The sequence below is a fragment of the Citrobacter sp. Awk 4 genome (assembly GCF_028069725.1).
Lineage (GTDB): Bacteria > Pseudomonadota > Gammaproteobacteria > Enterobacterales > Enterobacteriaceae > Citrobacter_D.
In genome coordinates this window covers 57,672-114,483 of record NZ_JANEWG010000003.1, presented here as the reverse complement: position 1 = coordinate 114,483, position 56,812 = coordinate 57,672, and the positions used below count along the sequence as shown (strand labels likewise).

General features: G+C 54.1%; 56 protein-coding genes and 5 tRNA genes (2 of these 61 only partly in view). 32 read left to right on the top strand and 29 right to left on the bottom strand.

Annotated features, from left to right (window positions below; genetic code table 11):
- The 5 genes in view from hypE to hypA are tightly spaced (at most 3 nt apart) and all read right to left on the bottom strand, a layout consistent with a single transcriptional unit that may run on beyond the window.
- A protein-coding gene (gene hypE / locus NNO04_RS02015; protein WP_271443244.1) for a hydrogenase expression/formation protein HypE crosses the window boundary here: on the bottom strand, positions 1–695 show its 5' portion. The gene continues 316 nt to the left of window position 1, outside the view; only the first 695 of its 1,011 coding nucleotides appear in the window; it begins with the start codon at positions 693–695; the stop codon falls past the left edge of the window.
- A complete protein-coding gene (gene hypD / locus NNO04_RS02010; protein WP_271443243.1) occupies positions 692–1,813 on the bottom strand; it encodes a hydrogenase formation protein HypD in 1,122 nt (373 codons plus the stop codon). The genes hypE and hypD overlap by 4 nt, the downstream gene beginning before the upstream one ends.
- On the bottom strand, positions 1,813–2,085 hold the full coding sequence (gene hypC, locus NNO04_RS02005; protein ID WP_271443284.1) for a hydrogenase 3 maturation protein HypC: 273 nt from the start codon (positions 2,083–2,085) through the stop codon (positions 1,813–1,815). The genes hypD and hypC overlap by 1 nt, the downstream gene beginning before the upstream one ends.
- Positions 2,076–2,948, bottom strand: coding sequence for a hydrogenase nickel incorporation protein HypB (gene hypB, locus NNO04_RS02000; protein ID WP_271443242.1), 873 nt, complete (start codon positions 2,946–2,948; stop codon positions 2,076–2,078). The genes hypC and hypB overlap by 10 nt, the downstream gene beginning before the upstream one ends.
- 3 nt (positions 2,949–2,951) lie before the next feature.
- On the bottom strand, positions 2,952–3,302 hold the full coding sequence (gene hypA / locus NNO04_RS01995) for a hydrogenase maturation nickel metallochaperone HypA (protein WP_162381912.1): 351 nt from the start codon (positions 3,300–3,302) through the stop codon (positions 2,952–2,954).
- A 200-nt stretch (positions 3,303–3,502) separates the two neighbouring features.
- Between hypA and hycA the strand changes: the two genes are divergently transcribed.
- The 9 genes from hycA to hycI all read left to right on the top strand — a co-directional run bounded on the left by hycA (position 3,503) and on the right by hycI (position 11,381).
- A complete protein-coding gene (gene hycA, locus NNO04_RS01990) occupies positions 3,503–3,964 on the top strand; it encodes a formate hydrogenlyase regulator HycA (protein ID WP_271443241.1) in 462 nt (153 codons plus the stop codon).
- 144 nt (positions 3,965–4,108) lie between these two features.
- The gene (hycB, locus tag NNO04_RS01985) at positions 4,109–4,720 is read left to right on the top strand and encodes a formate hydrogenlyase subunit HycB (protein ID WP_271443240.1); all 612 of its coding nucleotides are present in this window, start codon (positions 4,109–4,111) and stop codon (positions 4,718–4,720) included.
- A complete protein-coding gene (gene hycC, locus NNO04_RS01980; RefSeq protein ID WP_271443239.1) occupies positions 4,717–6,543 on the top strand; it encodes a formate hydrogenlyase subunit 3 in 1,827 nt (608 codons plus the stop codon). Before hycB ends, hycC begins: the two co-directional genes overlap by 4 nt.
- Before the next feature lie 2 nt (positions 6,544–6,545).
- The gene (locus NNO04_RS01975) at positions 6,546–7,469 is read left to right on the top strand and encodes a respiratory chain complex I subunit 1 family protein (protein ID WP_271443238.1); all 924 of its coding nucleotides are present in this window, start codon (positions 6,546–6,548) and stop codon (positions 7,467–7,469) included.
- Between the two features lie 16 nt (positions 7,470–7,485).
- Positions 7,486–9,195 carry a formate hydrogenlyase subunit HycE gene (hycE, locus tag NNO04_RS01970; protein ID WP_192613221.1) on the top strand — a complete coding sequence of 570 codons (1,710 nt, stop codon included), beginning with the start codon at positions 7,486–7,488 and terminating at the stop codon, positions 9,193–9,195.
- Between the two features lie 9 nt (positions 9,196–9,204).
- On the top strand, positions 9,205–9,747 hold the full coding sequence (gene hycF / locus NNO04_RS01965) for a formate hydrogenlyase subunit HycF (protein ID WP_271443237.1): 543 nt from the start codon (positions 9,205–9,207) through the stop codon (positions 9,745–9,747).
- Positions 9,747–10,514, top strand: a complete 768-nt coding sequence (gene hycG / locus NNO04_RS01960; RefSeq protein ID WP_192613219.1) for a formate hydrogenlyase subunit HycG — start codon at positions 9,747–9,749, stop codon at positions 10,512–10,514. The genes hycF and hycG overlap by 1 nt, the downstream gene beginning before the upstream one ends.
- Complete coding sequence (locus tag NNO04_RS01955) at positions 10,511–10,921, top strand: formate hydrogenlyase maturation HycH family protein (protein ID WP_271443236.1); 411 nt, start codon at positions 10,511–10,513, stop codon at positions 10,919–10,921. The genes hycG and NNO04_RS01955 overlap by 4 nt, the downstream gene beginning before the upstream one ends.
- On the top strand, positions 10,914–11,381 hold the full coding sequence (hycI, locus tag NNO04_RS01950) for a hydrogenase maturation peptidase HycI (protein WP_271443235.1): 468 nt from the start codon (positions 10,914–10,916) through the stop codon (positions 11,379–11,381). Before NNO04_RS01955 ends, hycI begins: the two co-directional genes overlap by 8 nt.
- Positions 11,382–11,472: 91 nt before the next feature.
- Here hycI and NNO04_RS01945 read toward each other — a convergent pair whose 3' ends face one another.
- Together NNO04_RS01945 and ascF are read right to left on the bottom strand one after the other, a co-directional pair.
- The gene (locus NNO04_RS01945) at positions 11,473–12,897 is read right to left on the bottom strand and encodes a 6-phospho-beta-glucosidase (protein WP_271443234.1); all 1,425 of its coding nucleotides are present in this window, start codon (positions 12,895–12,897) and stop codon (positions 11,473–11,475) included.
- A 22-nt stretch (positions 12,898–12,919) separates the two neighbouring features.
- On the bottom strand, positions 12,920–14,374 hold the full coding sequence (ascF, locus tag NNO04_RS01940; protein ID WP_271443233.1) for a PTS cellobiose/arbutin/salicin transporter subunit IIBC: 1,455 nt from the start codon (positions 14,372–14,374) through the stop codon (positions 12,920–12,922).
- 261 nt (positions 14,375–14,635) lie between these two features.
- Between ascF and NNO04_RS01935 the strand changes: the two genes are divergently transcribed.
- The 3 genes from NNO04_RS01935 to hypF all read left to right on the top strand — a co-directional run bounded on the left by NNO04_RS01935 (position 14,636) and on the right by hypF (position 18,744).
- Positions 14,636–15,649, top strand: coding sequence for a LacI family DNA-binding transcriptional regulator (locus NNO04_RS01935; RefSeq protein ID WP_271443232.1), 1,014 nt, complete (start codon positions 14,636–14,638; stop codon positions 15,647–15,649).
- Between the two features lie 145 nt (positions 15,650–15,794).
- A complete protein-coding gene (hydN, locus tag NNO04_RS01930) occupies positions 15,795–16,340 on the top strand; it encodes an electron transport protein HydN (protein WP_271443283.1) in 546 nt (181 codons plus the stop codon).
- A 142-nt stretch (positions 16,341–16,482) separates the two neighbouring features.
- The gene (gene hypF, locus NNO04_RS01925) at positions 16,483–18,744 is read left to right on the top strand and encodes a carbamoyltransferase HypF (protein WP_271443231.1); all 2,262 of its coding nucleotides are present in this window, start codon (positions 16,483–16,485) and stop codon (positions 18,742–18,744) included.
- A gap of 74 nt (positions 18,745–18,818) precedes the next feature.
- Here hypF and norW read toward each other — a convergent pair whose 3' ends face one another.
- Positions 18,819–19,952, bottom strand: a complete 1,134-nt coding sequence (norW, locus tag NNO04_RS01920; protein ID WP_271443230.1) for an NADH:flavorubredoxin reductase NorW — start codon at positions 19,950–19,952, stop codon at positions 18,819–18,821.
- The gene (norV, locus tag NNO04_RS01915) at positions 19,949–21,397 is read right to left on the bottom strand and encodes an anaerobic nitric oxide reductase flavorubredoxin (RefSeq protein WP_271443229.1); all 1,449 of its coding nucleotides are present in this window, start codon (positions 21,395–21,397) and stop codon (positions 19,949–19,951) included. Before norV ends, norW begins: the two co-directional genes overlap by 4 nt.
- A gap of 187 nt (positions 21,398–21,584) precedes the next feature.
- Between norV and norR the strand changes: the two genes are divergently transcribed.
- The gene (gene norR, locus NNO04_RS01910) at positions 21,585–23,102 is read left to right on the top strand and encodes a nitric oxide reductase transcriptional regulator NorR (RefSeq protein WP_271443228.1); all 1,518 of its coding nucleotides are present in this window, start codon (positions 21,585–21,587) and stop codon (positions 23,100–23,102) included.
- Here norR and gutQ read toward each other — a convergent pair.
- The gene (gene gutQ, locus NNO04_RS01905; RefSeq protein WP_271443227.1) at positions 23,099–24,064 is read right to left on the bottom strand and encodes an arabinose-5-phosphate isomerase GutQ; all 966 of its coding nucleotides are present in this window, start codon (positions 24,062–24,064) and stop codon (positions 23,099–23,101) included. The two genes, norR and gutQ, sit on opposite strands and share 4 nt — an antisense overlap.
- A 290-nt stretch (positions 24,065–24,354) precedes the next feature.
- On the opposite strand from gutQ, the gene mltB reads away from it, so the two are divergent.
- Positions 24,355–25,434, top strand: coding sequence for a lytic murein transglycosylase B (gene mltB / locus NNO04_RS01900; RefSeq protein WP_271443226.1), 1,080 nt, complete (start codon positions 24,355–24,357; stop codon positions 25,432–25,434).
- 45 nt (positions 25,435–25,479) lie between these two features.
- On the opposite strand, the gene NNO04_RS01895 is transcribed toward mltB, so the two are convergent.
- On the bottom strand, positions 25,480–25,728 hold the full coding sequence (locus NNO04_RS01895) for a hypothetical protein (RefSeq protein WP_271443225.1): 249 nt from the start codon (positions 25,726–25,728) through the stop codon (positions 25,480–25,482).
- Positions 25,729–25,924: 196 nt separating this feature from the next.
- On the opposite strand from NNO04_RS01895, the gene pncC reads away from it, so the two are divergent.
- From pncC to luxS, 14 genes are all read left to right on the top strand, one after another.
- Entirely contained in the window at positions 25,925–26,422 is a 498-nt protein-coding gene (pncC, locus tag NNO04_RS01890; RefSeq protein ID WP_271443224.1) for a nicotinamide-nucleotide amidase, read from the top strand.
- An 80-nt stretch (positions 26,423–26,502) separates the two neighbouring features.
- Positions 26,503–27,564, top strand: a complete 1,062-nt coding sequence (recA, locus tag NNO04_RS01885; protein WP_162381890.1) for a recombinase RecA — start codon at positions 26,503–26,505, stop codon at positions 27,562–27,564.
- Between the two features lie 103 nt (positions 27,565–27,667).
- Positions 27,668–28,168 carry a recombination regulator RecX gene (gene recX / locus NNO04_RS01880; protein ID WP_271443223.1) on the top strand — a complete coding sequence of 167 codons (501 nt, stop codon included), beginning with the start codon at positions 27,668–27,670 and terminating at the stop codon, positions 28,166–28,168.
- 255 nt (positions 28,169–28,423) lie between these two features.
- Positions 28,424–31,051, top strand: a complete 2,628-nt coding sequence (alaS, locus tag NNO04_RS01875; RefSeq protein WP_271443222.1) for an alanine--tRNA ligase — start codon at positions 28,424–28,426, stop codon at positions 31,049–31,051.
- A gap of 238 nt (positions 31,052–31,289) precedes the next feature.
- Positions 31,290–31,475, top strand: a complete 186-nt coding sequence (gene csrA / locus NNO04_RS01870; RefSeq protein ID WP_000906486.1) for a carbon storage regulator CsrA — start codon at positions 31,290–31,292, stop codon at positions 31,473–31,475.
- A gap of 344 nt (positions 31,476–31,819) precedes the next feature.
- A tRNA-Ser gene (locus tag NNO04_RS01865) sits at positions 31,820–31,912 on the top strand.
- A gap of 3 nt (positions 31,913–31,915) precedes the next feature.
- Positions 31,916–31,992 (top strand) — tRNA-Arg (locus tag NNO04_RS01860).
- A gap of 64 nt (positions 31,993–32,056) precedes the next feature.
- Positions 32,057–32,133 (top strand) — tRNA-Arg (locus NNO04_RS01855).
- Positions 32,134–32,327: 194 nt separating this feature from the next.
- Positions 32,328–32,404 (top strand) — tRNA-Arg (locus NNO04_RS01850).
- Between the two features lie 173 nt (positions 32,405–32,577).
- Positions 32,578–32,654, top strand: a tRNA-Arg gene (locus tag NNO04_RS01845).
- Between the two features lie 197 nt (positions 32,655–32,851).
- Positions 32,852–33,418, top strand: a complete 567-nt coding sequence (yqaB, locus tag NNO04_RS01840; protein ID WP_271443221.1) for a fructose-1-phosphate/6-phosphogluconate phosphatase — start codon at positions 32,852–32,854, stop codon at positions 33,416–33,418.
- Positions 33,415–33,843: a YqaA family protein gene (locus NNO04_RS01835; protein ID WP_271443220.1), complete on the top strand. Its 429-nt coding sequence runs from the start codon at positions 33,415–33,417 to the stop codon at positions 33,841–33,843. The genes yqaB and NNO04_RS01835 overlap by 4 nt, the downstream gene beginning before the upstream one ends.
- Positions 33,844–33,915: 72 nt before the next feature.
- Positions 33,916–35,472: a glutamate--cysteine ligase gene (gene gshA / locus NNO04_RS01830; RefSeq protein WP_271443219.1), complete on the top strand. Its 1,557-nt coding sequence runs from the start codon at positions 33,916–33,918 to the stop codon at positions 35,470–35,472.
- Between the two features lie 148 nt (positions 35,473–35,620).
- Positions 35,621–36,136, top strand: coding sequence for an S-ribosylhomocysteine lyase (luxS, locus tag NNO04_RS01825; protein ID WP_060569134.1), 516 nt, complete (start codon positions 35,621–35,623; stop codon positions 36,134–36,136).
- Between the two features lie 104 nt (positions 36,137–36,240).
- On the opposite strand, the gene emrB is transcribed toward luxS, so the two are convergent.
- The 12 genes from emrB to NNO04_RS01760 form a co-directional block, all read right to left on the bottom strand.
- Entirely contained in the window at positions 36,241–37,779 is a 1,539-nt protein-coding gene (gene emrB, locus NNO04_RS01820; protein WP_271443218.1) for a multidrug efflux MFS transporter permease subunit EmrB, read from the bottom strand.
- Between the two features lie 16 nt (positions 37,780–37,795).
- Positions 37,796–38,968, bottom strand: a complete 1,173-nt coding sequence (gene emrA / locus NNO04_RS01815; protein WP_271443217.1) for a multidrug efflux MFS transporter periplasmic adaptor subunit EmrA — start codon at positions 38,966–38,968, stop codon at positions 37,796–37,798.
- Positions 38,969–39,097: 129 nt separating this feature from the next.
- Entirely contained in the window at positions 39,098–39,628 is a 531-nt protein-coding gene (gene mprA / locus NNO04_RS01810; RefSeq protein ID WP_271443216.1) for a transcriptional repressor MprA, read from the bottom strand.
- A 472-nt stretch (positions 39,629–40,100) separates the two neighbouring features.
- Positions 40,101–41,285 carry an MFS transporter gene (locus NNO04_RS01800; RefSeq protein WP_271443215.1) on the bottom strand — a complete coding sequence of 395 codons (1,185 nt, stop codon included), beginning with the start codon at positions 41,283–41,285 and terminating at the stop codon, positions 40,101–40,103.
- 131 nt (positions 41,286–41,416) lie between these two features.
- Complete coding sequence (gene proX / locus NNO04_RS01795; RefSeq protein ID WP_271443214.1) at positions 41,417–42,412, bottom strand: glycine betaine/L-proline ABC transporter substrate-binding protein ProX; 996 nt, start codon at positions 42,410–42,412, stop codon at positions 41,417–41,419.
- Between the two features lie 59 nt (positions 42,413–42,471).
- Entirely contained in the window at positions 42,472–43,527 is a 1,056-nt protein-coding gene (gene proW, locus NNO04_RS01790; protein WP_271443213.1) for a glycine betaine/L-proline ABC transporter permease ProW, read from the bottom strand.
- On the bottom strand, positions 43,520–44,722 hold the full coding sequence (gene proV / locus NNO04_RS01785) for a glycine betaine/L-proline ABC transporter ATP-binding protein ProV (protein WP_271443212.1): 1,203 nt from the start codon (positions 44,720–44,722) through the stop codon (positions 43,520–43,522). The genes proW and proV overlap by 8 nt, the downstream gene beginning before the upstream one ends.
- A 356-nt stretch (positions 44,723–45,078) precedes the next feature.
- Entirely contained in the window at positions 45,079–46,038 is a 960-nt protein-coding gene (gene nrdF, locus NNO04_RS01780) for a class 1b ribonucleoside-diphosphate reductase subunit beta (protein ID WP_271443211.1), read from the bottom strand.
- A gap of 11 nt (positions 46,039–46,049) precedes the next feature.
- Positions 46,050–48,194, bottom strand: coding sequence for a class 1b ribonucleoside-diphosphate reductase subunit alpha (nrdE, locus tag NNO04_RS01775; RefSeq protein WP_271443210.1), 2,145 nt, complete (start codon positions 48,192–48,194; stop codon positions 46,050–46,052).
- Positions 48,167–48,577 carry a class Ib ribonucleoside-diphosphate reductase assembly flavoprotein NrdI gene (gene nrdI, locus NNO04_RS01770; RefSeq protein ID WP_271443209.1) on the bottom strand — a complete coding sequence of 137 codons (411 nt, stop codon included), beginning with the start codon at positions 48,575–48,577 and terminating at the stop codon, positions 48,167–48,169. The genes nrdE and nrdI overlap by 28 nt, the downstream gene beginning before the upstream one ends.
- A complete protein-coding gene (gene nrdH, locus NNO04_RS01765) occupies positions 48,574–48,810 on the bottom strand; it encodes a glutaredoxin-like protein NrdH (protein ID WP_271443208.1) in 237 nt (78 codons plus the stop codon). Before nrdH ends, nrdI begins: the two co-directional genes overlap by 4 nt.
- Before the next feature lie 273 nt (positions 48,811–49,083).
- Positions 49,084–49,515, bottom strand: a complete 432-nt coding sequence (locus NNO04_RS01760; RefSeq protein ID WP_271443207.1) for a carboxymuconolactone decarboxylase family protein — start codon at positions 49,513–49,515, stop codon at positions 49,084–49,086.
- 91 nt (positions 49,516–49,606) lie between these two features.
- Here NNO04_RS01760 and pdxR point away from each other — a divergent pair, with 91 nt between their 5' ends.
- Complete coding sequence (pdxR, locus tag NNO04_RS01755) at positions 49,607–50,941, top strand: MocR-like pyridoxine biosynthesis transcription factor PdxR (protein WP_271443282.1); 1,335 nt, start codon at positions 49,607–49,609, stop codon at positions 50,939–50,941.
- A 53-nt stretch (positions 50,942–50,994) separates the two neighbouring features.
- On the opposite strand, the gene NNO04_RS01750 is transcribed toward pdxR, so the two are convergent.
- Positions 50,995–51,321 carry a DUF883 domain-containing protein gene (locus NNO04_RS01750; RefSeq protein WP_271443206.1) on the bottom strand — a complete coding sequence of 109 codons (327 nt, stop codon included), beginning with the start codon at positions 51,319–51,321 and terminating at the stop codon, positions 50,995–50,997.
- 161 nt (positions 51,322–51,482) lie between these two features.
- On the opposite strand from NNO04_RS01750, the gene NNO04_RS01745 reads away from it, so the two are divergent.
- Positions 51,483–51,839: a DUF2002 family protein gene (locus NNO04_RS01745; RefSeq protein ID WP_271443205.1), complete on the top strand. Its 357-nt coding sequence runs from the start codon at positions 51,483–51,485 to the stop codon at positions 51,837–51,839.
- 35 nt (positions 51,840–51,874) lie between these two features.
- Here NNO04_RS01745 and alaE read toward each other — a convergent pair whose 3' ends face one another.
- The gene (alaE, locus tag NNO04_RS01740) at positions 51,875–52,324 is read right to left on the bottom strand and encodes an L-alanine exporter AlaE (RefSeq protein WP_162382855.1); all 450 of its coding nucleotides are present in this window, start codon (positions 52,322–52,324) and stop codon (positions 51,875–51,877) included.
- Positions 52,325–53,018: 694 nt separating this feature from the next.
- Here alaE and stpA point away from each other — a divergent pair.
- Positions 53,019–53,420, top strand: a complete 402-nt coding sequence (gene stpA, locus NNO04_RS01735) for a DNA-binding protein StpA (RefSeq protein WP_271443204.1) — start codon at positions 53,019–53,021, stop codon at positions 53,418–53,420.
- 87 nt (positions 53,421–53,507) lie between these two features.
- On the opposite strand, the gene NNO04_RS01730 is transcribed toward stpA, so the two are convergent.
- Positions 53,508–54,035 (bottom strand): rhodanese family protein, encoded by a 528-nt coding sequence (locus NNO04_RS01730; protein WP_271443203.1) that lies wholly within the window; start codon positions 54,033–54,035, stop codon positions 53,508–53,510.
- A gap of 9 nt (positions 54,036–54,044) precedes the next feature.
- The gene (locus NNO04_RS01725; protein WP_162382899.1) at positions 54,045–54,344 is read right to left on the bottom strand and encodes an ArsR/SmtB family transcription factor; all 300 of its coding nucleotides are present in this window, start codon (positions 54,342–54,344) and stop codon (positions 54,045–54,047) included.
- A 182-nt stretch (positions 54,345–54,526) separates the two neighbouring features.
- Between NNO04_RS01725 and NNO04_RS01720 the strand changes: the two genes are divergently transcribed.
- Complete coding sequence (locus NNO04_RS01720) at positions 54,527–54,685, top strand: YqaE/Pmp3 family membrane protein (RefSeq protein WP_192613185.1); 159 nt, start codon at positions 54,527–54,529, stop codon at positions 54,683–54,685.
- Between the two features lie 26 nt (positions 54,686–54,711).
- On the opposite strand, the gene csiR is transcribed toward NNO04_RS01720, so the two are convergent.
- A complete protein-coding gene (gene csiR / locus NNO04_RS01715) occupies positions 54,712–55,404 on the bottom strand; it encodes a DNA-binding transcriptional regulator CsiR (protein ID WP_271443202.1) in 693 nt (230 codons plus the stop codon).
- 51 nt (positions 55,405–55,455) lie between these two features.
- A protein-coding gene (gene gabP / locus NNO04_RS01710) for a GABA permease (RefSeq protein ID WP_271443201.1) crosses the window boundary here: on the bottom strand, positions 55,456–56,812 show its 3' portion. 44 nt of this gene lie beyond the right edge of the window; 1,357 of the gene's 1,401 nt are visible here — the last part of the coding sequence; its start codon lies off the right edge, out of view — the gene reads right to left on this strand; it ends in the stop codon at positions 55,456–55,458.

The window sequence follows — 56,812 nt, the reverse complement described above, 5'->3', positions numbered from 1 at the left end:
TGCGTGACCGCGTTTACGCCGCCACGGGTGGCATCACGCAGCGCCTTCACACCGGTAATATTGCGTAACGTCTGAATCAGTGGGGTGAGTACGGCGCAGTCGCTTACCAGCTCGCCATCCAGTCCCAGTTGTTCACGCAGATTGAGAATAGTCGCGCCATGATCGCCCAGCGTACCGCTGACCAGCAGAACGTCGCCAGGGGTCAGGGTTTGCGCGCCCCAGTGAATATCGGCCGGAATGGCCCCCATTCCCGCGGTGTTGATGAACAGCTTGTCTGCCGCGCCGCGCTGAACGACTTTGGTGTCGCCGGTCACAATGGCGATACCCGCTTCGCGAGCCGTTGCCGCCATACTGTTCACCACGGTTTTCAGCGTCTCCATCGGCAACCCTTCTTCAAGGATAAAACCGCAAGACAGATAACGCGGGATTGCGCCGCTGACCGCTACGTCGTTCGCGGTGCCGCAAATGGCCAGTTTGCCAATGTTGCCGCCGGGGAAAAATAACGGGTCAATGACGTAGCTGTCGGTCGAGAAGGCCAGACGATCGCCTTCGGCCATTAATTGCGCCAGATCCAGACGCGCCTGATCTTCTTGTTCTGCCAGCCACGGGTTGGCAAATGCTTCCATAAACAGACTGTTGATCAGTTGCTGCATGGCCTGGCCGCCACTTCCGTGGGCGAGTTGTACGCTATTCATGCTTCAGACTCCTGCTGACGATACTGATACCAGGCGGCACATGCGCCTTCTGAAGAGACCATCAGTGCGCCAAATGCGGTTTGTGGATTACAGGTGTTACCAAACAACGAGCATTGATTCGGCTTGCATTTGCCTGTCAATACTTCCCCGCAGCGTGCGCGTGGATCGTCGTATACCTGTTGCGGCGACGGTTGGAAATGCGCTTCGGCATCAAACCGTTGATAGTCTGGCATCAGATGCACACCGGATGACTCAATCACGCCAAGGCCGCGCCATTCGCTGTCGCCAGTCACGCAGAACACCTCGGCAATTGCCTGTTGCGCCAGGGCATTACCGGCATCCGGCACCACACGGCGATACTGGTTTTCGACCAGGCTATGCGCCGCGATTTTCTGCTCAACCAGCATGGCGACGCCTTGTAGCAGATCCAGTGGTTCGAATCCTGCGACCACCAGCGGACGATGAAACTCGCTGGCAATAAAGTTATAGGCGTCGGTACCGATCACCATGCTGACGTGACCCGGCGCGATGAAAGCGTCGATGCCGCTGTCCGGCTGTTCCAGCAGGCAGCGCAGTGTTGGGATAAGCGTGATGTGCTGGCAGAAGAAGTAAAAGTTCTGCACGTCTCGCGCTTTTGCCTGTTGCAACGTAATGGCAGTGGTCGGCATGGTGGTTTCAAAACCCAGCCCGAAGAACACGACTTTACGCGTCGGGTTTTCCTGCGCCAGTTTGAGCGCATCCATCGGGGAGTAAACAATGCGGACATCAGCGCCGCGCGCTTTGGCCTGCAGGAGAGAACCCTGCTTGCCCGGTACACGCATCGCATCGCCAAAGGTGCAGAAAATCACTTCCGGATGGCTGGCGATTTCGACGCAGCTATCAATTCTGCCCATCGGCAGCACGCAGACCGGGCAGCCTGGGCCGTGAATAAATTCCACGTTGTCGGGCAATAACTGGTCGAGACCGAATTTGAAGATAGCGTGGGTGTGGCCGCCGCAGATTTCCATGATACGCAGCGGACGTTCGGCAGTGTAAGGGAGATGGACCGCACGTTCACGCAGATGGTCGATCAGTTGCATCACCTGCTCCGGTGCGCGGTATTCGTCAACAAAACGCATTATTTTTCCTCACCAAACAGTAAAGCGCCGACGTCCGGCTCAACATCAAACATGTTTTGGAGCGCTTCGAGGGTATCGCGCGCTTCAGCTTCATTAATAACACTCATGGCAAAACCAACGTGGACCAGTACCCACTGGCCTAAACGCGGTTGACCGTGTTCATCGCAGCTACCGACCAGCGTCAGGTCGACGTCGCGCTGAATGCCGCAAACGTCGACTTTCGCCTGGTTGCCGTCGATAGTACGGATTTGACCCGGAACGCCTATGCACATCGCTGTGCCTCCAGCCAGTTCAGCCATTGATCCATCCCTTCGCCGCTGGTGGCGGAAATCAGAATGATTTCAATCTCCGGGTTCACTTCACGGGCGCTGGCGATGCACTTCTCAACATCGAAGTTGAGGTAGGGCAGCAGGTCGACTTTGTTGAGCAGCATCAGCGAGGCGGCAGCAAACATGTGGGGGTATTTCAGCGGTTTATCTTCGCCTTCGGTGACGGAAAGCACCGCCACTTTATGACGTTCGCCGAGATCAAAGCTGGCCGGGCACACCAGGTTGCCGACGTTTTCAATAAACAGAATGCCGTTATCTTCTAAAGGCAGACGTGGCGCGGCATCGGCAATCATTTGCGCGTCGAGGTGGCAACCTTTGCCGGTGTTGACCTGGATGGCCGGCGTACCGGTGGCGCGAATACGGGCTGCGTCATTTACCGTCTGCTGGTCGCCTTCAATGACGGCACAGGGTACGCTCCCTTTCAGCTTCATCAGCGTTTCGGTGAGCAGTGTGGTTTTGCCGGAGCCTGGGCTGGAGACAAGGTTAAGCACCAGATGCTGGCGGGCAGCGAAGCGAGCGCGGTTACGTTCGGCCAGGCGGTTGTTTTTGTCCAGCACGTCGATTTCAACTTCCAGCATCCGGCGCTGGCTCATGCCTGGCGCATGGGTTCCGGCTTCGCCGTGTCCATAATGCAGGTCGCCTTCTTCCGTCTGGCTGGGGGTAAAACTGGAGGTCTTCACGCCGGTAATATTGAGCGCCGGGCGAGCCGCCGGGGCAAATGGCGCGCTACGAAACGCCGAATGGGGGTTATGTTCATCACCCTCGATATAAAGGTTGCCTTCAGCGCAACCGCATGTTGTACACATCGCTCACTCCTGGTCTATTTCTATTCTTCTAATCTGTAAGCCGTCATCGGCCACGATCCTCAGTGTGTCGCTGTTGCATTGCGGACAACGGCGGACGCGCTGTGTCAGCAACGTGACGTATTGCTGACAAGACTCGCACCAACATTCGGCTTCTTGTTCTTCGAGGTGCAGTTTACAACCTTCCGCCAGGGTGCCGCGGCATACCAGATCAAAACAAAAGGCGAGAGCACTGGTTTCGACACAAGAAAATGCGCCAATTTTGAGCCAGACCCCAGTTACCTTTTGCGCGCCGTGTTGTGCGGCCTGTTGTTCGATCAATTCCAGTGCCCGTTGGCAGAGGGTTATTTCGTGCATATCGCCTCCCATCATCTATTGCTGCGGTAAAAGCAATAAACATGCCAGTTATTATTTTTGGCACGCTGACAGTGACGACGATGACGAAATGACATGTCGTCACTGCGTTATTTGCTTTTATCTTAATGAAAAATAAAGAATTTAAAGTTGGCATGGAACGTGCTTAAGGCTGGCTATCTCACGTAAACGGGTAACCTGACATGACAATTTGGGAAATAAGCGAAAAAGCCGATTACATCGCGCAGCGGCACCGTCGCCTACAGGACCAGTGGCGTATCTACTGTAATTCGCTGGTTCAGGGCATCACCCTGTCGAAAGCGCGCCTGCATCACGCAATGAGCTGCGCGCCGGAGAAAGATCTTTGCTTCGTTCTTTTTGAACACTTCACGATCTACGTCACGCTGGCTGACGGTTTCAACAGCCACACCATTGAGTACTACGTTGAAACGAAAGATAGCGAAGAAAAACAACTCATTGCGCAAGCGCAACTGACCATCGACGGCATCGTTGATGAGCATGTCAGCAACCGCGATCGCGAGCAGGTGTTGGAACACTATCTCGAGAAAATCGCCAGCGTTTACGACAGCCTGTATGCCGCAGTGGAAACCAACACTCCGGTAAATATGCACCAACTGGTAAAGGGACAAATCCCGGCGGCGTAAGCCAGAGGTTTTGCCCGTTTTGTTCGCGATGCGGTATGAAGCCGTGTCACGACTGTTTTGGGGATGGGCGTGTCGACGAGTGTCGAAAATGACACTTGATAGACATGTTTTCGTCAAAAATGACTATCACCTGAGGAATGCCTGGTGAATCGTTTTGTAATTGCTGACTCCACGCTCTGTATTGGCTGCCACACTTGTGAGGCCGCCTGTTCAGAGACGCATCGCCAGCATGGCCTGCAGTCAATGCCGCGCCTGAAAGTGATGCTGAATGAAAAAGAATCCGCGCCACAACTTTGCCATCACTGTGAAGATGCGCCGTGCGCGACCGTGTGTCCTGTCAACGCCATCAACCGTGTCGATGGCGCTGTACAGTTGAATGAAAGTCTGTGCGTAAGCTGCAAACTGTGTGGGATTGCCTGTCCGTTCGGCGCGATAGAGTTTTCCGGCAGCCGTCCGCTGCATATTCCGGCCAACGCCAATACCCCGAAAGCGCCGCCTGCGCCTCCCGCCCCGGCGCGTGTTAGCACGCTGCTGGACTGGGTGCCGGGTGTCCGCGCCATCGCCGTGAAATGCGATCTGTGCAGTTTTGATGAACAAGGTCCTGCCTGTGTACGGATGTGCCCAACCAAAGCGCTGCACCTGGTCGAAAACACCGATATCGCCCGCGCCAGCAAACGTAAGCGCGAGCTGACGTTCAATACCGATTTTGGCGATCTCACCTTGTTTCAGCAGGCTCAGAGTGGGGAGGCAAAATGAGCGTAATTTCACTGATTAATAGCGGCGTGGCCTGGTTTGCCGCCACGGCGGTTCTGGCGTTTCTGTTCTCCTTTCACAAAGCGTTGAGCGGCTGGATTGCCGGCGTGGGTGGGGCCATTGGCAGCCTGTACACGGCGGCGGCGGGAGCTCTTGCGCTGACTCACGCATTAGCGGTCAGCGGTGTGATGCCGTTTATCGGACATACCCTGCAAGTGACGCCGTTAAATGCTATCTGGTTGATTACACTCGGTCTGTGCGGGCTGTTTGTCAGCCTGTACAACATTGACTGGCATCGTCATCCGCAGGTGAAAGCCAACGGTTTGCTGGTGAATTTATTAATGGCGGCAGCGGTCTGCGCCGTGGTCGCAAGCAACCTCGGCACGATGGTGGTGATGGCAGAAATTATGGCGCTGTGCGCCGTGTTCCTGACCGGTGGCAGTAAAGAAGGCAAGCTGTGGTTTGCGCTTGGCCGCACTGGCACGCTGTTGCTGGCGGTTGCCTGCTATCTGGTGTGGCAGCGCTATGGCACGCTGGAGCTGCGACTGCTCGACCTGCGCACGCAGGCATTGCCGCTGGGCTCCGATATCTGGCTGCTCGGCGTTGCCGGTTTTGGTCTGCTGGCCGGGATTATCCCGCTGCACGGCTGGGTACCGCAGGCGCATGCAAATGCCAGCGCACCGGCTGCCGCGCTGTTCTCAACAGTCGTCATGAAGGTCGGTTTGTTAGGGATTTTGTCTCTGTCGCTGATTGGCGGTAACGCGCCGCTGTGGTGGGGCATTGCGCTGCTGGTGTTGGGCATGATCACCGCATTTGTCGGCGGTCTGTATGCGCTGATGGAACATAACATTCAGCGTCTGCTGGCCTATCACACCCTCGAAAATATCGGCATTATCCTGCTCGGTCTTGGGGCTGGCGTGACCGGTATTGCGCTGCAACAACCGGCGCTGATTGCACTCGGTCTGACAGGCGGCCTCTACCATCTGGTGAACCACAGTCTGTTCAAGAGCACGCTGTTCCTCGGCGCGGGCAGCATCTGGTTTCGTACCGGTCATCGCGATATCGAAAAACTGGGCGGCATCGGCAAACGCATGCCGGTGATCTCGCTGGCGATGTTGGTCGGGCTGATGGCGATGGCTGCGCTGCCGCCGCTGAACGGTTTTGCCGGTGAGTGGGTTATCTATCAGTCTTTCTTCAAACTGGGTAACAGCGGCACGTTTATTGGTCGTTTGTTAGGACCGTTGCTGGCGGTTGGGCTGGCGATTACCGGTGCGCTGGCGGTGATGTGTATGGCGAAAGTCTACGGCGTCACCTTCCTCGGCGCGCCGCGTACCAAAGAGGCCGAAAACGCCTGTTGCGCGCCATTCCTGATGGCGGTGAGCGTGGTGGCGTTGGCGATTTGCTGCGTGTTGGGCGGCGTTGCCGCGCCGTGGCTGCTGCCGATGATTTCTGCGGCCGTTCCGCTGCCGCTGGAAACCGCGAATACCACCGTTTCTCAGCCGATGATCACCCTGTTGTTGATTGCCTGTCCGCTGCTGCCCTTCATCATCATGGCGATTTTCAAAGGCAACCGTCTGCCGTCGCGTTCACGCGGTAAGGCATGGGTGTGCGGTTACGATCACGAACAGTCAATGGTTGTCACCGCACACGGTTTTGCCATGCCGGTGAAAGAGGCCTTTGCGCCAATCCTTAAACTGCGTAAATGGCTCAATCCGGTCTCACTGGTTCCGGGCTGGCAGAACGCAGCCGCACCGGTGCTGTTCCGTCGCCTGGCGCTGATTGAGCTGGCGGTACTGGTGGTGATTGTGGTTTCACGAGGAGCCTGAGAATGAGTGTTTTATATCCGTTAATTCAGGCGCTGGTGTTGTTTGCCGCTGCGCCGTTGCTGTCTGGTATTACCCGCGTGGCGCGTGCCCGTTTGCACAACCGTCGCGGGCCGGGCGTGTTGCAGGAATATCGCGACATTATCAAACTGTTGGGTCGCCAGAGCATTGCGCCAGCGGATTCCAGTTGGGTTTTTCGCCTGACGCCATTTGTGATGGTCGGCGTGATGCTGACTATTGCTACCGCGCTGCCGGTGGTGACTGTCGGTTCTCCGCTGCCGCAATTGGGCGATTTGATCACCCTGATTTATCTCTTCGCGATCGCCCGTTTCTTCTTTTCTATCGCCGGTCTGGATACCGGCAGCCCGTTCACCGCGATTGGCGCCAGCCGTGAAGCGATGCTCGGCGTACTGGTCGAGCCGATTCTGCTGCTGGGTCTGTGGGTTGCGGCGCAGGTGGCCGGTTCTACGCACATCAGCAATATCGCTGACACCATTTACCACTGGCCGGTGGCCCGCAGTATTCCGCTGATTCTGGCGCTGTGCGCCTGCGCTTTCGCCACGTTTATCGAGATGGGCAAACTGCCGTTTGACCTCGCGGAAGCGGAGCAGGAATTGCAGGAAGGGCCGTTGACAGAGTACAGCGGCAGCGGTTTTGCGGTGCTGAAGTGGGGCATCAGCCTGAAACAACTGGTGGTGCTGCAAATGTTTGTCGGCGTGTTCCTGCCGTGGGGACAGATGGAAACCTTCAGTGCGGGCGGACTGCTGCTGGCGCTGGTGATTGCCGTCGTCAAGCTGGTGGCTGGCGTACTGGTGATCGCGCTGTTTGAAAACAGCATGGCGCGTCTGCGTTTTTGCGCCACTTCACGCGTGACCTGGGCCGGTTTTGGGTTTGCGTTTTTAGCCTTCGTCTCCTTGCTGGCGGCGTGATTAAGAGAGTTTGAGCATGTCTGAAGAAAAATTAGGTCAACAATACCTTGCGGCGCTGCACCAGGCATTTCCGGGCGTAGTACTGGACGAAGCCTGGCAGACCAAAGATCAGCTGACGATTACGGTGAAGGTGAACTACCTGCCGGAAGTGGTCGAGTTCCTCTATTACAAGCAGGGCGGATGGTTGTCCGTGCTGTTTGGTAACGACGAACGCCAGCTGTGCGGCCGTTATGCCGTGTACTACGTACTGTCGATGGAGCAGGGCGTTAAATGCTGGGTAACCGTCCGCGTTGAAGTGGATGCCAATACGCTGGAATTCCCGTCCGTTACCCCACGTGTTCCGGCGGCGGTCTGGGGCGAGCGTGAAGTGCGCGACATGTACGGGTTGATCCCGGTTGGTTTGCCGGACGAGCGTCGTCTGGTTCTGCCGGATGACTGGCCGGATGAACTCTATCCGCTGCGTAAAGACAGCATGGATTACCGTCAGCGTCCGGCGCCGACCACCGACGCTGAGACTTACCAGTTCATCAACGAACTGGGCGACAAGAAAAACAATGTGGTGCCGATTGGCCCGCTGCATGTGACCTCCGACGAGCCGGGTCACTTCCGTCTGTTCGTTGACGGCGAGAACATTATCGACGCCGATTACCGCCTGTTCTATGTCCACCGCGGCATGGAGAAACTGGCGGAAACCCGTATGGGTTACAACGAAGTGACTTTCCTGTCGGATCGCGTGTGCGGCATCTGCGGTTTTGCCCATAGCACCGCCTATACCACCTCCGTTGAAAACGCGATGGGGATTGTGGTGCCGGAACGCGCGCAGATGATCCGCGCCATTCTGCTCGAAGTTGAACGCCTGCACTCGCACCTGTTGAACCTCGGCCTGGCGTGCCACTTTACCGGCTTTGACTCCGGCTTTATGCAGTTCTTCCGCGTGCGCGAAACCTCCATGAAAATGGCGGAGATCCTCACCGGGGCGCGTAAAACTTACGGTCTGAACCTGATCGGCGGGATTCGTCGCGATCTGCTGAAAGAGGACATGATCCAGACTCGTCAGCTGGCGCAGCAGATGCGCCGCGACGTGCAGGAGTTGGTGGATATGCTGCTCAGCACGCCGAACATGGAACAGCGTACGGTCGGTATCGGTCGTCTGGACCCGGAAATCGCCCGCGACTTCAGTAACGTCGGCCCGATGGTCCGCGCCAGCGGCCACGCCCGCGACACCCGCGCCGATCACCCGTTTGTCGGTTACGGTCTGCTGCCGATGGAAGTTCACAGCGAGCAGGGCTGTGACGTGATCTCCCGTCTGAAAGTGCGTATTAACGAAGTTTATACCGCGCTGAATATGATCGACTTTGGCCTGGATAACCTGCCGGGCGGCGCGCTGGCGGTGGAAGGCTTTACCTATATTCCGCATCGCTTTGCGCTGGGCTTCTCGGAAGCGCCGCGTGGGGATGATATCCACTGGAGCATGACTGGCGACAACCAGAAGCTGTACCGCTGGCGCTGCCGTGCGGCGACCTACGCCAACTGGCCGACGCTGCGTTATATGTTGCGTGGCAACACCGTTTCCGATGCGCCGCTGATTATCGGTAGCCTCGACCCTTGCTACTCCTGTACTGACCGTATGACCGTCGTCGACGTGCGTAAGAAGAAGAGCAAAGTCGTGCCGTACAAAGAACTTGAGCGCTACAGCATTGAGCGTAAAAACTCGCCGCTGAAATAAGGAATCGCCATGTTTACCTTTATCAAAAAAGTCATCAAAACCGGCACGCCGACCTCGTCTTATCCACTTGAGCCGATCGCGGTTGATAAAAACTTCCGTGGCAAACCGGAACATAACCCGCAGCAGTGTATTGGTTGCGCGGCCTGCGTGAATGCCTGTCCGTCGAACGCGCTGACGGTAGAGACCGATTTAGCGACAGGCGAGCTGGCCTGGCAGTTCAACCTTGGGCGTTGCATCTTCTGCGCTCGCTGTGAAGAAGTCTGCCCAACCGCGGCGATCAAGCTGTCGCAGGAGTACGAACTGGCGGTATGGAAGAAAGAAGACTTTCTACAGCAGTCTCGCTTTGCGCTGTGTAACTGTCGCGTGTGCGACCGTCCTTTTGCGGTGCAGAAAGAGATCGATTACGCCATTGCGCTGCTTAAGCACAACGGCGACAGCCGTGCGGAAAATCACCGTGAAAGCTTTGAGACCTGCCCGGACTGTAAGCGCCAGAAATGCCTGGTGCCGTCCGACCGTATTGAACTGACTCGCCATATGAAAGAGGCCAGCTGATGAGCAATTTATTAGGCCCACGTGACGCCAATGGTATTCCGGTACCGATGACGGTGGATGAATCCATCGCCAGCATGAAAGCGTCGTTACTGAAAAATATTAAGCGTTCGGCGTACGTCTACCGCGTGGACTGCGGCGGTTGTAACGGCTGCGAAATCGAAATTTTCGCCACCCTCTCTCCGCTGTTTGACGCCGAGCGTTTCGGCATCAAAGTGGTACCGTCGCCGCGCCATGCAGACATTCTGCTGTTTACCGGCGCGGTCACCCGCGCAATGCGCTCACCGGCGTTACGCGCCTGGCAATCTGCGCCAGATCCGAAAATTTGTATCTCCTACGGGGCCTGCGGCAACAGCGGTGGTATATTCCACGATCTTTATTGCGTCTGGGGCGGCACCGACAAAATCGTCCCGGTGGATGTCTACATTCCTGGCTGTCCGCCAACACCTGCGGCAACGCTGTACGGCTTTGCGATGGCGCTGGGTCTGCTGGAGCAGAAAATCCATGCGCGCGCGCCAGGTGAACTGGATGAACAGCCCGCTGAGATTTTGCATCCGGAGATGGTACAGCCGCTGCGCGTGAAGATTGATCGCGAAGCGCGTCGTCTGGCCGGTTATCGCTATGGCCGCCAGATTGCCGATGATTACTTGCGCCAGTTAGGGCAGGGCGAGCATCAGGTGGCGCGCTGGCTCGAAGCAGAAAACGATCCGCGTCTGACCGAGATCGTCACGAATCTTAACCATGTTGTTGAAGAGGCGCGTATCCGATGAGTGAAACGGTGGTGTTCAGTCAACTGAGCCGTAAATTTATTGATGAGAATGATGCAACGCCCGCCGAGGCGCAGCAGGTCGTCTATTACAGCCTGGCGATTGGCCACCACCTGGGGGTCATTGATTGCCTGGAAGCGGCGTTGACCTGCCCGTGGGATGACTATCTGGCGTGGATAGCCACGCTGGAAGAGGGCAGCGAAGCCCGCCGTAAAATGGAAGGTGTGCCGAAGTACGGCGAAATCGTCATTGATTTTAGCCATGTGCAAATGCTGGCGCGCGCGTTTGATAACGCGCTCGCCGTGCAGACGCCGCCACAACAGGCGTGGAGCAAGCTGGTGCTCAGTATGCTTCATGATATTCATCAGGAAAGCGCCATCTATCTGATGGTGAGGAGACACCGTGACTGACGTTTTATTGTGTGTCGGCAACAGTATGATGGGCGACGACGGCGCAGGTCCGCTGCTGGCAGAAATGTGTGCCGCAGCGCCGAAAGGTAACTGGATCGTTATTGACGGCGGCAGCGCGCCGGAAAACGACATCGTGGCGATTCGCGAATTATGTCCGAGCCGTTTGCTGATTGTGGATGCTACCGATATGGGGCTCAATCCCGGTGAGATCCGCATCATCGATCCTGACGACATCGCCGAGATGTTTATGATGACCACCCATAATATGCCGCTCAACTACCTGGTTGATCAGCTTAAAGAGGATGTTGGCGAGGTGATTTTCTTAGGCATTCAGCCGGACATCGTTGGGTTCTACTATCCGATGACTCAGCCAATCAAAGATGCCGTAGAAACGGTGTATCAGCGGCTGGAAGGCTGGGAAGGGCTCGGCGGGTTTGCGCAGTTAGAGGCTGAGGAATGACAACGCCGGATGGCGGCTTCGCCTTATCCGGCCTACAAAACCACGTAATCGTGTAGGCCGGATAAGCGTTAGCGCCATCCGGCACTGCCCGTTACGCCAAATCTTCTCCGTTACTGGCGATCACTTTCTTATACCACCAGAACGATTTCTTTCGCGTCCGTTCCAGCGTACCGTTTCCGGCGTCATCCCTGTCGACATACACAAATCCGTAGCGCTTACTCATTTCACCGGTGGACGCCGAAACCAGATCGATACATCCCCAGGTGGTGTAGCCCATCAGCGGTACGCCGTCTTCGATAGCGTCGGCCATTGCCCGAATATGCTCGCGCAGATAGCTGATTCGGTAATCGTCGTTGATGTTGCCGTCAGCATCGATTTCATCTTTTGCGCCGAGGCCGTTTTCCACCAGGAATAACGGTTTCTGATAGCGGTCGTACATCATGTTCATGGTGATGCGCAGACCGAGCGGGTCAATGCCCCAGCCCCATTCGCTTACCGTGATGTAGGGGTTACGCAGGGACTTCACCACGTTCGCCGCACTGGTGTTCCTGGTGTTCATCTCCGCCGAGGCGCAGCGTGACGCGTAATAGCTAAAGGAGACGAAATCGACGGTATTTTTGAGGATTGCATCGTCTTCCGGGGCTTTCTCAATCACCACCCCTTTTTCTCGGAACACGCGAGCGGAATAGGCCGGATACGCACCGCGTGCCTGCACGTCGATAAAGAACAGGTTTTCACGGTCTTTTTCCAGCGCGGTCCACACATCTTCCGGTTTGCAGGAGTACGGGTAAAAGTTCCCGCCCGCCAGCATACAGCCAACCTGATTTTGCGGGTTTACCTCATGGGCGATTTTCGTCGCCAACGCGCTGGCGATCAGCTCATGGTGCGCAGCCTGATATTTTACCTGATCCTGGTTTTCCCCTTCTTCAAACACCAGCCCGGCACCGGAGAATGGGCTGTGCAGCATAATGTTGATTTCGTTGAAGGTGAGCCAGTATTTCACCAGACCATCAAAAGCTTCGAAGCAGGTACGCGCATAACGGGTGAAAAACTCGACCATTTTGCGGTTACGCCAGGAGCCGTACTCAGTGACCAGATGCATCGGCACATCGAAGTGGCACAGCGTGACTAACGGCTCGATACCGTACTTTTTGCACTCGGCAAACACCGCGCGGTAAAACGCGATGCCTTCCTCGTTCGGCGTCAGTTCGTCGCCGTTAGGATAAAGGCGGCTCCAGGCAATAGAGGTGCGAAACACCGTGAAGCCCATTTCCGCCATCAGCGCGATATCGTCTTTATAACGATGATAAAAATCGGTGGCCTCGTGGCTCGGATAAAACTCGTCATCCCGCAACTGGAAACGCTTTTCCTGACCCAGTTTCACCGGCATACGGCGTTCGCCGTGCGGGATCATATCGACGGTGGTCAGCCCTTTACCGCCTTCACGGTATGCGCCTTCACTCTGGTTAGCGGCCAGTGCGCCACCCCATAAAAATCCTTGCGGAAATACAGACATAGTAAACCTCAATTAATGCCAGTCAGACGCTGGCGCCTTTCGCAGTATTCGGTTGTGCAGCCTGGTTTTTTCTGGCCTGTTCAGCCGCGTCTTCGACCGGAATATCTTCAAAGCCAAGGAGTAACGTCAGCACAAAGGAGAGCACTACCGCCAGTGCCATCACCCCAAACACCCACACGATGGTCATCGGATTGGCGGGGTCGAAGAACTGAACGCTGGTGAACAGACCCGGCGCGGCCATTGAATGGCTGGCAAGACCTGCCATCCCGGCGACCGCGCCGCAGATAAAGCCGCTGATAAGACTCGCAATCAGCGGGCGTTTCAGACGGATGGCCACCCCGTAGAGCGCTGGTTCAGAAATCCCGGCCATGATGGCGGAGGCGGCGGCGGCCAGCGCGGTCTGGCGCAGTTCCGGATTTTTGGTTTTCCAGGCGACGGCTAACGATGAGCCGCCCAGCGACAGGTTGGCGCCAATTTCTGACGGCATGACCATGCCTTCTTTGCCCGTTTCGGCGATGGTCTGGATGATGGTCGGCGTAAAGACGCGGTGCATCCCGGTCATTACCAGCAGCGGCCACAGTGCGCCCATAATGGCGACGGAAAGCCAGCCGAGGTAGCCGTGGATGGTGTAAACCAGCGCAGAAATGGCGCTACCGATCCAGATCCCAATCGGACCAATCAGCACGATGGCGAGCGGGGCGGCGATCAGCACGATCAACATCGGTTTGAGGAAGTTTTTGGTTACCGCTGGCGTAATACGATCGACCCAGCGTTCGATGTACGACAAACACCAGGTCATCACCAGCGCCGGGATCACCGTGTAGGTATATTTCACTGCGGTCACCGGGATCAGCGCGAACTCTACGTGCTCACCTTGCGCTGCTTTCGCCATCAGATCGATAAAGCTCGGGTGCACCAGAACGCCCGCGATGGCAATGGCCAGCGACATATTGGTTTTGAATTTAATCGCTGCCGACGCCGCGACCATCAGCGGCAGGAAGAAGAACGCGCCGTCGCCGATCACGGTCAGAATGGTCAGCGTCGGAGAGCCTTTCACCAGCACACCGGTCATTTCCAGGATCATGGCCAGCAGTTTCAGCATCGATCCGCCGATAATCGCCGGGATCAGCGGGGACATGGTGCCGATCAGCGCGTCCAGGATCCCCGCGCCAATGCGCTTGAGCGTCAGCTTCGGTTTGCCGACGGGCGCTGCGGGTTGCATCTCACCAGGCAGCAGATTCACAACTTCACGATATGCCTGTGAAACGGTGTTGCCGATGATCACCTGACATTGGTTGTCATTGCGGACCACGCCGAGTACGCCGCTGAGCGCTTTTAAGGTTGCGCTATCGACACGTGAGTCTTCTTTGACGACGAAACGCAAACGCGTCATGCAGTGTGTGACGGCAGTAATGTTGTCGACACCACCCAAAGCCGACACGATGGAGCCCGCCAGTGCCGCATAATTCTTGGACATCGGAATTTACCCTGTTTTATCAGTAAGGTACGTTATATCGCCATGCTTCGTTGCCTGGAATCTGGCGGTGAGGAAACACACAATAGGAAACCGGTTCCACAAAATCATGATTAATTTTTAGATTTGTGGCAAGATCAATTTGTGGTCATTTTTATAAATGTGATGATGATCACTCGTTATTTGAGGGGGGATTTGCCATCCAGGACAATCCTGATTGGGTGAAGTACACTGCGTGCCATTGCGTACAAATGGATGAGTAATATGACGACGATGCTGGAAGTGGCGAAGCGCGCCGGTGTGTCGAAGGCGACGGTTTCCCGGGTGCTTTCAGGTAACGGCTACGTCAGCCAGGAGACCAAAGACCGCGTGTTTGAGGCTATCGAAGAGAGCGGATATCGCCCTAATTTGCTGGCGCGTAGTCTGGCGGCCAAGAGCACGCAGACGCTCGGTCTGGTGGTGACGAACACCCTGTATCACGGCGTCTATTTTAGCGAGTTGCTGTTTCATACGGCGCGTATGGCGGAAGACAAAGGCCGCCAGTTGCTCCTGGCCGATGGTAAGCACAGCGCCGAAGAAGAGCGTCAGGCGATCCAGTATCTGCTCGATCTGCGCTGCGACGCAGTGATGATCTACCCGCGTTTTCTCAGCGTCGATGAGATAGATGAGATCATCGACAGCCATTCTCAGCCGATTATGGTGCTTAACCGTCAGTTGCGGAAAAACAGCAGCCACAGCGTCTGGTGCGATCAAAAACAGACCAGCTTTAACGCCGTCACGCAGCTGATTGCTTCCGGCCATCAAGAGATCGCGTTTATTACCGGTTCAATGGATTCCCCGACGGGCGTGGAACGTCTTTCCGGGTATAAAGATGCGCTGGCGCATCATGGCATTGCCTTAAATCATGATCTGATTGTGAACGGAAAATGGACGCCCGCCAGCGGAGCGGAAGGCGTTAACACGCTGCTTTCACGTAACGCCAGGTTCACAGCGCTGGTCGCCAGTAATGACGACATGGCGATTGGCGCCATCAAACAACTTCACGAGCAGGGCATGAGCGTACCTGAGCAGGTGTCGGTTATAGGGTTCGACGATATTGCGATGGCCCCGTATACCATTCCGGCGCTTTCCAGCGTCAAAATTCCGGTCACCGAGATGATTCAGGAGACGGTAGGGCGGCTTATCTTCATGCTGGACGGCGGGGCATTTACGCCGCCCAAATCCTTTACCGGCACGCTTATCCGCCGCGACTCGCTAGCGCTGTCACATCCGGGTTAAGGGTTGTCAATTGTCATCGTCACTAGTGACGATGACACCATAAAATCGCACAGCATAAATAAAAATCACTTCAATAACAGCTAGTTAAAAACTGGCACGAATTATGAATACTTCGGCACATCATCTGTCATTGCTGGAGAATTTGATGAACCGTTTCATCATTGCTGACGCGACTAAATGCATTGGTTGCCGTACCTGTGAAGTGGCCTGTGTGGTATCCCATCAGGAAAACCAGGACTGCGCGTCGCTGACCCCTGAAACCTTTTTACCGCGCATCCATGTTATTAAAGGGGTGAATGTCTCCACGGCGACGCTGTGTCGTCAGTGCGAAGACGCACCGTGCGCGAATGTCTGCCCGAACGGTGCGATAAGCCGTGATAAAGGGTTTGTCCACGTTATGCAGGAGCGCTGCATTGGTTGTAAAACCTGCGTGGTGGCGTGCCCGTACGGCGCGATGGAAGTGGTTGTCCGTCCGGTTGTTCGCAACAGCGGAGCGGGTCTGAACGTACGTGCAGAAAAAGCAGAAGCCAATAAATGTGACCTGTGCCATCACCGCGATGCGGGCCCGGCCTGTATGGAAGTGTGTCCGACTCACGCGCTGATTTGCGTGGATCGCAACAAGCTTGAGCAACTGAGCGCAGAAAAACGTCGCCGTGCAGCACTGGATTCTACCGCATCGCTGCTTTTCTGATTTCTGAAAATCCGCGTAAAATAGAGCTGTATTTATGCCGGATGGCGGCTGCGCCTTATCCGGCCTACAGCTCGCGTCATTTGTAGGCCTGATAAGCGTCGCGCCATCAGGCATGACTTTTGATGACGGTGAGAACAATTTGATGACGGTAAACAATCACTCCGGCGTACAGCTGCGTATTCGCGGTAAAGTGCAGGGCGTCGGGTTTCGCCCCTTTGTCTGGCAACTGGCGCAGCAACTGCAACTGCACGGCGATGTCTGTAATGACGGTGATGGCGTCGTCGTTCGCCTGCTGGAAGAACCCACGACATTTATTGCTGAACTGCATCAGCATTGTCCGCCGTTGGCGCGTATCGACAGCGTTGAGAGCGAACCCTTTGTCTGGCCACAACTCCCCGCTGACTTCTCCATTCGCCAAAGCGCGGGAGGAACGATGAACACGCAGATCGTTCCGGATGCCGCTACGTGTCCCGCTTGTCTGCTCGAGATGCGTACCCCCGGCGAGCGGCGTTACCGTTACCCCTTTATCAACTGCACCCACTGCGGCCCGCGCTTCACCATTATTCGCGCTATGCCGTACGACCGCCCGTTTACCGTGATGGCGTCGTTTCCGCTCTGTCCGCAATGCGATAAGGAATACCGCGACCCGTATGACCGCCGCTTCCACGCGCAGCCGGTCGCGTGTCCGGCGTGTGGGCCGCATCTTGCGTGGCGATCTGCCGACGTGCAGGCCGAAAAAGAACAGGCGTTGCAGGCGGCGGTGGCGATGCTGAAAGCCGGGGGTATTGTTGCCATTAAAGGGATTGGTGGTTTTCACCTGGCCTGCGATGCGCGCAACCGCGATGCGGTTGAAATGCTGCGGGCGCGAAAGCACCGCCCGGCGAAACCGCTGGCGGTCATGCTGCCGACAGAAGAAGGTCTGCCGGAAGCGGCACGCCGTCTGCTGACCATGCCCGCAGCCCCGATTGTGCTGGTCGATAAACAGTACGTTGATTCGCTCTGCGACGGCATTGCGCCCGGACTTACTGAAGTTGGCGTGATGCTGCCCGCCAATCCGCTACAGCATTTGTTGTTGCAGGAGATGAACTGTCCGTTGGTGATGACCTCCGGCAATCTGAGTGGTAAGCCTCCCGCTATTACCAACGCACAGGCGCTGGACGATTTGCAGGATATTGCTGACGGCTTCCTGTTGCATAACCGCGACATCGTACAGCGGATGGATGATTCCGTGGTGCGTGAAAGCGGTGAAATGCTGCGCCGGTCGCGTGGCTATGTGCCGGATGCGCTGGCGTTACCGCCCGGGTTTCAGGGCGTGCCACCGATGCTTTGTCTGGGGGCCGATCTCAAAAATACCTTCTGCCTGGTGCGTGGCGAACAGGCGGTGCTGAGCCAGCATCTGGGCGATCTCAGCGACGATGGAATTCAACACCAGTGGCGTGATGCGCTGCGTCTGATCCAGAGCATTTATGACTTTACGCCGCAACGCATTGTCTGCGATGCGCATCCGGGTTACGTCTCCAGCCAGTGGGCCAGCGAGATGAATCTGCCGACTGACAGGGTATTGCACCATCATGCCCACGCGGCGGCGTGTCTGGCCGAACACGGCTGGCCGCTGAACGGCGGCGATGTGATCGCCCTGACGCTGGACGGTATCGGGATGGGCGAAAACGGCGCGCTGTGGGGCGGGGAGTGTTTACGGGTTAATTATCGTGAATGTGAGCACCTGGGTGGCCTGCCCGCCGTGGCGCTTGCCGGTGGCGATCTGGCGGCGAAGCAACCCTGGCGTAACCTGTTAGCGCAGTGCCTGCGTTTTGTGCCGGACTGGCAGCGCTATCCGGAAACCGCCAGCGTGCAGCAACAGAACTGGAGTGTGCTGGCGCGGGCAATTGAGCGCGGAATTAATGCGCCGCTGGCCTCATCATGTGGGCGTTTGTTTGATGCCATTGCTGCCGCGTTAGGCTGTGCGCCAGCGTCACTGAGCTATGAGGGCGAGGCCGCATGCGCGCTGGAGGCTCTGGCTTCACAATGTGCTGGTGTTGCGCATCCGGTGACGGTGCCAGTGTCCGGAAATCAACTGGATCTGGCGACGTTCTGGTCGCAGTGGCTGAACTGGCAGGCAACACCTGCTGAACGCGCATGGGCGTTCCACGACGCGCTGGCGCGAGGGTTTGCCACCCTGATGCGTGAACAGGCCGCATCGCGCGGGATCACGACGCTGGTCTTCAGCGGTGGGGTGATGCATAACCGTTTGCTGTCGTCGCGACTGGCCTTTTATCTTGCCGATTTTACGCTGCTGTTCCCACAGCAATTACCGGCAGGTGATGGCGGATTGTCATTGGGGCAGGGGGTGATTGCTGCGGCGCGCTGGTTGAACCATCGTGATATGCCGGATGGCGACGCGTAGCGTCTTATCCGGCCTACAAAGCGTCACATGCCGTAGGCCGGATAAGGCGTCGCCGCCATCCGGCACAATGTCACTTATGCTGGCAGCGTTTTCAACAGGGCGAAAGCCTCCTTCATTCTGTTTTCACTGACCACGAAGGCGCACAACTGGCCTTCGTCGTTCATCCCTCTGGCAATCATCCCATCGGCTTCTGCCACGATGTGCCAGTTCAAATCCTGACGCTGGGTTTCTCCTGCCAGGTGTAACGGCAGTTCCGGCGTTTTGATTTTTACGAGCATCGCGGGCAGTTTCAGCGGAACATTGCCGCCGAGCAGATTTTTCGCCAGGTACATCGCGCTGAGCTGAATGGGTTGCAGGAAGGGCAGTACCTGACCGTTGATTTCCGCGCAGTCACCGAGGGCATAAATGTCCGGATGACGGGTTTGCAGATAGCTGTCCACGCAAATGCCGCGATTGAGGGTTAAACCGGCACGACGCCCGAGAGCCGTTTCCGGGCGCAAACCGGCGGCGGCGATCACCGCATCGACCTCGACACTGCGTTGACGATCTAACGTTGCACGAATACCGGACGCCGTTTTCTCCAGCCCCTGAAGCTGTGATTTCAGCAACAGATGCACGCCCATATCGGTAAGACGATGCTGTAAGCGACTGCTCACTTCCGGCGGCATCAGTGAAGCAAGAATGCTGGCGGCGTTATCCATCAACGTTACGGTTTTGCCCGCCCGACAGAAATCCATCGCCAGCTCGCAACCGATCAAACCACCGCCAACAATCAACACCCGATGCGCGTCGCGCAGTTGCGTTTCACACGCGCGGTACTCTTGCTGACTGTTCAAAGTGAGCATTAACTCACGCCCGGCAACAGGAGGGACAAAGGCCGAAGCACCGGTCGCCAGTACCAGCTTGTCGTATGACCACTGCGTGTCCTGGCTTTTCACTACGTGGGCATCGGCATCAATGTCGGTGACCACGGTGTGCGGGAACAGGCGTAAAGTAAACTGCTCGGCAAACTCCCCCGCCGACTGGCGGGTGAGGTCGTCAGCGCGCTGTGCCTGACTGATAACGTGGCTGAGGTCGGGCTTGTTATACTCATCCATGCTGTCAGCCGCAATCAGGGTTAACGGGATATCCGCATCCTGTTTACGGATGTTTTTGACTAACTGGCGGGCGGCAAAGCCGGAACCAATAATGACAATTCCGTGGCTCATTTTGCCTCCGTTGCCAGTACGTCGAAGACCTCTTTACCCAATGAACATTCCGGGCAGAGGAAGTTGTCCGGAACGTCGCTCCACGGCGTGCCTGGCGCAACATCCTGCAGAGGCTCACCTTTGGCGGGATCGTAAATCCACTGACAAACGCTGCATTGCATGCTGGGGCCGAGGTCGGCTGCCGCTGCGGCGGCACAGGCGCACGCTTCTTCTTTGGCGGTCGCCGTGGCGCGGGTTTCTGGTAGTGGAGCGAGCGCCCACTGACGTGCAATCTCGCGGCCATGCTGGCGACACAGTTCCAGCGCATCCAGATCCGGGCGCCATTTGGCTTTCAGGCTCAGCGACATCTCGAAACCGGCATCCTGCAAGCGGGTCGACAGACGGTCAACCGCGCCGCCGCTCCAGCCGTGGGAGCCAAAGGCACTGGCGCGTTTGTTGCGAAAACGCAGGCCAGTCATCTCTTCGACCAGACCGGCGATTTTCGGCATCATCACGTTGTTCATGGTGGAGGTGCCGACCAGCACCCCTTTTGAGCGAAAGACGTTGGTCAGAATTTCATTTTTATCGCTGCGGGCGACGTTAAAGATTTTCACCGCCACGTTCGGATCCACTTCGTTAATCCCCTGGGCAATCGCATCCGCCATCATGCGGGTGTTGTTGGACATGGTGTCGTAGAAAAGGGTGATGCGGTCTTCCTGATAATCCGCCGCCCATTTCAGGTACATCTCAACAATTTGCGTTGGGTTGTCGCGCCAGACCACGCCGTGGGAGGTGGCAATCATATCGACCGGCAGATTAAAACCGAGGATTTCGGTGATTTTCGGCGTCACCAGACGGCTGAACGGCGTCAGGATGTTGGCGTAATAGCGCTGGCACTGTTCGAACAGTTCGCTCTGATCCACTTCGTCATTGAACAGACGTTCATCGCAATAGTGCTGACCGAAGGCGTCATTACTGAACAGGACCGCATCGCCGGTCATATAGGTCATCATGCTGTCCGGCCAGTGCAGCATCGGGGTTTCAACGAAGATCAGCTGTTTGCCGTTGCCGATATCCAGCGCGTCGCCGGTTTTCACCACGTTGAAATTCCACTCCGGATGGTGGTGGTGGCCGGTGATAGAATCAATGGCATTTGCGGTGCAGTAGATTGGCGTATCGGGGATCTGCATCATCAGCTCGGTCAGCGCGCCGGCGTGGTCCTCTTCTGCGTGGTTGATGATGATGTAATCAATGTCTGCGAGGTCAATTTCACTGCGCAGGTTCTGCACGAATTCACGACTGAATTTATGGTCGACGGTGTCGATCAGCACATTTTTTTCTTCACGGATGAGATAGCTGTTGTAGCTGCTGCCGCGCAGCGTTTTATATTCAGTCCCGTGAAAATCACGGACTTCCCAGTCACGTTGACCAACCCAATGAATGTTATTTTTAACCAGAATAGACATAGCAACCTCAATGAATTCAATGTATTCCCAAAAAGATGTCTCTTTGATTGCAGGTTGTGTGCCAGTTTTTTAATTTTTTGATCTTAAACGGTTTTTTAAATAATACTCCTAAGTTGGTAGTCAAAATGACTATTCATAAAATGGTCAGTATGACACTATGAATGGTCAAAATGACAATGAGGACGTTATGCGTTTTTCTGTTGATGTGCTGGCGAACATCGCCATTGAATTACAGCGCGGTATCGGTCATCAGGATCGTTTTCAGCGGCTGGTAACGGCGCTGCGGCAGGTGCTGGAATGTGATGCTTCTGCATTGTTGCGCTATGAGGCGCGCCAGTTTATCCCGCTGGCGATTGATGGTCTGGCCCGCGATGTGCTCGGCAGACGCTTTACGCTGGAAGGGCATCCACGTCTGGAAGCCATCGCCCGCGCCGGGGATGTGGTGCGTTTCCCCGCCGACAGTGATCTACCCGACCCGTACGACGGATTGATACCCGGACAAGAGAGCCTGAAGGTGCACGCCTGCATTGGCCTGCCGCTGTTTGCCGGGCAGAACCTGATTGGCGCGCTGACGCTCGACGGCATGGCGCCAGACCAGTTTGATGTTTTCAGTGATGAAGAACTGCGTCTGATTGCCGCGCTGGCGTCCGGGGCGTTGAGTAATGCGCTGCTGATTGAACAACTGGAAAGCCAGAATATGCTGCCGGGTTCATCCTCCGCGTTTGAGCCGGTGAAAGAGACGCAGATGATTGGCCTTTCGCCCGGCATGATGCAGTTAAAAAAAGAGATTGAGATTGTGGCGGCCTCTGATCTTAACGTGCTGATAAGCGGCGAAACGGGGACCGGCAAAGAGCTGGTGGCGAAAGCGATTCATGAAGGTTCACCGCGGGCGGCGAATCCGCTGGTTTATCTCAATTGCGCGGCATTGCCGGAAAGCGTGGCGGAGAGTGAACTGTTTGGTCATGTCAAAGGGGCATTTACCGGGGCCATCAGCAACCGCAGCGGTAAGTTCGAAATGGCTGATAACGGCACCCTGTTCCTGGATGAGATTGGTGAACTGTCATTAGCGCTGCAGGCCAAACTGCTGCGTGTTTTGCAGTACGGCGATATTCAGCGCGTCGGCGACGATCGTAGCCTGCGTGTGGATGTGCGCGTACTGGCGGCAACCAACCGCGATCTGCGCGAAGAAGTTCTGGCCGGGCGTTTCAGAGCCGATCTGTTCCATCGTTTGAGCGTGTTTCCGCTTTCCGTACCGCCGCTGCGTGAGCGCGGTGAAGATGTGGTGTTGCTGGCGGGCTATTTTTGCGAGCAGTGTCGGTTGCGGCTGGGGCTTTCACGCGTGGTGCTGAGTCCTGCTGCGCGCCGTCACCTGTTGCACTATGGCTGGCCAGGGAATGTGCGCGAACTTGAACATGCGATCCATCGTGCCGTGGTGCTGGCGAGGGCAACGAAAGCAGGGGATGAAGTGGTACTGGAAGCCACGCATTTTGCATTACAGGATGAACCGGTTGTACCTTCGCCGGAACCGACGACAGAATTGCCGCTCAATCGAAATTTGCGGGAGGCGACGGAGAGTTTCCAGCGGGAGATGATCCGCCGGGCGCTGGCGCAAAATAATCATAACTGGGCGGCCAGCGCGCGGGCGCTTGAAACAGACGTCGCCAATCTGCACCGACTGGCGAAGCGTCTGGGACTTAAAGATTAGAGAATGCCGGCCTGATAAAAATCCTGCAGGTTAATCGCGCCGGTGAGTTTGCCGTTTTCATCCACCACCGGGGCGGCAGTAATTTTACGCTTCATCAGGATCTCTTTGGCGTCAATGGCGCGGCTTTGTGCCTGTAGCGTGACGCCATTGTGGGTCATCGCTTCGCTGACGGGGGTGGTGAGCGCGCCGCCGCCCACTAACCAGCGACGCAGGTCGCCGTCGGTAAAGACGCCCTTCACATAGGCTTCATCGTCACAGACCGCGACCAGACCCAGCCCGGTACGGCTCAATTCCAGCATCGCATCCATTACGCTTGTGGCAAGCTGAACCCGAGGCACTGCATCGTCACGACGCATCAGATGATGCACGTTATTCAACAAACGAGCGCCCAGCGCGCCAGCCGGGTGGGAGCGGGCGAAATCTTCCTCGTTAAAACCGCGCGCCTGCATCACGGCCATCGCCAGCGCATCGCCCATCATCAGGGTATTTACCGTGCTGGAGGTTGGCGCCAGGTGCATCGGGCAGGCTTCACGTTCGACGGAGATATCCAGCACGGCTTTCGCCGCCAGACCCAGCGGAGAAGTGGGTTTCCCGGTCATCGCCAGCAGGGCGACCGATTTGTCTTCGAGGCGCGGAATGATGAGATCCAGCTCTTTCGCACCGCCGGAATAGGAGATAAATAACATGACGTCACGGCTTTCAATCATCCCCAGATCGCCGTGCAGCGCCTCTGCCGGGTGAACAAAAAAGGCTGGAGTGCCAGTACTGGCGAGGGTTGCCGCAATTTTTTTGCCAATATGACCGGACTTGCCGATACCGGAGACAATCACCTTGCCTTCGCAGTGGATAATGGTATTCGCGGCGCGGACAAAATCATCGCCCAGACGCTCCGGCAGACGGCTCGCTTCCTGTAGCTCCAGCATTAATGTCTGACGACCCGCGTTCAGTAGTGCATCACTCATTGGTTTCTCCGGTTATGGTCACTTCAATCCCTTTTGCCGATGATCAGGGACAACGAAAATGGCCGCTGTTCCCGCTTATTCACGCAATAGCAGTACGCGATGATAGTGCATTCAGGGAGCGTGCATTATGGGAAAAGATCATATTGAAGAGGGATTCCTCATTGGCGTGATAAAAGAAATCGCGATTTTTGCTGCTAAAAATAGGGAGCGATAGCGACTACCGCTTTCTTGTGCGACGAAGGATGCTTTACCATACTTCACTCTGGCTGAATTTGTTTAATGGATGTCTCATGTTCAAGCGTCGTTATGTAGCATTACTTCCCCTTTGTGTGTTGTTGGCTGCCTGTAGCAGCAAACCGAAACCTTCAGAGACTCAAACGACAACGGGAACGCCGTCCGGCGGTTTCCTGCTTGAGCCCCAGCACAACGTGATGCAGATGGGCGGCGATTTCGCCAATAACCCCAATGCGCAACAGTTCATCGACAAAATGGTGAGCAAACACGGCTTCGACCGCCAACAGTTACAGGAGATCCTGTCACAGGCTAAACGTCTGGATTACGTGCTGCGCCTGATGGACAGACAAGCCCCGACGGCTCAAGCGCCTACCGGACCTAACGGCGCGTGGCTGCGTTATCGCAAGCAGTTCATCACCCCCGATAATGTGCAAAATGGCGTGGTGTTCTGGAATCAGTACGAAGATGCGTTGAACCGCGCATGGCAGGTATATGGCGTACCGCCGGAGATCATCGTCGGGATTATCGGGGTTGAGACGCGCTGGGGGCGTGTGATGGGCAAAACGCGCATCCTGGATGCGCTGGCGACGCTGTCGTTCAACTACCCGCGCCGGGCGGAGTACTTCTCCAGCGAGCTGGAAACCTTCTTACTGATGGCGCGTAACGAGCAGGATGATCCGCTGGATCTGAAAGGTTCCTTTGCGGGCGCGATGGGTTACGGACAGTTTATGCCGTCCTCCTATAAAGAGTACGCAGTCGACTTTAATGGCGACGGTCATATCAACCTGTGGGATCCGGTTGATGCCATCGGTAGCGTTGCAAACTACTTTAAAGGACATGGTTGGGAGAAAGGCGATACGGTTGCGGTGATGGCTAACGGCCAGGCACCGGGACTTGCGAATGGTTTTAAAACCCAGTACAGCGTCTCTCAGCTTGCCGCTGCCGGGCTAACGCCGCAGCAGTCGCTGGGCCATCATCAACAGGCCAGCTTGTTGCGTCTTGATATCGGTACCGGCTACCAGTATTGGTACGGTTTACCGAACTTCTACGCCATTACCCGCTATAACCACAGCACCCATTATGCAATGGCGGTCTGGCAGCTTGGCCAGGCCGTCGCGCTGGCACGCGTGCAGTAATACTCTTTTGTGGAGGGAAGCGCGGGCTTCCCTCTGCTGTTGTTATCACTGTTTTTCCGACTGACTCTCTGCACGCAACTGGGATATTTTCTTTGATATTGCCATGCTGTATCCAAGACACCCTAAACCTAAGATAATTTGGCCGCCATCATAAGGTTCAATATATCCGGATGATATAATGTTCAGCACGCCTATTACTAAAGAACATACGCCACCGATGATTAAGCACATCCGCTGTTGATGGTATTGCTTTAATTTTGAGTGCGTAGTGCCTTCCATTTTGTCTAATGACATTCGTGCTCTCTCCTCATCCATGCAAAATTGAATCACACTATATCGCTTTCTAAGCGTGGGTTTACCGCTCTTGTCCTGCATAAATGGGCGGTTGGAACTTTTTCGGAATACGGCTCGAAAAATCGTCACCTCATCCCCATCTCATTGAGGGAAGTGGTATCTTGTTCGGCATATTTATTAACTGACAGAGGTCGGAATGACTGACAGTGAACTGATGCAGTTAAGTGAACGGGTGGGGCAGGCGTTAAAAGCACGCGGCGCTACCGTAACGACAGCGGAATCCTGTACGGGCGGTTGGGTGGCGAAAGCCATTACCGATATTGCCGGGAGCTCTGCATGGTTTGAGCGCGGATTTGTTACCTACAGCAATGAAGCAAAAGCGCAGATGATCGGCGTTCGCGAAGAGACGCTGGCCCAGCATGGCGCGGTCAGTGAACCCGTGGTGGTGGAAATGGCGATTGGCGCGCTGAAAGCCGCCAGAGCGCACTTCGCTGTCTCGATAAGCGGAATTGCCGGGCCCGACGGCGGCAGCGAAGAAAAACCCGTTGGTACGGTCTGGTTTGCCTTTGCCAGCGCCAGCGGAGAAGGGATTACGCGTCGGGAATGTTTCAGCGGCGACCGCGAGGCAGTGCGTCGTCAGGCGACGGCTTACGCGCTGCAAACCCTCTGGCAACAATTTCTACAAAACACTTGATACTGTATGACTATACAGTATAATTGCGTCAACAGAACAGAATTCATTATCCGGTTTCATCCGGCATGACAGGAGTAATAATGGCTATCGACGAAAACAAACAGAAAGCGTTGGCGGCAGCACTGGGCCAGATCGAAAAGCAATTCGGTAAAGGCTCCATCATGCGCCTGGGTGAAGACCGTTCCATGGATGTGGAAACTATCTCCACCGGCTCGCTTTCACTGGATATCGCGCTGGGTGCGGGCGGTCTGCCGATGGGGCGTATCGTCGAGATTTACGGACCGGAATCTTCCGGTAAAACAACCCTGACGCTGCAGGTTATCGCCGCCGCGCAGCGTGAAGGTAAAACCTGTGCGTTTATCGATGCAGAACACGCGCTGGACCCAATTTATGCCCGTAAACTGGGTGTCGACATTGACAACCTGCTGTGTTCTCAGCCGGATACCGGTGAGCAGGCGCTGGAAATCTGTGACGCGCTGGCGCGTTCGGGTGCCGTTGACGTTATCGTGGTCGACTCCGTTGCGGCGCTGACGCCGAAAGCGGAAATCGAAGGCGAAATTGGTGACTCTCACATGGGTCTCGCGGCACGTATGATGAGCCAGGCAATGCGTAAGCTGGCAGGTAACCTGAAACAGTCCAATACGCTGCTGATCTTCATCAACCAGATCCGTATGAAAATTGGCGTGATGTTCGGTAACCCGGAAACCACCACCGGTGGTAACGCGCTGAAATTCTACGCTTCTGTTCGTCTGGACATCCGTCGTATTGGCGCGGTGAAAGAGGGCGACAACGTGGTCGGGAGCGAGACCCGCGTTAAAGTCGTGAAGAACAAAATCGCGGCACCGTTTAAACAAGCTGAGTTCCAGATCCTCTACGGTGAAGGCATCAACTTCTATGGCGAACTGGTTGATCTGGGCGTGAAAGAGAAGTTGATCGAGAAAGCCGGCGCCTGGTACAGCTATAACGGCGAGAAGATCGGTCAGGGCAAAGCGAATGCGACAAACTGGCTGAAAGAGAATCCGGCGACGGCGAAAGAAATCGAGAAAAAAGTACGCGAAATGCTGCTGAACAACCAGGATTCAACGCCAGATTTCTCTGTTGATGATGGTGCAGACGTTGCGGAAACCAACGAAGATTTTTAATCGTTACTCTGCCTGATGGTGACGCTCTGGCGTTATATCCGGCATACAATCAGAGGGCTGCATTTATGCGGCCCTTTTTGCATTTTATTTTTCGAAGGTTGTTATGAGCGAATCTACACCGCGCCGACCCGCTTATTCCCGTCTGTTGGATCGTGCCGTTCGTATTCTGGCGGTGCGTGACCACAGTGAACAAGAGTTGCGCCGAAAGCTCTCTGCGCCGGTGATGGGCAAAAATGGGCCGGAGGAGATCGATGCGACTGCAGAGGACTATGAACGGGTTATCGCCTGGTGCTATGAACACCATTATCTTGATGACACTCGGTTTGTCGCCCGCTTTATCGCCAGTCGTAGCCGCAAGGGTTATGGTCCGGCGCGTATTCGCCAGGAACTGAATCAGAAAGGCATCGCACGGGAAGCAACGGAAAAAGCCATGCGTGAATGCGAGATTGACTGGTGTGAGCGTGCGCGCGACCAGGCTTTTCGAAAATACGGCGAACCTCTGCCGACAGACTTTTCAGAAAAAGTAAAGATTCAACGTTTTTTGCTCTATCGTGGCTACCTGATGGAAGATATTCAGGATATATGGCGAAATTTTGATGATTGAGCGCATACGGGATTTTACTTCCCCGTAAAGAAAACTTATCTTATTCCCACTTTTTTCCGTTCAGGCGAGGGTTGTTTTATGACGACCTACGTCTGCGACGAATATTCCTTAAATACACAAAATCTTTCAAGCCGCATCAAGGCGGCAAGTGAGTGAATCCCCAGGAGCTTACTGGAGTAAGTGAGTAGGGTGAACAAGCGCAGCCAACGCAGAGGCGGTTTGAAGGATGAAGTGTAGATTGATTTCAGGATAATTATGAGCAAGAGCACCGCTGAGATCCGTCAGGCGTTTCTCGACTTTTTCCATAGTAAGGGACATCAGGTAGTTGCCAGCAGCTCCCTGGTTCCAAACAATGACCCAACTTTGTTGTTTACCAACGCCGGGATGAACCAGTTCAAGGATGTTTTCCTTGGGCTCGACAAGCGTAATTATTCCCGCGCAACGACCTCGCAGCGTTGCGTGCGTGCGGGTGGTAAACACAACGATCTGGAAAACGTCGGTTACACTGCACGTCACCATACTTTCTTCGAAATGCTGGGCAACTTCAGCTTCGGCGACTACTTCAAACACGACGCGATTCAATATGCGTGGGAGCTTCTGACCGGTGAAAACTGGTTTGCCCTGCCAAAAGATCGCCTGTGGGTAACCGTCTACGAAACTGACGATGAAGCCTTTGAAATCTGGGAAAAAGAAGTCGGCATTCCGCGCGAACGTATCATCCGCATTGGTGATAACAAAGGTGCGGCGTATGCGTCTGATAACTTCTGGCAGATGGGTGACACCGGTCCGTGCGGCCCGTGCACCGAGATTTTCTATGACCACGGCGACCATATCTGGGGCGGCCCTCCGGGAAGCGCAGAAGAAGATGGCGATCGCTACATTGAGATCTGGAACATCGTCTTCATGCAGTTCAACCGTCAGGCTGACGGCACCATGGAACCGCTGCCGAAGCCTTCTGTGGACACCGGTATGGGGCTGGAACGTATTGCGGCTGTGCTGCAACACGTTAACTCCAACTATGAAATTGACCTGTTCAGCACGCTGATTAAGGCGGTAGCGAAGGTCACTGGCGCGACTGACCTCAACAATAAGTCGCTGCGCGTAATCGCTGACCATATCCGCTCCTGTGCATTCCTGATTGCCGATGGTGTTGTCCCGTCGAACGAAAACCGTGGCTATGTGCTGCGTCGTATCATTCGTCGTGCGGTTCGTCACGGCAACATGCTGGGTGCGAAAGAGACGTTCTTCTACAAGCTGGTTGGCCCGCTGGTAGAGGTGATGGGTTCTGCAGGTGAAGAGCTGAAGCGTCAGCAGGCTCAGGTTGAACAAGTTCTGAAAACCGAAGAAGAGCAGTTTGCCCGCACGCTGGAGCGTGGCCTGGCGCTGCTGGACGACGAACTGGCGAAACTGACCGGCGACACGCTGGACGGCGAAACGGCTTTCCGTCTGTATGACACTTACGGCTTCCCGGTTGACCTGACGGCGGACGTTTGCCGTGAGCGCAACATCAAAGTTGACGAAGCAGGCTTTGAAGCCGCTATGGAAGAACAGCGTCGTCGCGCGCGTGAGGCCAGCGGTTTTGGCGCGGACTACAATGCGATGATTCGCGTTGATGGCGCGTCAGAGTTTAAAGGCTACGACCATCTGGAATTGAACGGCAAAGTCACCGCGCTGTTCGTTGATGGTAAAGCGGTGGATGTGATTAACGCAGGTCAGGAAGCGGTTGTCGTTCTGGATCAGACTCCGTTCTACGCTGAATCCGGCGGTCAGGTTGGCGATAAAGGCGAACTGAAAGGCGCAGGCTTCGCATTTGCGGTGAGCGATACGCAGAAATACGGTCAGGCGATTGGTCATATCGGTAAGCTCTCTGCGGGTTCTCTGAAAGTGGGCGACGGCGTGCAGGCCGATGTGGATGATGTGCGCCGTGCGCGTATTCGTCTGAACCACTCCGCAACGCACCTGATGCATGCGGCATTGCGCCAGATTCTGGGCACGCATGTGGCGCAGAAAGGTTCTCTGGTTAACGATAAAATTCTGCGTTTCGACTTCTCCCATAATGAAGCCATGAAACCGTCAGAAATCCGTGCAGTGGAAGACCTGGTGAATGCGCAGATTCGTCGCAACCTGCCGGTTGAAACCGATGTCATGGATCTGGAAGCTGCGAAAGCGAAAGGGGCAATGGCGCTGTTTGGCGAGAAGTATGACGATCGTGTTCGCGTACTGAGCATGGGCGATTTCTCTACCGAGCTGTGTGGCGGTACGCACGCTAGCCGTACCGGGGATATCGGTCTGTTCCGCATTGTTTCCGAGTCCGGCACTGCGGCAGGTGTTCGCCGTATTGAAGCGGTCACCGGTGAAGGTGCAATCGCGACTCTGCATGCGGAAAGCGATCGCTTAAACGATATCGCACAGCTGCTGAAAGGCGACAGTCAGAATCTGGGTGACAAGGTTCGTTCTGTACTGGAACGTACGCGTCAGCTCGAAAAAGAGTTACAGCAGTTGAAAGAACAGGCTGCGGCGCAGGAGAGTGCGAATCTTTCCAGCAAAGCGGTTGATATCAACGGCGTGAAGCTGCTGGTTAGCGAGCTTGAGGGTGTTGAACCGAAAATGCTGCGTACCATGGTTGATGGTCTGAAAAATCAACTGGGGTCGACGGTCATCGTTTTATCAACGGTCGCTGAAGGTAAGGTTTCTCTGATTGCGGGCGTGTCTAAGGATGTGACTGACCGTGTGAAAGCCGGAGAATTGGTAGGTATGGTCGCTCAGCAGGTGGGCGGTAAAGGTGGTGGTCGTCCGGACATGGCGCAAGCCGGTGGTACGGATGCTGCGGCTCTGCCTGCAGCGTTAGCCAGTGTGAAAGGCTGGGTCAGCGCAAAACTGTAATAACAATAAGCGTTAGCGAGCGCTGTAGACCTCGATTTACGGCGCTCGCATCAACGCTATCGACAACGATAAAGTCAGGTTGAAGTTGTGTATATCGGCTAAACTTAGGTTTAACAGAATGTGATGCCGTGACTGCTTACACTAAGGTGTTTGTCATCGCTTACTTTTTGGCGTTATATGATGGATAATGCCGGGATACAGAGAGACCCGACTCTTTTAATCTTTCAAGGAGCAAAGAATGCTGATTCTGACTCGTCGAGTTGGTGAGACCCTCATGATTGGAGATGAGGTCACCGTGACAGTTTTAGGGGTGAAGGGCAACCAGGTACGCATTGGCGTAAACGCCCCGAAAGAAGTCTCTGTCCATCGTGAAGAGATCTACCAGCGTATCCAGGCTGAAAAATCCCAGCAGTCCAGTTACTAAGGTTTTCGCGTCTCATCTCGTTCGGTGAGGCGCTACCTGATTCCCGCTCTAAACCCTCTTTTTTATCTCACACGCGCCATTTTCTCATTCTGTCTTTCCGTTTACCGACCGGCTTTTTCGTTCACCTCGTTTTTTTGCCTCTCAGTGAAGCGCGTTAAATACTGATTTGCTTGTTGATAAAACACTCTTTTTGCCGTTTTTGCAGACTAATTGCGCGTGAAGTGTGCAAACGATAAAAGTGCAGGAAAAATTGTTTGACTTATAAGTCCCAGAAAGTAATATGTGCGCCACGCAGCGACGAAGAGCTTTTAACGAGTTCTCCGAAGCACTCGTAAGAGGCGTGTGGTGAGGTGGCCGAGAGGCTGAAGGCGCTCCCCTGCTAAGGGAGTATGCGGTCAAAAGCTGCATCCGGGGTTCGAATCCCCGCCTCACCGCCATTTGCATCCGTAGCTCAGCTGGATAGAGTACTCGGCTACGAACCGAGCGGTCGGAGGTTCGAATCCTCCCGGATGCACCATCTCTTACTTGATACGGCTTTAGCAGCGGTATCAAAAATCTGCAGTAAAGTAAGTTTACCTGATGCATCCGTAGCTCAGCTGGATAGAGTACTCGGCTACGAACCGAGCGGTCGGAGGTTCGAATCCTCCCGGATGCACCATCTTCTCAGAAATAACAACCGGTTTGTTGTTTCATGGTCTGCGAGAATATCGCAGGAACCAGGGAGGATAACGTTGCTTCAGCAACGGCCTGCAGGGCGAGGCGCAGCCGAGTAATCCTCCCGGATGCACCATCTCTTACTTGATATGGCTTTTGTGGCGATATCAATATCAGCAGTAAAATAAGTTCCCTGATGCATCCGTAGCTCAGCTGGATAGAGTACTCGGCTACGAACCGAGCGGTCGGAGGTTCGAATCCTCCCGGATGCACCATCTTCTCAGAAATAACAACCGGTTTGTTGTTTCATGGTCTGCGAGAATATCGTAGGAACCAGGGAGGATAACGTTGCTTCAGCAACGGCCTGCAGGGCGAGGCGCAGCCGAGTAATCCTCCCGGATGCACCATTCTCTCAGAAGTATCAGTAGTAAATCAGCAGTTCCCTGATGCATCCGTAGCTCAGCTGGATAGAGTACTCGGCTACGAACCGAGCGGTCGGAGGTTCGAATCCTCCCGGATGCACCATCTTCTCTGAAATAATAGCCAGTTTTTCTTCATGGTCTGCGAAGTTGTCGCAAGCACCATTTTCTGCAAAACATTTCCCTTCTTCATACAAACACTTCTTTGCTTCACACACTGAACAATCCTCACTCTTTCCATCAGCGACAAAATCAATCAATTACGATAAAGTAACGTCTGATCATTAGGTTTGTGAGAACGCAATGTACGAACGCTATGCGGGTTTGATTTTTGATATGGATGGCACCATCCTGGATACTGAACCGACGCACCGTAAGGCGTGGAGCGAAGTATTAGGGCGCTACGGCCTTCGTTTTGATCTTCAGGCAATGGTCGCACTCAACGGCTCCCCAACCTGGCGCATTGCTCAGTCGATCATTGAGCTCAATCACGCCGATCTTGACCCTCATTCGCTGGCGCGAGAAAAAACCGATACGGTAAAAAGCATGCTGCTGGACAGCGCCGAACCGTTGCCTTTGGTTGATGTGGTGAAGGCCTGGTATGGCCGTCGCCCGATGTCAGTGGGAACCGGTAGCGAAAGCGCTATCGCTGAAGCGTTGTTGGCTCACCTGGATTTACGTCGCTATTTTGATGCTGTCGTCGCGGCTGATCATGTTCAGCATCACAAACCTGCCCCTGATACGTTCTTGCTGTGCGCGGAACGTATGGGCGTGATTCCTGCGCAATGTGTGGTGTTTGAAGATGCTGATTTTGGGCTGCAGGCGGCACGTGCAGCGGGGATGGATGCGGTGGACGTTCGATTATTGTGAGTGATGGACTGTCGCTCCTTTCCCTGTTTGCCAGTAGTTTTCTCAGCGCCACGCTATTGCCCGGAAATTCAGAAGTTGTTTTAGCTGCGATGCTAGTTTCCGGGGTCAGTCAGCCCTGGCTCTTAGTCTTAACAGCAACAATGGGTAATAGCCTTGGGGGGTTAACTAACGTTATCCTTGGGCGTTTCTTCCCGTTACGTAAAACGTCGCGCTGGCAAGAAAAAGCCACGGGCTGGCTTAAACGTTATGGCGCAGTCACACTGCTACTAAGCTGGATGCCGGTCGTGGGGGATTTACTGTGCTTACTGGCGGGATGGATGCGCATTTCATGGGGGCCAGTGCTCTTTTTTTTATGTCTTGGTAAAACGTTGCGCTATGTTGTGGTCGCAGCGGCTACTCTTCAGGGCATGATGTGGTGGCACTAATTGTAGATAGACACCCAGAGTCACCATTACAATTATGCTAATTAAAACGATTTTGACAGGCGGGAGGTCAATTTGATCCCGGACGTATCACAGGCGTTGGCCTGGCTGGAAAAGCATCCTCAGGCGTTGAAGGGGATTCAGCGCGGGCTAGAGCGCGAAACACTGCGTGTTAATGCTGATGGCACGTTAGCAACAACGGGCCATCCAGAGGCGTTAGGCTCTGCGCTGACGCATAAATGGATAACCACCGACTTTGCTGAAGCGCTGCTGGAGTTTATCACTCCGGTTGATGGCGATATTCAACATATGCTGACATTGATGCGCGATCTGCATCGTTTCACGGCCAGAAACCTGGGCGATGAGCGGATGTGGCCGCTGAGCATGCCTTGCTATATTGCCGAAGGGCAGGATATCGAACTGGCGCAGTATGGCACCTCTAACATCGGTCGTCTGAAAACGCTGTATCGCGAAGGGTTGAAGAACCGCTACGGCGCGTTGATGCAAACCATCTCTGGCGTGCATTATAACTTCTCGTTGCCGATGGCGTTCTGGCAGGCGAAGTGTGGCGTAACGGAAGGCGAAGATGCGAAAGAAAAAATCTCCGCAGGTTATTTCCGTCTGATTCGTAACTATTACCGTTTTGGTTGGGTGATCCCGTACCTGTTTGGCGCGTCTCCGGCGATTTGCTCTTCGTTCCTGCAGGGAAAACCGACCACGCTGCCGTTTGAAAAAACGGACTGCGGCATGTATTACCTGCCTTATGCAACGTCTCTGCGTTTAAGTGATCTCGGTTATACCAATAAGTCGCAAAGCAATCTCGGTATTACGTTTAACGATCTGTATGAGTATGTGGCAGGATTAAAACGCGCGATCAAAACGCCTTCCGAGGAGTATGCGGAGATTGGCCTGGAGAAAGACGGCAAGCGCCTGCAAATCAACAATAACGTTCTGCAGATTGAAAACGAACTCTATGCGCCAATTCGTCCGAAGCGTGTGACGCGTAGTGGCGAATCGCCGTCAGATGCGCTTTTGCGCGGCGGTATTGAGTATATCGAGGTGCGTTCACTGGATATTAACCCGTTCTCGCCGATTGGCGTGGACGAGCAGCAGGTGCGTTTCCTTGATCTGTTTATGGTCTGGTGCGTATTGGCGGATGCGCCGGAAATGAGCAGCGACGAGCTCCTGTGTACGCGCACTAACTGGAATCGGGTGATTCTGGAAGGACGTAAGCCGGGTCTGACATTAGGTATTGGCTGCCAAACGGCGCAGTTCCCGCTGCCGAAAGTCGGTAAAGACCTGTTCCACGATCTGAAACGCGTGGCGCAAACGCTGGACAGCATCCACGGTGGAGAGGATTATCAGAAAGTGTGCGATGAACTGGTCGCCTGCTTCGATAATCCGGAACTGACGTTCTCGGCACGTATCCTGCGGTCTATGATTGACACAGGGATTGGCGGAACAGGCAAAGCGCTGGGCGAGGCTTATCGTAATTTGCTGCGTGAAGAGCCGCTGGAAGTCTTGCAGGAGCAGGACTTTATTGCCGAACGCGAGGCATCGAAACGTCGTCAGCAGGATGTTGAGGCGGCAGATACCGAGTCGTTTGCAGAGTGGCTGAAAAAGCACGCCTGACAGAAAAGAAAAAGGCCACTCGGGAGTGGCCAAAATTTCATCTCTGAAAACAGGGATGATGATAACAAATGCGCGTCTTTCACATACTCAGACTCGCCCTGGAACAAAGAGTTCATTTATTTTTAAAATAATTCTCGGAGGTGGCTAAATGCCGTTGTTAGATAGCTTCACTGTCGATCATACCCGGATGGAAGCACCTGCAGTCCGGGTCGCGAAAACGATGAACACTCCGCATGGCGACGCCATTACCGTGTTTGATCTGCGTTTCTGCATCCCAAACAAAGAAGTGATGCCGGAAAAGGGCATTCACACGCTGGAGCATCTGTTTGCGGGCTTTATGCGTAACCACCTTAACGGTAACGGTGTTGAGATCATCGACATCTCCCCGATGGGCTGCCGTACAGGTTTCTATATGAGCCTGATTGGTACGCCGGACGAGCAGCGTGTGGCGGATGCCTGGAAAGCGGCAATGGCGGACGTGCTGAAAGTGCAGGATCAAAACCAGATCCCGGAACTGAACGTCTACCAGTGCGGTACGTATCAGATGCACTCTCTGAGCGAAGCGCAGGAGATCGCGCGTCATATTCTGGAGCGTGATGTTCGCGTGAACAGCAATGAAGAGCTGGCCCTGCCAAAAGAGAAGCTGCAGGAACTGCATATCTAGCAGTTGTCATGCAGGCTGGTACAGCGTAGCGCTGATGTAGGCCCGGTAAGCAAAGCGCCACCGGGCAATAAAAAAGGGCCTTCTCAGGCCCTTTTTGTATTCTATTAGTGTGCACCGCCGCCGCCGCCGCCCGCACCAAAGGGCGGTTTGGCGAACCAGACCAGTCCGAGCAACACCAGAAATATCCCCGCTGACATCCAGAAAATTTCATTGGCAGAAATAATCAGCCCCTGGCTGGTTATCTGCTGGGCCAGCCAGCCGGAGGCCTGCTGTTGTGTCATCCCCAGGCCCTGGAGCTGATCGTACATGGCCTGCGCATTAGGGTTATACGGATTCACTGACTCGGTTAACTGTGCATGGTGCATGGACTCGCGGCTGGTCCACATGGTGGTCGTAATTGAAGTACCTATGGAACCCGCCAGCGTTCGCGTAAAGTTCGACAAACTCGACGCCGCCGCCAGACGCTCAGGCGGCAAGCCGGAAAGGGTGATGGTTGTCAGCGGCATAAAGAAGCAAGCCACGGCGAAGCCCTGAATAAACTGCGGCCAGGCCGATGCGCCGAAATCCATGCCCGGCTCAAAGGTGTATGCGCGCCAGTAGAAGCAGACGGCGTACATAATAAAGCTGAACGTGACCAGCCTGCGCATATCCAGCTTGTGCGCGAAGCGTCCGATAATCGGCGACAGGATCACCGGAATAATCCCCACCGGCGCGGAGGCCAGACCTGCCCACGTCGCGGTATAGCCATACACTTCCTGCAACAACTGCGGCAGCAGAACGATAGCGCCGAAGTAGAGCATATAGGCCAGACTGATACACAGACATCCTATCGTGAAGTTTCGCGACTTAAACAGCGAGAGATCGACAATGGGGTTATCGTCTGTCAGCTCCCAGACAATCAGGAAGCTGATGGCGACAACGGCGACCACGGTCAGAATGATAATCTCCTGCGAGGCAAACCAATCCAACTCTTTGCCGCGGTCGAGCATAATCTGCAGGCTACCGATCCCGACCACTAATAGCGCCAGGCCGATGGCATCAATCCGCCGCTGCTCGGTGCGAGTTTCCCGTCCACGCAGGGTTTGCAGCGTCATCAGGACGACCACCACGCCGATAGGCACGTTAATGAAGAAGATCCAACCCCAGTGATAGTTATCGCTGATATAACCGCCGAGAATTGGGCCGCAAATCGGCGCGACAATCACCGTCATCGACCATAACGCCAGGGCGATGGAGCGTTTGGCGGGCGGATAGTTGTTCAGCAACAGGCTCTGAGAAAGCGGAATTAATGGCCCGGCGACAATCCCCTGTATCACACGAAAGAAGATCAGCATGTTGAGGCTGCTGGAGACGCCGCAGGCCCACGACGCAATGACAAAGGCGATAGTGGACCACATAAACAGCTTCACTTCGCCGACGCGTTTTGCCAGCCATCCGGTGATCGGAATCGAAATGGCGTTTGCCACCCCGAATGAGGTGATCACCCATGTTCCCTGGCTCAACGAAGAGCCAAGGTTTCCGGCGATAGTCGGGATCGCCACGTTAGCAATGGTGGAGTCCAGAACCTGCATGAACGTTGCCATCGACAACGCGATCGTCATAATGACGAGCTGTGCGCCTTCCAGCGGTTTTTGCTGTTGCATCACACGCACCTCAGGATTAACCCGCGTTGGCTTTGACGATTTCTTCGATCAGTTTATTGACCGGAGCGAGACTGATTTCCCGTGCATCGCTTTCAGAAACTGGGGTTGTACGCACCTGGCTTGCCAACACCTGCCCATCGCGATTTGAGGTATCTACCGTCACTAATGTCGATAAACCAATGCGCAGAGGATGTTGCGCCAGTTGCTGCGCATCCAGTTCAATACGCACTGGCAGACGTTGCACGACTTTGATCCAGTTGCCGGTCGCATTTTGCGCAGGGAGCAGCGAGAAGGCGCTGCCTGTTCCCATATCGAGACCGACGACTTTCCCGGTATATTTCACGTCATCGCCGTAAATATCGCTGATGACGGTGGCCGGTTGGCCAATGCGCATATGCGCCAGCTGAGTTTCTTTAAAGTTGGCATCGACCCACAGATTGTTCGCCGGAACGACCGCCATCAGCGGCGTGGTCGGGCTAATTTGGGCGCCAGGTTGAACGGCGCGGCGAGAAACGTATCCGGTCATCGGGCTGACAATTTTCGTACGTTCCAGCGCCAGCCATGCATTGCGGACTTCAGTCGCCGCTTGTTGCACCGCGGGCTGATCTTCCAGTCGACTACCGAGGATCATCGCCTGATTGGCGTTATATTGTTGAATCGCAACGTCCAGTTGCGCCTGAGCGCTGGCAACAGCATCACGCGCGTGTTGCAACTCTTCGCGACCAATCAGGTTGGCGTTACCCAGCGGAACACGGCGATTAAAATCGCTTTGCGCCTGGGCCAGCGCAGTTTTCTGCACCTCAATGCTCGCCTGCAACTGCTTGCTGTTGATCATTAACTGGTGTGTTTGACGCACGCTGGAGGCTAACGCGGTTTTGGCTTTTTCAAACGCCTGTTTGGCATCGGTCTGATCGAGCGTGACCAGCACATCACCTTTTTTGACAAAGTCAGTATTATCAGCCCAGACTTTCGTCACACTGCCTGATACCTGCGCCATGATTTGCACCTGGTTCCCTGCCACGTACGCATCATCGGTCTCTTCGGCATGACGCAGTACTAAAAACCAATAAATCCCATATGCCACGGCAATAATAATAAAGAGCAAGGTGAGAAGGATAAGCAGACTTTTACGTTTGCCATTCTTCTTAACCGATTGCTGCGGGGTTTGAGTCTCCGCATTTGCGCTCATGTTGTTCTCCACGATCTTATTTTTTCACATCGGCTGAGCCGACCTGTCTGTCAGAAAGGCCAGCAGTGTCACGTGCTGGCCTGTCAGTTTTTTCTTTTATAAATCTGGATGTTTGAGCGTGTCGACGCGTTAGCGTAGGGCCTCAAGAACGGCACCATCCTTATCCATCTGATCGAGACGGGTCAGGAGTTTACGCGTGATGTGCTCAAGCTGATCTTTTTCGGCGGTGCTGAGAGATGACCAGAGCTGATGCAGGCAGTTATGCTGAGGAGGGAGAACCTCACGCAAAAAATCATGCCCCTTTTCAGTCAATTGCAGGTGCAAACAACGACGGTCGTTATCGCTTTCACGGCGTTCGATCCAACCGCGTTTTTCTAACTCATCCGCGATTCGTGTTGCATTAGTACGGGAAGAACCGAGCGCACAACTCAGTTCCGAAGGCTGAATACTGTGGTTTTCCTGAGACTCCAGCGTAATCAACGCCATAAACAACGTCTCGTTAATCCCTTGAGCTTTCAGCATCTTATTGCGGTTTTCCAGCAACTTGCCCTGCATATGCATGCAAAGACGGGTCAGAAGAATTTCCTGATATGGGAAATCTTCGTAGCGGCTGGCGCGAAATTTTAGCATTTGTTCAATGGGCGTAAACGAACTATCCATTTGGGCATGACCTCATTAATTTCAGCCGATATAGTAACGACGGTGACAAATAAAGTAAATGTATTATTAAAGTAAAATAATTCTTACGAACTATAAAATCGTTCGTTTTTCCCGGGCTAATCCATAGTCCGGGAAACGCAACGATGTAGGGAACGAGCAAACAACGAATAAACAGTACGGGAGGCATGAAACCTGACGTGATCCCGGCGGGGAGAAACCCCTGGCGGGTAGGATTCAGGCCAAACGCAAACGCGGGCGGGTTACCGCTGATGACTCTCGGTACGCTGTCTTCACATCCCTCAGCGAACATCGCCGGACTGGGATCTGACAGGGGGACAGGGCTTTCCATAGAATTTTGTGATTCGTCACCGATGTAAAATAATCAGGGTAAATAATTTTAATAACCTTAACAGACTGGGGGGCACCTTAACACCCTAAGGTGCCCAAACAGCCATAAACGCTTAGCGTCTGCTTAATTTACAGCTTCTTGTCGATGAAAACCTCGCCACCAGACCAGCAGGTTAAGGACGGCTACAGTCATACCCGCCAGACAAACGCCTGTCCATCCTGCATGCTGCCAGGCGGATGCCGAAATTAGTGAACCGGCGGCACCGCCGATAAAATAGCTGGTCATGTAACCCGCCGTCAGACGGTTACGCGCATCCGGGTGAATTCGGTAGATCACCGTTTGGTTGGTGATGTGTACGCCCTGAACCGTAAGATCCAGCACCAGAATACCGACAATCAGCGCCAGCACGGAGGTGTGTCCATACCAGATTGCCAGCCAGGAGAGCAGCAGCAACAACAGGCTGATGGTCGTCGTAAGATGGGATTTCCCTTTATCGGCAAAACCACCAGCAGGCCGTGCGCCCAACGCACCGGCGGCACCGGCCAGACCAAACAGACCAATCATCCCTTCGGAATAGTTAAACGGCGCTGCTGCAAGCAAAAAGGCCATTGACGTCCAGAGGATGCTGAAATTGGCAAAGGTCAGGCATCCTAACAGCGCGCGGGTGCGCAGCAGTTTGTCGTGGAGAAACAGGCTGAATACGGAGCCTAACAGCTGCGGATAGTTGAGATGGGTTTCCGATTTCATCTTCGGCAGGCCATGCCACAGCGCGATAGCCATCATCGCCATCAGGACAGAGGCGACCCAGAATACGGTTCGCCAGCCGCCGAGATTAGCGAGCAGTCCGGCGACGGTCCGTGCCAGTAAAATCCCCAGCAGCAAACCGCTCATGATGGTGCCGACCACCTTACCGCGCTGATCCGGCGTGGCGAGCGTGGCGGCCAGAGGGACCAAAATTTGTGCGACGACCGAGAATAATCCGGTGAGCGCCGTTCCCAGGATCATCATCGCAAGCGACTGGCTGCTGGCAGTGATCAGCATGCCGCCTGCCGCCAGCAGTGTCATCGAGACGATCAACGTCCGGCGTTCAAACATGTCGCCCAGCGGAACCAGCAACAATAACCCGGCGGCATAACCCAACTGTGCGGCTGTGACGATAAATCCGGCGGAACTGGCAGAAAGCGAAAACGTGCGGGCGATGGTGTCGAGCAGCGGCTGCGCGTAATAGTTGCTGGCGACCGCCAGACCGGTGGCGACAGACATCAGGACAATCAGCGCCGGACTGAGTTGATGAGTAGGGTTATTCATTGTTATCAGTATGTTTGGATTAAGTGACAACAATCATAACGAATGAAAATAAATTCAGGTGATGGATCGTGCTGTTTCGGGGAGCGGTAATAGTACCGGATGGCGCGTTGTCATCCGGTACACCATTTACATTACTTCTGCGCAGCCAACGCTTCTTTCACCCAGCCGTCAAATTGTTGCTGGTGAGCTTTGATCCAGCCGTCTACGTGACCCTGTACGTCGGCTTCAGAGGCTTTGCCTTCATGCATCATCGCATTCTGGGCGTTAATGTCCGCCAGCGGCAGTTTCATGATGGCAAACAGTTTCGCCGCCGCCGGGTTTTTCTCTGCCCAGGCTTTATTCACGACGATGTGCATGGTGTTCACCGGGAAGCCGTAGTTAGCGCCATTCGGCAGTTTGGTGTCGATATCTTTTTGCTCGCCAGGCAGGGAAGAGAAGGGCACCTGTAACCAGACCACATCTTTACCCGGTTTCATCACGTCGCTCACCCAGTATGGCGTCCAGGTGTAATAAAGCACCGGTTTGCCTTCTTTAAAACGGGTAATGGTGTCGGCCATCATCGCGGCATAATTACCGTGGCTGACATCGACGGTTTTTTCCAGATCAAAGGCTTTGTTCTGGTGATTGATGACGGCTTCACAGCCCCAGCCCGGTGAGCAGCCCATCATGTCCGCTTTGCCGTCGCCATTGGTATCAAAGATTTTGGCGATTTTCGGGTCTTTCAGTTGCGCGATATTGGTGATGTTGTACTGTTCGGCGGTTTTTTTGTCGATCAGATAACCCTGGGCGGCGCCGGTGACAAATACCCCCTCGCGATAGAACTTCTTGTCTCCACCCGCCGCGGCGTACATATCATCATGCAGCGGCTGCCAGTTCACGGCAGTAAACGTAGCATCGCCAGAGGCAATGGAGGTATAGCCCACGTTGTAATCGACTTCACTCGGTTTATTGACGGTGTAACCGAGTTTTTCCAGCGCGCGGCTGACCAGTAACGTCTGGAATGTTTCTTCTGTGATGGTGCTCTGTACCGGTTGAACGGTAATGCCTTTGCCTGGCAGGTCGGCAGCGAAAGTGCTGGTAGAGACAAGGGTGGCAAACGCTGTGGCAAAAAGAATGTGATGTCGCATCGTTGTTCCTTAATGATTCGAAGGCCCGGTACGCGTAGCGCTACCGGGCAACAGAGGAGTTACTTGATGAAAGGGCGGGTAAAGAGCCCAACAGGACCGGTGGTATACCAGCGGCGATTACCACGGCTGCGCGAATCGCGCCCCACGGCTTGCGTCAGACGATCCAGAATGATGGCGAGGATCACAATGCCAACCCCGCCGACGGTGGCCAGTCCCATATCGAGACGACCGATACCGCGCAGAACCATTTGACCCAGTCCGCCAACGGCAATCATGGAGGCGATAACGACCATGGAGAGGGCGAGCATCAGCGTCTGGTTAACCCCCGCCATAATGGTGGGCATTGCCAGCGGTAGCTGAACTTTGAACAACATCTGACGCGGACTGGCGCCAAACGAGCGCGAGGCCTCAATCAGATCTGCCGGGACCTGGTTTATCCCCAGAATGGTCAGACGTACTATTGGCGGCAAAGCAAAAATTATCGTTACCACCACGCCCGGTACGTTGCCGATACCAAACAGCATGACAATCGGCACCAGATAGACGAACGCTGGCGTGGTCTGCATCGCATCCAGCAGTGGACGGACTATCTTCGCCGCCCGCGGACTGCGCGCCAGCCAGATCCCCATCGGTAACCCGATAATAACGCAGAACAGCAGGGCGGTGAGCACCAGCGCGAGCGTAATCATCGCTTGCGACCAGGCACCGATAGCGCCAATGGCGATCAGCGAAATCAGCGTCGCGACGCCCATCCCGAGCCCGGAAATCTGCCAGGCAATCAGCGCAAAAACGATGATTGCCACCGGTGCGGGCATGCCCAGCAGCAGTTGCTGGAAACCGTTAAGAATGTAATCCACCGGGACACGAATGCCCTGGAAGACGGGGCGGAAATGGGTGACAACCCAGTCGATCCCTTCTGTGACCCAGCTATCCAGCGGGATCAGCGTCTTATGGAACGGATCCATAATATTAAAATGTTCCGCCGCTGGCGCAGGCGCGCTGTTCAGCCAGTCTGCGCCTCCGCCGTTGGCAGGCGCACTGCCCCAGGCGTCAGCTGATTGTGCGGCGCTCTCTGCCGCCGGTGCGGTATCCCACGGATTGGTTTGATCAGCCATTGTTTGCCCCCTCGCGATCTAATGCCTGTAGCAGCATGCGTTTTGAAATGATGCCGACATATTGTTGTTCCTCATCGATGACCGGTACAGCGCAGGGCGCCTGACCAACATGAGAAAGCAATTCGCTGAGTGGGGTTTGCGCATCTACGGCTAATGGATGTTCGATCAATGCCGCGTCAATGCCTTGCGCCTGACTTAATGCCGATTTTAAGGAGTCAATTGACACCACACCGACATACTTATTTCCGCGTTCAATGACGTAGCCAAATTCGCGATCTTCATCCTCTAATAATTTCAGCGCAGAACGTGGACCGAAACCTGGGGTTCTGCGAATTAATCCTACCGGGCTGCGGCGAGCAATATCTTTCGCGCTGAACACCTGACTAATATCAACGCCACGGAAGAAAGTGCGGACATAATCATTTGCCGGATTATTCAGAATCTCATCCGGTGTCCCGACCTGTACGACTTCACCATTTTGCATAATGGCAATCCTGTCGCCAATACGCATCGCTTCATCCAGATCATGGGAAATAAAGACCACGGTTCGCTGATGTTTCGCCTGCAGTTTTACCAGTTCATCCTGCATCTCAGTACGAATTAACGGATCGAGAGCCGAGAAGGCTTCATCCATTAATAAGATGTCAGGATTGATGGCTAATGCGCGGGCGAGACCGACACGCTGACGCATGCCCCCGGAAAGTTCATCCGGGTAGCCGTGGGCATAATTCTCCAGTCCGACCTGACGTAATGCATCGAGTGCTTTTTCCCGACGTTCATTCGCAGCCACACCAGCTAATTCCATGCCGAATGCGGTATTGTCCAGTACTGTCATATGCGGCATTAACGCAAATGACTGGAAGACCATCGCAATCTTTTTTCTGCGCACCTCGCGAAGTTCTGCGTCGGATATTTTTGCAATATCGACACCGTCAATCAGAACTTGCCCGCGGGTGGGTTCAATCAGGCGATTGAGAAGGCGTACCATTGTGGATTTACCCGATCCGGATAATCCCATGATGACAAATATCTCGCCTTCTTCAATGGCCAGACTGGCGTCTTTAACGCCAAGCGATAGCCCCGTTTTATCCAGAATCTGCTCTTTTGAAAGTCCTTTTTCAATATATTTGAAAGCTCGCTGTGGATGCTCACCAAATATCTTATAGAGATTTTTAACTTCTAATTTAATTGCCATGCAATAGAATGGTTCCTGTTATTTATATATGTCTATATGTTACCTAATGGAAATAGTGACCTTTTTCTACCCTAACATACTGAGAATCTGAGACAACCCTGAATTTGTTAATGATGTTAATGCAATGGAATGTCATCCTGCGAGATTTCCCATGATATAAGGGCTGAGCGCCAGTGATGACAGGCTAATATTTTTTTGTAAGGAGCATTGAAATGCGCCTGAATTGCCATAATTCAGGCGGGTAATGTGCAAGATATTGAGCGTAGATCACACAATAATAATGGAATGACAAAAATGTGATCTCATTAAAAATATTAGCGCAATTATCATAGTGATATTTACCTCAATATCTCTTGTCAGAAATCCCAGTCTTCATCTTCGGTTTCTACTGCTTTGCCCATGACATAGGATGATCCCGAACCGGAGAAGAAATCATGATTTTCATCGGCATTCGGTGACAGCGCGGCAAGAATGGCCGGATTAACGTCGGCCATTTCTGCCGGAAACAATGTGTCATATCCCAGGTTCATTAAGGCTTTATTGGCGTTGTAGCAAAGGAAGGCGTTGACCTCCTCAACCCAGCCAGTTTCCGCGTACAGTTCTGCCGTATAGCGGACTTCGTTGTCATACAGTTCCATCAGCAGTTCAAGGGCAAAATCCTTCAGCGATTCACGTTCCAATTCTGAGCATTTCTCCAGCCCTTTCTGGTACTTATAACCAATGTAATAGCCGTGGACCGCTTCATCACGAATGATCAGACGGATCAGGTCGGCGGTGTTGGTCAGTTTGCCGCGGCTGGAAAAATACATCGGGAGCCAGAAGCCGGAGTAAAACAGAAATGATTCCAGAAATACGCTGGCAATTTTCTTCTTCAGCGGCTCCTCGCCAGCGTAACAAGTCAGGATAATGTCTGCTTTACGCTGTAACGGTTCGTTGTACTCACTCCAGGCATAAGCGGCGTCGACGTCTTTGGTCTGACACAATGTCGAGAAGATTGAACTGTACGAACGGGCATGTACTGCCTCCATAAAGCTGATGTTCGACAGCACCGCTTCTTCATGCGGGGTCAACGCATCCGCCATCAATGAGGGCGCGCCCGCGATATTCTGAATGGTATCGAGTAAAGTTAAGCCGGTGAAGACGCGAAGGGTTAGTTGCTGTTCAACAGCGCTCAGCGACTGCCAGGCCGGCATATCGTTAGACAGCGGCACCTTCTCGGGCAGCCAAAAGTTGCTGGTCAGGCGGTTCCAAACTTCCAGGTCTTTATCGTCCTGGATCTGGTTCCAGTTGATGGCGCTGATATGTGATAGTTTCACTTCGTTCTCCTTTACAGCGCGCATGACACGCAGCCTTCAATTTCAGTGCCTTCCAGCGCCATCTGGCGTAGTCGGATGTAATAGAGCGTCTTGATCCCTTTGCGCCAGGCGTAGATCTGCGCTTTGTTGATATCGCGGGTGGTGGCGGTATCGGGGAAAAACAGCGTCAGCGATAGCCCTTGATCGACATGTTTTGTGGCTTCAGCATAGGTATCGATAATTTTCTGTGGACCAATCTCATAGGCGTCCTGGTACATCTCCAGATTCTCGTTGGTCATAAACGGCGCCGGATAATAAACCCGACCGGTTTTGCCTTCCTTGCGGATCTCCACTTTCGACACAATGGGATGAATACTGGATGTTGCATGGTTGATGTAGGAGATCGAACCGGTCGGCGGCACCGCCTGTATATTCTGGTTATAGATACCGTAGCGCATCACATCATCACGCAGTTGTAACCACATTTCGCGGGTCGGTAACGTGACGCCCGCGCGGGCAAACAGCGCCCGCACTTTCGCGGTTTTTGGCTGCCAGTCACCGTGCAGATACTGCGCAAAATAGTCGCCGCTGGCATAGCGGGATTGCATAAATCCGGCGAAGGTTTTACCGCGTTCGCGCGCCAGCAACATCGAGGTATGCAATGCATGCCAGGTGACGGTGTAGAAATAGAGATTGGTGAAGTCCAGACCCTCCACAGAGCCATAAGCAATCCCTTCCCGCGCCAGATAGCCGTGCAGGTTCATTTGCCCGAGGCCAATGGCATGTGAGGCGGCGTTTCCTGCTTCAATGGAGGGGACGCTACGAATATGGCTCATCTCCGATACCGCCGTCAGACCGCGAACAGCGATTTCCACGGTGCGGCCAAAATCGGGTGAGTCCATGGTGTGAGCAATGTTCAGCGAACCGAGGTTACAGGAGATATCGTGACCGGTATCCGCGTAATCCAGATTTTCGTCATAGGTAGATGCGCTGTTGACCTGCAATATCTCCGCGCACAGATTGCTCATATTAATACGCCCGGCAATGGGACTGGCGCGATTGACCGTGTCTTCATACATGATGTACGGATAGCCGGACTCAAACTGGATCTCCGCAAGGCGCTGGAAAAAGTCGCGGGCGTTAATGGTTTTTTTACGGATGCGTGGGTCGGCAACCAGCTCATGGTACAGCTCGCTAACCGCAATATCGCCAAACGGCTTACCGTAAATGCGCTCCACGTCATAGGGTGAGAACAGCGCCATTTCGGCGTTCTCTTTGGCTAACTGAAAAGTGATATCCGGGATCACCACGCCAAGCGACAACGTTTTGATGCGGATTTTTTCGTCGGCATTTTCACGTTTGGTATCAAGAAAACGCAGAATATCCGGATGATGGGCGTGCAACCAGACTGCGCCGGCCCCCTGGCGTGCCCCAAGCTGGTTGGCATAGGAGAAGGCATCTTCCAGCATTTTCATTATGGGGATCACACCCGAAGACTGGTTTTCAATACGCTTAATCGGTGCGCCAGCTTCCCGCAAATTAGAGAGTAAAAACGCCACGCCGCCGCCGCGTTTAGACAGCTGAAGCGCCGAGTTTACCGCCCGCCCAATCGACTCCATGTTGTCTTCAATGCGCAACAGGAAACAGGAGACCAGTTCACCGCGCTGGCGCTTCCCGCAGTTTAAAAAGGTTGGCGTCGCAGGCTGAAAGCGGCCGGAGAGCATTTCCTCAGTGAGCTGGATCGCTAGCGTTTCGTCACCCTGCGCCAGCGTCAACGCCACCATCGTGACGCGGTCTTCGAAGTCTTCCAGATAGCATTTACCGTCATAGGTTTTCAACGTGTAGCTGGTGTAGAACTTCCATGCGCCGAGGAACGTCTGGAAATGAAAACCGCTGGCGTGCGCCCGCACAAACAGCGCTACCACAAACGCGCGGGCATAGCGGTTGAGCACGTGGTCATCGTAATAGCCTTCACGTAACAGATAATCCAGCCGCTTATCCTGGCTGGCGAATGCCACGGCGTTGGGTTTCACATGCGTGGTAATGAATGCCTCTACCGCCTGGCGGTCTTTGTCGAACTGAATATGGCCCGCTTTGTCATACAGATTCAGCATGGCATTCAGGGCGTGATGATCCGTGGTTGTCGGCGTCACGCGTTCTGTGGTTGTCGTTGCCAAAATGCTTCCACTCCTTTTCGGACGTTGTCGATATCGGCTGGCGTTCCCATTAGCTCAAAGCGATACAGGCAGGGCACGCCGCATTTTTGTGAAATGATGTCTCCAGCGCGGCCATATGCTTCACCGAAATTGCGGTTGCCGGCGGCAATAACGCCGCGAATGAATGCCCGATTGTGTTCATCGTTTAAGAAACGGATCACCTGCCGGGGGACCGCGCCCGCAGTGCCTCCGCCGCCATAAGAGGGCACCACCAGAAGGTAAGGTGCATCCACGCGGATCCGCTCCCGCTCATCGTTCGGGATACGGATGGCGGGCAACCCCAAACGCAGCATAAAGCGGTGTGTATTTTCGGAGCTGCTGGAGAAGTAAACGAGCGGGTTCATACGCGGGGTTCTGCGCGCAGACGGTTGATCATGTCGGGGCGGAATCCAGACCAGCTGGTTTCCCCGGCAATCACGACCGGCAACTGGCGAAAACCCTGTGCTCGCAGGGCTTCTGCTGCATCAGGAAGCCGGTCGACGTTCACCATCTCAAAATCAAATCCACGGCTTTCCATCGCCCGTTTCGTGGCGTGGCACTGAACACAATTATCACGAGTGTAAATAGTAATGCGCATGATTCGTATTTCTCATTAAAATAAAAGAACGGCGCGAAGATAGGCGTCGGGTTGTGTGTGTTGTGATAAAAAGAATACTAGATGTAGTTGAAAAAAGATTCAACCATACAAGATATGGGAATTTCAGATGGATTACTCCCCACTGAATCGCTCAGCGGGGAAGGGGCGTTATTGGTGTAAATTGCCGGAAGGGTGACGCAAGCATCTTATCCGGCTTACGACAGGCGCACTGTTGTAGACCTGAAAAGCGATAGCGCCACCAGGCAGCAAAAGCTACATCCGCATGCTCACAGCCAGACGGTTAAAGCAGTTCATCAGGCCAATGGCAAAGGTCAGATCGCTTACCTCTCTGGCGCTAAAATGGTCAAGCAGCGGCAGATAAACCTCATCTTCGGCGCGAGTGCCGACAATATCCGTGACGGATTCAGCCCAGGCCAGCGCCGCGCGCTCCTGTTCGCTGAAACGGTGGCTTACCCGCCAGCCCGCCAGCGCATCCAGTTTGGTCTGCTCAACACCGGATTGACGCAGCGCTTTGCTGTGCATCTCAAGGCAAAACGCACAGCCATTGATTTGCGAAATACGCAGATAAATCAATTCCATCAACGTGGTGTCCAGCGCACTGTTTTCCAGTGCTTTTTTCGCCTGAACCAGCGCGTTATAGACCTCAGGGCTAAGTTCATAATAGGGCTGGCGTAATGTGGTCATGGTGTCTCTCCTCGTTTTAATGACTATACGGTAGCACTATAATGGACTGTCAAAGAGAGCCATATTCTCACATAAAAAGCAGACCATAATGATGCCACGCTATCAGCAAATCGCCCGTCAGTTAAAAAATGCTATTGAGCAAGGTGAACTCAAACCTGGCGCGCGGTTGCCTTCCAGCCGCACGTGGGCGCAGGAGTTGGGCATATCCCGCTCAACGGTAGAAAATGCGTATAGTGAGCTGGTGGCTCAGGGCTGGCTGGAGCGGCGTGGACAAGCCGGAACGTTTGTCAGCGGGCATCTGCGTCTGGAGAAACCGCATGCCGCGCCCGCTTTTTTTGCCGGAGAAAGCCAGACGCCGCAGCCTTTTCAGATGGGATTACCCGCGCTGGATCTCTTCCCGCGAGAGATATGGGCACGCGTGATGGGCCGTCGTCTGCGTACCCAAACGCGTTTTGACCTGGCGCTGGGCGAGGTTTGCGGCGAAGCTGTGCTGCGCCAGGCGATTGTCGATTACCTGCGGGTATCGCGCAGTATTGAGTGCCAGCCGGAGCAGGTGTTTGTGACGTCCGGTTATGCCTCCTCAATGATGCTCATTCTGCGGGCGCTGGCACAACCGGGGGACGGCATGTGGGTGGAAGACCCCGGTTTTCCCCTGATTCGCCCGGTTATCAAGCAGGAGCGGGTTGAACTGTTGCCCGTGCCGGTCGATGGCGATGGTCTGGATGTGTCGGTGGGGATCCGTCATTACCCGCAGGCGCGTTTTGTCCTGCTAACGCCCGCGCATCAAAGTCCTCTGGGGGTGTCACTGTCCCTGGCGCGTCGCCATCAACTGCTGGAGTGGGCCGCCAGTTCACAGGCGTGGATTATCGAAGACGACTATGACAGTGAGTTCCGCTACCACGGTAAGCCGTTGCCTCCGTTGAAAAGTCTGGATGCGCCGCAGCGTGTGGTGTATGCCGGAACGTTCAGCAAGTCACTCTTTCCGGCGCTGCGCACGGCATGGCTGGTGGTGCCGATGAATCAGGTCGCGCGATTTCGTGAGCAGGCGGCATTGATGGCCTGCAGCGTGCCAGTGTTATGGCAACTGACGTTGGCGGATTTCATTCGCGACGGCCATTTCTGGCGACATTTAAAAAAGATGCGTCAGCATTACGCCGGGCGCCGCCACTGGATAGAAGAGGCGTTAACAGCACAGGGCTTTCGCGTGGTGCCGCAGGACGGGGGCATCCAGATGGTGATTTCAGTTGAGGGTGATGACGTTGCGCTGGCAGAGAAGGCGAATCACGCCGGGCTGGCGGTTCAGGCGTTAAGTCGCTGGCGAATAACGGAGGAAGGGCAGGGCGGATTGCTGCTGTCGTTTACCAATATCACCTCCGCCGCGATGGCAAAACAGGTCGCCCAACAGCTCAGGCAGGCGATAGCGTAGCGAGACAATGCCGGATAAGACGTTTTGGCGTCATCATCCGGCACACCGGCTTTTTAGCGACGCCGACTCAGTAGCGCGCCGAGAAAAATACCGACCGCCGCTGCGGTACCTACGCTGCACCAGGGTTTGTCGCGTACAAACGTATCCGCGCAGCCAATGGCATCCCGGGCTGCCTGCTGGACGCGAGTACGGCCATGCATACGTGCGCGAGTCTCTCTCAGCAAAGCCTGCGCCCTGCGTCGTGCGTCCTCCGCTTCCTCTTTGGCGTCACTCCCCCAGGACTTAAGCACCTCTTCCAGACTGTCAGCTAATCGGCTGGCATCGTTATGAATATCCTGTACATCTTCATCGACGTCGTTTCGGTTGGGTCTGTTAAACATATGATCCTCCATTGATTTCGATGTGCCTTTCAGTGTAGACCATAATTTTATCTTCCGACGTTCATCACGCTGTATTCGTTTGTTTATGGACTTTTCTGAAAGCGCTGCTAATGCTGAATCAGGTATGGTAAGGCCGCGGTAAAAGATGATGAGGAAAATATATGTATTTACGACCTGATGAGGTGGCGCGCGTACTTGAAAAAGTGGGCTTTACCGTCGATGTAGTGACACAAAAAGCGTACGGTTATCGACGTGGCGAAAATTATGTCTACGTGAATCGAGAAGCGCGTATGGGACGAACCGCATTGGTGATTCATCCAACATTAAAAGAAAGAAGTTCTTCACTGGCAGAGCCGGCAACGGATATTAAAACCTGCGATCACTACCAGCAATTTCCACTGTATTTAGCGGGCGAAACGCACGAGCATTATGGTATTCCACACGGATTTAGCTCGCGTATTGCGCTGGAACGTTATTTGAATGGATTGTTTGGCGAAGCAAAACTCAGTTCAAACTAATCAAGCGACTGGCGGGGCCAGTCGCAAATGATAACTCAGGCTTTGGCCTGATGGTAACTGCTGACCTTAAACAGGCGACGGCAGTAGTCGAGAAAATAGCCGTAAACGGCCCCCATCAACATGGATACCACGATATTTGAACTCACCGCCGCGGTGATCTGATGCCAGTCTGCGCCAACCGTCAATAAAATAGCGACATAAACAGGCGACTGGAAAGTCACATAAGCCAGAATATCCGCCAGGTTTTTCACCCATCCTGCTGAACTTGCCTTGCGTGAAACGCGCATGAACAGGTCGCGGTACATTCCATATGGCCATGCAATAAGGATGTTAACGGGTATGGCAACCAGTCTGGATGAAAGTGACTGTTCAAAGGTCATTCCGGAGAGGAATATCTCGATCAACATGTTCACGACAGAACAGTAAACAACCATCGCGAACGTGTCAGCGACAGCATGACGCAAGCGTGACTGCGGTGAGAACATGTTAATGCTCCTTGTCAAAGGGGAACAATCGTCGTTAAATACTTCCTTGCAGTGAATTAGCGAAGCCTTTTCGCTTTTGCATAGAGTATATCTCTATATAATAACTAGCAATTAGCGTAAAATTTTTATTTATGCGCTTTTTGTCGATAAAATGCTCTGTGTGAGTCTGTTTTTTGTACATTTCGGGATTTTCGGTGTTTGTTTGTAAAAAATACATTTTAAATCAATTGGTTATAAATGGTTGTTTTTTTGGTTTTTTTGAGAGTCATTGTGAAATGTGCCAGATTCGACAGAGAATCCGGTGGTGCCGGCGGTTTTTGTTTTTCCAGCAGGTTTAATGCTGTGCAAGTTAATTTAGCAGCATAAAATTCCATCTAAACACTTTGACTAATTATTCAATTTTTATCCATCTCTATTCACTAAGCTTCAGTGGCGGATGAGTGACATATTCCTTCGGTCGCTTATTTTGCACGGATTGTCTGACACACCACAGAAAAATATATTTTTTTATTTATTCATAATTTGCAACCTGGAAAAAATATACTCATTGAGGGTGCTTGATAAATAATCATTATAAAGTGATATTTCATAATATTCTTCAGTATGTCATGGGCTGGAAATATCATTAAATATCGAATACACTTCTCTCTGTAATACAGTTTTTGGTTTTCTGCGTTAAAAGGTTTTTATTATTATGAATGTGATGTTACAGAACTTAAATAATATTCGTACGTTGCGTGCAATGGCTCGCGAATTCTCCATTGACGTTCTTGAAGAAATGCTCGAAAAATTCAGGGTTGTCACTAAAGAAAGACGTGAAGAAGAAGAACAGCAGCAGCGTCAACGTGCAGAGCAGCAAGAGAAAATTAAAACTTTTCTGGAGCTGATGAAAGCGGACGGCATTAACCCAGAAGAATTACTGGGAATGCAAATGACGGCACCTCGTGTCTCGAAAAAACGTCAGCCGCGTCCGGCAAAATACCGTTTTGTCGATTTTAATGGTGAAACGAAAACCTGGACCGGGCAGGGGCGTACGCCTAAGCCGATTGCTCAGGCGCTGGCAGCCGGTAAATCTTTGGATGATTTCTTGATTTAATTCTGAGCGTGATATGCCGGATGGCAGCGTTAAACTGCCTCCGGTTTACTCCCGGAAATGGCGCAACACGTACATCATGCCAGGTTATTAATGCGCGCGACGGTTCCAGGGCATTTTATCGAGCAGACGCGCCATCCCGCAAAAACCGGTGAATCCGGCCAGCATCAGCCCCGCGCCGACAAAACCGCTCAGCAGGAAGAAGCCCTGACTCACCGCATATCCCAGCACAACCCCGAGTAAAATCAGCCCGCCCGCGGCAATCTGCACCTGACGCATAAGCGGCAGCGGCTGCGATGTGTCCTTTGCGACGGGTAACGACGCCGCTTTCCAGCCATCAATACCCCCTTCCAGCAGCCAGACTTTTGCCGGAGCCGCAACCGCCTGTAGCCTTGCTATATTGTTTTGCGTGCGCCTCCCCGACTGGCAATGAAAGATAACGCACTCCCCGCGCAGATGGCCGGGTAACGTGCCCTGCTCAAGGGTGGGGAGCGGAACCAGATGGGCGTCAGGTATATGTTCATGCAGATACTCATCGGCATCGCGGATATCAATTAGCATTGCGCCCTGCGCTATCAGCGCCTGCGCCTCACGTGGGGAAATCATCCCGCTTGTCATAATGGCTCCTTATGGGCAGTAGAGGGTTTTCAATGTGGCGATCAGTGAACCTACCGCCTTATTTTTAATGAAGTAATGAATACGCTGGGCATCACGCTGGCTGTCAATAAGCCCTTCTTCGCGCATACGCGCCAGATGTTGAGAGGTGGCAGAAGGGCTAAGTCCTGTCGCCCGCGCCAGTTCACCCGCACTGGTGCCCGGCGAACCGCAGAGCATGCATAAAATCAACAACCGCTTTGGGTTGCTCATGGCTTTTAGCAGGGCGGCGGCCTGTTCAGCGCTGGCCTGAAGTTGTTCGAGTTCAGTCATGGTTATTTAAGTATTATCTAAATTAAGGTAATTCTAAAATACTGCGCAACAGTATGCCAGCGTCAAGAGCGTAAAAGAGGGTAAAAGAAACGGGGTAAATTGGCAGAGTTGGGTAAAATGACTACGCTTAGAGAGAAAATCTCTTTTTTAAACAATGAGTAATTTTACTTTTTGGAGTGTGTATGGGTTTCTGGCGAATCGTGATTACCATCCTTCTTCCCCCGCTCGGCGTACTGCTGGGGAAAGGATTCGGCTGGGCATTTATCCTGAACATCATTTTGACGCTACTGGGCTACATCCCCGGCCTTATCCATGCTTTCTGGATCCAAACTCGCGACTGATTTTTGACGTATAGCAAGAACAGACCTCAGGTCTGCTCTTGCTGAAGTTTCCCGGACATCGCCTGCTGAATAATCGGGATTGGCGTCAGTAAATGCTGGCGCATTAACTCGCTGGCGCGTTGTGCATCCCGCGCCAGAATCGCCTCGGTCAGCGTCTGGTGCTGGTTATGTTTATCTTCCAGCATTTCAACCGACAGGACCGTTTCACGCAGCCAGATAAACCGGTAGCGCGCGGCAAGATCAAACAGGCGTTCACGCATTTGCAGCAGATAATGTGAACCGCATCCGGCGACGATGGCGGAATGAAACGCCTGATGACGCTGATCCCACTCATCCAGCATTCCTTCACTGGCATCGCTTGATTCCAGTTTATTCAGCATATGCGCTCTGGCGAGGATCTCTGCTTCCCATGCGTCGTCACCGCGCTCAATAGCCAGCCGTACCAGCATGGCTTCCGTATTGGCGCGGGCATCGAAGATATCGAGCAGTTCCTGCCCGGACATGGGAGCCACACGGTAGCCTTTCTGATTGACCACGGTCACCAGTCGTTCCGCCACCAGTTGGGAAAGGGCTTCTCGTAGCGGTCCCACGCCAAGCTCATAACGCGAAGTCAGTAAACTCATGCGCAGTTTTTCATCGGGCTGATAAATACCGCGAATGATGTCATTTTTAAGCCAGTGGTATCCATCGATGGCCGTCGGCTGGGAAGTGGCGGTCATGGGTGCGACTCCTGAATAAAATCACTATCCCGGCTTGCGCCGGGAACAGGTCTAACGTGTATTTTGTAACGGTGCTTTTTGCCACGATAGCAGCTTTTTCCAGCGTGACATAATCGGAACCGTACAAATGATCCCCAAGCCCAGAAGCCCTGTGGAAATCACCTCAAGCTGCTGTGCGGGCCGGAATAACATGGCGATCAGGACGAAAGCGATAAAGGCAATCACCAGCCAGGTTAACCACGGATAGAGCCACATTCTCAGTGTAATGTCGCTCCCCTGCGCCAGAAGAATTTTACGCATCCGCAATTGAGAGACGGCAATGACCAGATACACCAACAGCGCGATGGCACCTGAACTGTCGATCAGGAATTTAAACACTTTTGCCGGAGCATAATAGTTAACCACCACCGTTAAAAACGCCGCGCCGGTTGAGAGCAGCACTGCCACATAAGGCGTTTTGCTGCGGTTGGTTTTGCCCATAAACGCTGGCGCATCGCCGCGATGGCTCAGGGAGTAAAGCATCCTGGACGCCGTATACAGCGCGGAGTTCAGACAACTGGTGACCGACAGTAAAATGACGCAGTCCATAATCAGTTTGGCGTGCGGAATATGCAGCAACTCCAGCACCGAACGATACGAACCCACACTCTTAAGCCCTGGCATGTTCCAGGGGATCAGCGCCACCACCACGAAAATCGAGCACAGATAGAAGATAGAAATACGCCAGATAACCGAGTTAGTTGCCCGCACGATGTGTTTGCCCGGTGTGTCGGATTCCGCCGCGGCGATGGTGACGATTTCCGCCCCCATAAACGAAAACATCGTAATCAGCATGGCGCTCAGTACGGCACCAAAGCCATTTGGCATAAAGCCGCCTTGATCCCATAAGCGGGAAATACCGCTCACTTCGGCATACGGATAAAAACCACTGATCGCCACCGCGCCCAGCGCGATAAACGCCAGAATGGCAATCACTTTGCACAGCGCCAGCCAGAACTCAAATTCGCCATAGTTTTTGACGCTCAGCAAATTACTGCCCGTTAGAGCGAGTGTGATAACCAGTGAAAACAACCAGATAGGTATGCCAGGAACCCATGAATTCAGGATGATGGCCGCGATATTGGCTTCCAGCGGAATCACCAATACCCAGAACCACCAGTACAGCCAGCCAATGGTATATCCCGCCCACGGACCAATCGCTTTATCCGCATAGGTGGAAAAAGACCCGGTGTCTGGCGTGGCGACAGCCATTTCAGCCAGCATACGCATGATCATCACCACCAACAGACCGGCAAACAGATAGGCCAGCAGAACGGCAGGCCCGGCTTCAGCAATAGCAACGCTGGAGCCGACAAATAAACTCGCGCCGATAACACCGGCAATAGATAACATGGTGACGTGGCGTGAT

Coding starts and splice junctions, on each gene's coding strand:
- hypD (WP_271443243.1), bottom strand. CDS start 1,813: ATGCGTTTTGTTGACGAATACCGCGCACCGGAGCAGGTGATGCAACTG.
- hypC (WP_271443284.1), bottom strand. CDS start 2,085: ATGTGCATAGGCGTTCCGGGTCAAATCCGTACTATCGACGGCAACCAG.
- hypB (WP_271443242.1), bottom strand. CDS start 2,948: ATGTGTACAACATGCGGTTGCGCTGAAGGCAACCTTTATATCGAGGGT.
- hypA (WP_162381912.1), bottom strand. CDS start 3,302: ATGCACGAAATAACCCTCTGCCAACGGGCACTGGAATTGATCGAACAA.
- hycA (WP_271443241.1), top strand. CDS start 3,503: ATGACAATTTGGGAAATAAGCGAAAAAGCCGATTACATCGCGCAGCGG.
- hycC (WP_271443239.1), top strand. CDS start 4,717: ATGAGCGTAATTTCACTGATTAATAGCGGCGTGGCCTGGTTTGCCGCC.
- NNO04_RS01975 (WP_271443238.1), top strand. CDS start 6,546: ATGAGTGTTTTATATCCGTTAATTCAGGCGCTGGTGTTGTTTGCCGCT.
- hycE (WP_192613221.1), top strand. CDS start 7,486: ATGTCTGAAGAAAAATTAGGTCAACAATACCTTGCGGCGCTGCACCAG.
- hycF (WP_271443237.1), top strand. CDS start 9,205: ATGTTTACCTTTATCAAAAAAGTCATCAAAACCGGCACGCCGACCTCG.
- hycG (WP_192613219.1), top strand. CDS start 9,747: ATGAGCAATTTATTAGGCCCACGTGACGCCAATGGTATTCCGGTACCG.
- NNO04_RS01955 (WP_271443236.1), top strand. CDS start 10,511: ATGAGTGAAACGGTGGTGTTCAGTCAACTGAGCCGTAAATTTATTGAT.
- NNO04_RS01945 (WP_271443234.1), bottom strand. CDS start 12,897: ATGTCTGTATTTCCGCAAGGATTTTTATGGGGTGGCGCACTGGCCGCT.
- ascF (WP_271443233.1), bottom strand. CDS start 14,374: ATGTCCAAGAATTATGCGGCACTGGCGGGCTCCATCGTGTCGGCTTTG.
- NNO04_RS01935 (WP_271443232.1), top strand. CDS start 14,636: ATGACGACGATGCTGGAAGTGGCGAAGCGCGCCGGTGTGTCGAAGGCG.
- hydN (WP_271443283.1), top strand. CDS start 15,795: ATGAACCGTTTCATCATTGCTGACGCGACTAAATGCATTGGTTGCCGT.
- hypF (WP_271443231.1), top strand. CDS start 16,483: ATGACGGTAAACAATCACTCCGGCGTACAGCTGCGTATTCGCGGTAAA.
- norW (WP_271443230.1), bottom strand. CDS start 19,952: ATGAGCCACGGAATTGTCATTATTGGTTCCGGCTTTGCCGCCCGCCAG.
- norV (WP_271443229.1), bottom strand. CDS start 21,397: ATGTCTATTCTGGTTAAAAATAACATTCATTGGGTTGGTCAACGTGAC.
- norR (WP_271443228.1), top strand. CDS start 21,585: ATGCGTTTTTCTGTTGATGTGCTGGCGAACATCGCCATTGAATTACAG.
- gutQ (WP_271443227.1), bottom strand. CDS start 24,064: ATGAGTGATGCACTACTGAACGCGGGTCGTCAGACATTAATGCTGGAG.
- mltB (WP_271443226.1), top strand. CDS start 24,355: ATGTTCAAGCGTCGTTATGTAGCATTACTTCCCCTTTGTGTGTTGTTG.
- NNO04_RS01895 (WP_271443225.1), bottom strand. CDS start 25,728: ATGTCATTAGACAAAATGGAAGGCACTACGCACTCAAAATTAAAGCAA.
- pncC (WP_271443224.1), top strand. CDS start 25,925: ATGACTGACAGTGAACTGATGCAGTTAAGTGAACGGGTGGGGCAGGCG.
- recA (WP_162381890.1), top strand. CDS start 26,503: ATGGCTATCGACGAAAACAAACAGAAAGCGTTGGCGGCAGCACTGGGC.
- recX (WP_271443223.1), top strand. CDS start 27,668: ATGAGCGAATCTACACCGCGCCGACCCGCTTATTCCCGTCTGTTGGAT.
- alaS (WP_271443222.1), top strand. CDS start 28,424: ATGAGCAAGAGCACCGCTGAGATCCGTCAGGCGTTTCTCGACTTTTTC.
- csrA (WP_000906486.1), top strand. CDS start 31,290: ATGCTGATTCTGACTCGTCGAGTTGGTGAGACCCTCATGATTGGAGAT.
- yqaB (WP_271443221.1), top strand. CDS start 32,852: ATGTACGAACGCTATGCGGGTTTGATTTTTGATATGGATGGCACCATC.
- luxS (WP_060569134.1), top strand. CDS start 35,621: ATGCCGTTGTTAGATAGCTTCACTGTCGATCATACCCGGATGGAAGCA.
- emrB (WP_271443218.1), bottom strand. CDS start 37,779: ATGCAACAGCAAAAACCGCTGGAAGGCGCACAGCTCGTCATTATGACG.
- emrA (WP_271443217.1), bottom strand. CDS start 38,968: ATGAGCGCAAATGCGGAGACTCAAACCCCGCAGCAATCGGTTAAGAAG.
- mprA (WP_271443216.1), bottom strand. CDS start 39,628: ATGGATAGTTCGTTTACGCCCATTGAACAAATGCTAAAATTTCGCGCC.
- NNO04_RS01800 (WP_271443215.1), bottom strand. CDS start 41,285: ATGAATAACCCTACTCATCAACTCAGTCCGGCGCTGATTGTCCTGATG.
- proX (WP_271443214.1), bottom strand. CDS start 42,412: ATGCGACATCACATTCTTTTTGCCACAGCGTTTGCCACCCTTGTCTCT.
- proW (WP_271443213.1), bottom strand. CDS start 43,527: ATGGCTGATCAAACCAATCCGTGGGATACCGCACCGGCGGCAGAGAGC.
- proV (WP_271443212.1), bottom strand. CDS start 44,722: ATGGCAATTAAATTAGAAGTTAAAAATCTCTATAAGATATTTGGTGAG.
- nrdI (WP_271443209.1), bottom strand. CDS start 48,577: ATGAACCCGCTCGTTTACTTCTCCAGCAGCTCCGAAAATACACACCGC.
- nrdH (WP_271443208.1), bottom strand. CDS start 48,810: ATGCGCATTACTATTTACACTCGTGATAATTGTGTTCAGTGCCACGCC.
- NNO04_RS01760 (WP_271443207.1), bottom strand. CDS start 49,515: ATGACCACATTACGCCAGCCCTATTATGAACTTAGCCCTGAGGTCTAT.
- pdxR (WP_271443282.1), top strand. CDS start 49,607: ATGCCACGCTATCAGCAAATCGCCCGTCAGTTAAAAAATGCTATTGAG.
- NNO04_RS01750 (WP_271443206.1), bottom strand. CDS start 51,321: ATGTTTAACAGACCCAACCGAAACGACGTCGATGAAGATGTACAGGAT.
- NNO04_RS01745 (WP_271443205.1), top strand. CDS start 51,483: ATGTATTTACGACCTGATGAGGTGGCGCGCGTACTTGAAAAAGTGGGC.
- alaE (WP_162382855.1), bottom strand. CDS start 52,324: ATGTTCTCACCGCAGTCACGCTTGCGTCATGCTGTCGCTGACACGTTC.
- stpA (WP_271443204.1), top strand. CDS start 53,019: ATGAATGTGATGTTACAGAACTTAAATAATATTCGTACGTTGCGTGCA.
- NNO04_RS01730 (WP_271443203.1), bottom strand. CDS start 54,035: ATGACAAGCGGGATGATTTCCCCACGTGAGGCGCAGGCGCTGATAGCG.
- NNO04_RS01725 (WP_162382899.1), bottom strand. CDS start 54,344: ATGACTGAACTCGAACAACTTCAGGCCAGCGCTGAACAGGCCGCCGCC.
- NNO04_RS01720 (WP_192613185.1), top strand. CDS start 54,527: ATGGGTTTCTGGCGAATCGTGATTACCATCCTTCTTCCCCCGCTCGGC.
- csiR (WP_271443202.1), bottom strand. CDS start 55,404: ATGACCGCCACTTCCCAGCCGACGGCCATCGATGGATACCACTGGCTT.